Annotated in this window: 50 protein-coding genes and 1 riboswitch (2 of these 51 running past the window's edge); of the genes, 30 read left to right on the top strand and 20 right to left on the bottom strand. The window is 56.3% G+C overall.

Annotated elements, in window-relative coordinates; genetic code table 11:
* A protein-coding gene (gene lptD / locus IM313_RS05995) for an LPS assembly protein LptD (protein ID WP_047367310.1) crosses the window boundary here: on the bottom strand, positions 1-721 show its 5' portion. It extends 1,631 nt beyond the left edge of the window; only the first 721 of its 2,352 coding nucleotides appear in the window; its start codon is at positions 719-721; the stop codon falls past the left edge of the window.
* 239 nt (positions 722-960) lie between these two features.
* Here lptD and djlA point away from each other — a divergent pair, with 239 nt between their 5' ends.
* Positions 961-1,776, top strand: coding sequence for a co-chaperone DjlA (djlA, locus tag IM313_RS05990; protein WP_192971599.1), 816 nt, complete (start codon positions 961-963; stop codon positions 1,774-1,776).
* Positions 1,777-1,806: 30 nt separating this feature from the next.
* Here the strand turns inward: djlA and rluA are convergent, their stop codons facing one another.
* From rluA to araB, 6 genes are all read right to left on the bottom strand, one after another.
* A complete protein-coding gene (gene rluA / locus IM313_RS05985; RefSeq protein ID WP_028015484.1) occupies positions 1,807-2,466 on the bottom strand; it encodes a bifunctional tRNA pseudouridine(32) synthase/23S rRNA pseudouridine(746) synthase RluA in 660 nt (219 codons plus the stop codon).
* A gap of 12 nt (positions 2,467-2,478) precedes the next feature.
* A complete protein-coding gene (rapA, locus tag IM313_RS05980; protein WP_028015485.1) occupies positions 2,479-5,385 on the bottom strand; it encodes an RNA polymerase-associated protein RapA in 2,907 nt (968 codons plus the stop codon).
* Between the two features lie 128 nt (positions 5,386-5,513).
* Positions 5,514-7,871, bottom strand: coding sequence for a DNA polymerase II (gene polB, locus IM313_RS05975; protein ID WP_192971600.1), 2,358 nt, complete (start codon positions 7,869-7,871; stop codon positions 5,514-5,516).
* A 73-nt stretch (positions 7,872-7,944) separates the two neighbouring features.
* Positions 7,945-8,640 (bottom strand): L-ribulose-5-phosphate 4-epimerase, encoded by a 696-nt coding sequence (gene araD / locus IM313_RS05970; RefSeq protein ID WP_192971601.1) that lies wholly within the window; start codon positions 8,638-8,640, stop codon positions 7,945-7,947.
* A gap of 47 nt (positions 8,641-8,687) precedes the next feature.
* Entirely contained in the window at positions 8,688-10,190 is a 1,503-nt protein-coding gene (gene araA / locus IM313_RS05965) for an L-arabinose isomerase (RefSeq protein ID WP_028015488.1), read from the bottom strand.
* 10 nt (positions 10,191-10,200) lie between these two features.
* Positions 10,201-11,910, bottom strand: coding sequence for a ribulokinase (gene araB / locus IM313_RS05960; protein ID WP_192971602.1), 1,710 nt, complete (start codon positions 11,908-11,910; stop codon positions 10,201-10,203).
* 335 nt (positions 11,911-12,245) lie between these two features.
* Between araB and araC the strand changes: the two genes are divergently transcribed.
* Both araC and IM313_RS05950 read left to right on the top strand, forming a co-directional pair.
* The gene (gene araC / locus IM313_RS05955) at positions 12,246-13,091 is read left to right on the top strand and encodes an arabinose operon transcriptional regulator AraC (protein WP_028015490.1); all 846 of its coding nucleotides are present in this window, start codon (positions 12,246-12,248) and stop codon (positions 13,089-13,091) included.
* A 118-nt stretch (positions 13,092-13,209) separates the two neighbouring features.
* Entirely contained in the window at positions 13,210-13,977 is a 768-nt protein-coding gene (locus IM313_RS05950; RefSeq protein ID WP_028015491.1) for a DedA family protein, read from the top strand.
* A gap of 43 nt (positions 13,978-14,020) precedes the next feature.
* On the opposite strand, the gene thiQ is transcribed toward IM313_RS05950, so the two are convergent.
* From thiQ to sgrR, 4 genes are all read right to left on the bottom strand, one after another.
* Positions 14,021-14,722, bottom strand: coding sequence for a thiamine ABC transporter ATP-binding protein ThiQ (gene thiQ, locus IM313_RS05945; protein ID WP_048999040.1), 702 nt, complete (start codon positions 14,720-14,722; stop codon positions 14,021-14,023).
* Positions 14,706-16,316 (bottom strand): thiamine/thiamine pyrophosphate ABC transporter permease ThiP, encoded by a 1,611-nt coding sequence (thiP, locus tag IM313_RS05940; RefSeq protein WP_048999041.1) that lies wholly within the window; start codon positions 16,314-16,316, stop codon positions 14,706-14,708. The genes thiQ and thiP overlap by 17 nt, the downstream gene beginning before the upstream one ends.
* Complete coding sequence (thiB, locus tag IM313_RS05935) at positions 16,292-17,275, bottom strand: thiamine ABC transporter substrate binding subunit (protein WP_028015494.1); 984 nt, start codon at positions 17,273-17,275, stop codon at positions 16,292-16,294. Before thiB ends, thiP begins: the two co-directional genes overlap by 25 nt.
* Positions 17,276-17,306: 31 nt before the next feature.
* A riboswitch (TPP riboswitch) is annotated at positions 17,307-17,407 on the bottom strand.
* A 36-nt stretch (positions 17,408-17,443) separates the two neighbouring features.
* Complete coding sequence (sgrR, locus tag IM313_RS05930) at positions 17,444-19,099, bottom strand: HTH-type transcriptional regulator SgrR (protein WP_048957875.1); 1,656 nt, start codon at positions 19,097-19,099, stop codon at positions 17,444-17,446.
* 88 nt (positions 19,100-19,187) lie between these two features.
* Between sgrR and sgrT the strand changes: the two genes are divergently transcribed.
* The 3 genes from sgrT to IM313_RS05915 all read left to right on the top strand — a co-directional run bounded on the left by sgrT (position 19,188) and on the right by IM313_RS05915 (position 21,008).
* Positions 19,188-19,340, top strand: a complete 153-nt coding sequence (gene sgrT / locus IM313_RS05925; RefSeq protein ID WP_045631150.1) for a glucose uptake inhibitor SgrT — start codon at positions 19,188-19,190, stop codon at positions 19,338-19,340.
* Positions 19,341-19,460: 120 nt separating this feature from the next.
* A complete protein-coding gene (locus IM313_RS05920; RefSeq protein WP_192971603.1) occupies positions 19,461-20,639 on the top strand; it encodes a sugar efflux transporter in 1,179 nt (392 codons plus the stop codon).
* Between the two features lie 216 nt (positions 20,640-20,855).
* Entirely contained in the window at positions 20,856-21,008 is a 153-nt protein-coding gene (locus IM313_RS05915) for a Hok/Gef family protein (protein ID WP_010427008.1), read from the top strand.
* A gap of 92 nt (positions 21,009-21,100) precedes the next feature.
* On the opposite strand, the gene leuD is transcribed toward IM313_RS05915, so the two are convergent.
* The 5 genes from leuD to leuL form a co-directional block, all read right to left on the bottom strand.
* Positions 21,101-21,706, bottom strand: coding sequence for a 3-isopropylmalate dehydratase small subunit (gene leuD / locus IM313_RS05910; RefSeq protein ID WP_028015497.1), 606 nt, complete (start codon positions 21,704-21,706; stop codon positions 21,101-21,103).
* A gap of 10 nt (positions 21,707-21,716) precedes the next feature.
* Positions 21,717-23,117 carry a 3-isopropylmalate dehydratase large subunit gene (gene leuC / locus IM313_RS05905; protein WP_028015498.1) on the bottom strand — a complete coding sequence of 467 codons (1,401 nt, stop codon included), beginning with the start codon at positions 23,115-23,117 and terminating at the stop codon, positions 21,717-21,719.
* 2 nt (positions 23,118-23,119) lie between these two features.
* Entirely contained in the window at positions 23,120-24,211 is a 1,092-nt protein-coding gene (leuB, locus tag IM313_RS05900) for a 3-isopropylmalate dehydrogenase (RefSeq protein ID WP_014882533.1), read from the bottom strand.
* Positions 24,211-25,782, bottom strand: a complete 1,572-nt coding sequence (gene leuA, locus IM313_RS05895) for a 2-isopropylmalate synthase (RefSeq protein ID WP_028015499.1) — start codon at positions 25,780-25,782, stop codon at positions 24,211-24,213. Before leuA ends, leuB begins: the two co-directional genes overlap by 1 nt.
* 91 nt (positions 25,783-25,873) lie before the next feature.
* Positions 25,874-25,960, bottom strand: coding sequence for a leu operon leader peptide (gene leuL / locus IM313_RS22775; RefSeq protein ID WP_071993742.1), 87 nt, complete (start codon positions 25,958-25,960; stop codon positions 25,874-25,876).
* A 608-nt stretch (positions 25,961-26,568) separates the two neighbouring features.
* Between leuL and leuO the strand changes: the two genes are divergently transcribed.
* From leuO to mutT, 23 genes are all read left to right on the top strand, one after another.
* Positions 26,569-27,513 (top strand): transcriptional regulator LeuO, encoded by a 945-nt coding sequence (gene leuO / locus IM313_RS05885; RefSeq protein WP_041911249.1) that lies wholly within the window; start codon positions 26,569-26,571, stop codon positions 27,511-27,513.
* Between the two features lie 380 nt (positions 27,514-27,893).
* Positions 27,894-29,618: an acetolactate synthase 3 large subunit gene (gene ilvI / locus IM313_RS05880; protein WP_192971604.1), complete on the top strand. Its 1,725-nt coding sequence runs from the start codon at positions 27,894-27,896 to the stop codon at positions 29,616-29,618.
* A gap of 1 nt (position 29,619) precedes the next feature.
* The gene (gene ilvN / locus IM313_RS05875; protein WP_049000496.1) at positions 29,620-30,111 is read left to right on the top strand and encodes an acetolactate synthase small subunit; all 492 of its coding nucleotides are present in this window, start codon (positions 29,620-29,622) and stop codon (positions 30,109-30,111) included.
* Positions 30,112-30,290: 179 nt separating this feature from the next.
* Positions 30,291-31,298 (top strand): catabolite repressor/activator, encoded by a 1,008-nt coding sequence (cra, locus tag IM313_RS05870; protein WP_014168621.1) that lies wholly within the window; start codon positions 30,291-30,293, stop codon positions 31,296-31,298.
* A gap of 599 nt (positions 31,299-31,897) precedes the next feature.
* The gene (gene mraZ, locus IM313_RS05865) at positions 31,898-32,356 is read left to right on the top strand and encodes a division/cell wall cluster transcriptional repressor MraZ (protein WP_010426995.1); all 459 of its coding nucleotides are present in this window, start codon (positions 31,898-31,900) and stop codon (positions 32,354-32,356) included.
* A 2-nt stretch (positions 32,357-32,358) separates the two neighbouring features.
* Positions 32,359-33,300 carry a 16S rRNA (cytosine(1402)-N(4))-methyltransferase RsmH gene (gene rsmH / locus IM313_RS05860; protein WP_028015503.1) on the top strand — a complete coding sequence of 314 codons (942 nt, stop codon included), beginning with the start codon at positions 32,359-32,361 and terminating at the stop codon, positions 33,298-33,300.
* Positions 33,297-33,662, top strand: a complete 366-nt coding sequence (ftsL, locus tag IM313_RS05855) for a cell division protein FtsL (RefSeq protein ID WP_006173860.1) — start codon at positions 33,297-33,299, stop codon at positions 33,660-33,662. The genes rsmH and ftsL overlap by 4 nt, the downstream gene beginning before the upstream one ends.
* Before the next feature lie 15 nt (positions 33,663-33,677).
* Complete coding sequence (locus tag IM313_RS05850) at positions 33,678-35,444, top strand: peptidoglycan glycosyltransferase FtsI (protein ID WP_028015504.1); 1,767 nt, start codon at positions 33,678-33,680, stop codon at positions 35,442-35,444.
* Positions 35,431-36,918, top strand: a complete 1,488-nt coding sequence (gene murE, locus IM313_RS05845; RefSeq protein WP_192971605.1) for a UDP-N-acetylmuramoyl-L-alanyl-D-glutamate--2,6-diaminopimelate ligase — start codon at positions 35,431-35,433, stop codon at positions 36,916-36,918. The genes IM313_RS05850 and murE overlap by 14 nt, the downstream gene beginning before the upstream one ends.
* The gene (gene murF / locus IM313_RS05840) at positions 36,915-38,273 is read left to right on the top strand and encodes a UDP-N-acetylmuramoyl-tripeptide--D-alanyl-D-alanine ligase (protein WP_028015506.1); all 1,359 of its coding nucleotides are present in this window, start codon (positions 36,915-36,917) and stop codon (positions 38,271-38,273) included. The genes murE and murF overlap by 4 nt, the downstream gene beginning before the upstream one ends.
* Positions 38,267-39,349, top strand: a complete 1,083-nt coding sequence (gene mraY / locus IM313_RS05835; protein ID WP_008501985.1) for a phospho-N-acetylmuramoyl-pentapeptide-transferase — start codon at positions 38,267-38,269, stop codon at positions 39,347-39,349. The genes murF and mraY overlap by 7 nt, the downstream gene beginning before the upstream one ends.
* 2 nt (positions 39,350-39,351) lie before the next feature.
* Positions 39,352-40,668 (top strand): UDP-N-acetylmuramoyl-L-alanine--D-glutamate ligase, encoded by a 1,317-nt coding sequence (gene murD, locus IM313_RS05830; RefSeq protein ID WP_049000501.1) that lies wholly within the window; start codon positions 39,352-39,354, stop codon positions 40,666-40,668.
* Positions 40,668-41,912 (top strand): cell division protein FtsW, encoded by a 1,245-nt coding sequence (gene ftsW, locus IM313_RS05825; protein WP_028015508.1) that lies wholly within the window; start codon positions 40,668-40,670, stop codon positions 41,910-41,912. The genes murD and ftsW overlap by 1 nt, the downstream gene beginning before the upstream one ends.
* On the top strand, positions 41,909-42,973 hold the full coding sequence (murG, locus tag IM313_RS05820; protein WP_028015509.1) for an undecaprenyldiphospho-muramoylpentapeptide beta-N-acetylglucosaminyltransferase: 1,065 nt from the start codon (positions 41,909-41,911) through the stop codon (positions 42,971-42,973). Before ftsW ends, murG begins: the two co-directional genes overlap by 4 nt.
* A gap of 56 nt (positions 42,974-43,029) precedes the next feature.
* Positions 43,030-44,505 carry a UDP-N-acetylmuramate--L-alanine ligase gene (gene murC / locus IM313_RS05815; RefSeq protein ID WP_028015510.1) on the top strand — a complete coding sequence of 492 codons (1,476 nt, stop codon included), beginning with the start codon at positions 43,030-43,032 and terminating at the stop codon, positions 44,503-44,505.
* Positions 44,498-45,418, top strand: coding sequence for a D-alanine--D-alanine ligase (locus IM313_RS05810; protein WP_192971606.1), 921 nt, complete (start codon positions 44,498-44,500; stop codon positions 45,416-45,418). Before murC ends, IM313_RS05810 begins: the two co-directional genes overlap by 8 nt.
* 1 nt (position 45,419) lies before the next feature.
* On the top strand, positions 45,420-46,262 hold the full coding sequence (gene ftsQ / locus IM313_RS05805; protein WP_045259458.1) for a cell division protein FtsQ: 843 nt from the start codon (positions 45,420-45,422) through the stop codon (positions 46,260-46,262).
* Positions 46,259-47,515: a cell division protein FtsA gene (gene ftsA / locus IM313_RS05800; RefSeq protein WP_192971607.1), complete on the top strand. Its 1,257-nt coding sequence runs from the start codon at positions 46,259-46,261 to the stop codon at positions 47,513-47,515. Before ftsQ ends, ftsA begins: the two co-directional genes overlap by 4 nt.
* Before the next feature lie 63 nt (positions 47,516-47,578).
* Positions 47,579-48,730, top strand: a complete 1,152-nt coding sequence (ftsZ, locus tag IM313_RS05795; protein WP_008501978.1) for a cell division protein FtsZ — start codon at positions 47,579-47,581, stop codon at positions 48,728-48,730.
* Positions 48,731-48,831: 101 nt separating this feature from the next.
* Positions 48,832-49,749 (top strand): UDP-3-O-acyl-N-acetylglucosamine deacetylase, encoded by a 918-nt coding sequence (gene lpxC, locus IM313_RS05790; protein WP_192971608.1) that lies wholly within the window; start codon positions 48,832-48,834, stop codon positions 49,747-49,749.
* A gap of 280 nt (positions 49,750-50,029) precedes the next feature.
* Positions 50,030-50,533 (top strand): secA translation cis-regulator SecM, encoded by a 504-nt coding sequence (secM, locus tag IM313_RS05785; protein WP_049000578.1) that lies wholly within the window; start codon positions 50,030-50,032, stop codon positions 50,531-50,533.
* Between the two features lie 58 nt (positions 50,534-50,591).
* The gene (gene secA / locus IM313_RS05780; protein ID WP_045259459.1) at positions 50,592-53,297 is read left to right on the top strand and encodes a preprotein translocase subunit SecA; all 2,706 of its coding nucleotides are present in this window, start codon (positions 50,592-50,594) and stop codon (positions 53,295-53,297) included.
* 57 nt (positions 53,298-53,354) lie between these two features.
* Entirely contained in the window at positions 53,355-53,747 is a 393-nt protein-coding gene (gene mutT, locus IM313_RS05775; RefSeq protein ID WP_028015515.1) for an 8-oxo-dGTP diphosphatase MutT, read from the top strand.
* A 34-nt stretch (positions 53,748-53,781) separates the two neighbouring features.
* Here mutT and yacG read toward each other — a convergent pair whose 3' ends face one another.
* Genes yacG through coaE form a run of 3 tightly spaced genes read right to left on the bottom strand, consistent with a single transcriptional unit; the run spans position 53,782 to position 55,349 of the window.
* On the bottom strand, positions 53,782-53,976 hold the full coding sequence (gene yacG / locus IM313_RS05770) for a DNA gyrase inhibitor YacG (protein WP_028015516.1): 195 nt from the start codon (positions 53,974-53,976) through the stop codon (positions 53,782-53,784).
* A 9-nt stretch (positions 53,977-53,985) separates the two neighbouring features.
* The gene (zapD, locus tag IM313_RS05765; protein WP_028015517.1) at positions 53,986-54,729 is read right to left on the bottom strand and encodes a cell division protein ZapD; all 744 of its coding nucleotides are present in this window, start codon (positions 54,727-54,729) and stop codon (positions 53,986-53,988) included.
* Positions 54,729-55,349 (bottom strand): dephospho-CoA kinase, encoded by a 621-nt coding sequence (gene coaE, locus IM313_RS05760; protein ID WP_028015518.1) that lies wholly within the window; start codon positions 55,347-55,349, stop codon positions 54,729-54,731. Before coaE ends, zapD begins: the two co-directional genes overlap by 1 nt.
* A 228-nt stretch (positions 55,350-55,577) precedes the next feature.
* Here coaE and IM313_RS05755 point away from each other — a divergent pair, with 228 nt between their 5' ends.
* Entirely contained in the window at positions 55,578-56,621 is a 1,044-nt protein-coding gene (locus IM313_RS05755) for a GMP reductase (RefSeq protein WP_028015519.1), read from the top strand.
* A gap of 41 nt (positions 56,622-56,662) precedes the next feature.
* On the opposite strand, the gene hofC is transcribed toward IM313_RS05755, so the two are convergent.
* A protein-coding gene (hofC, locus tag IM313_RS05750) for a protein transport protein HofC (RefSeq protein ID WP_192971609.1) crosses the window boundary here: on the bottom strand, positions 56,663-57,671 show its 3' portion. 176 nt of this gene lie beyond the right edge of the window; the window shows 1,009 of its 1,185 coding nt (coding positions 177-1,185); its start codon lies beyond the right edge, outside the window — the gene reads right to left on this strand; its stop codon occupies positions 56,663-56,665.

The raw sequence follows: 57,671 nt of genomic DNA, 5'->3' as shown, positions 1-57,671 counted from the left end.
AGTAGTTCGAGGTGCTGTATTTGGCATTCGGGATCAGGAAGCCCGAGCGACGCTTGTCACCCACGGGAAGCTGGAGATAAGGGCTGTAGAATACCGGCACCGGACCCAGCTTAAAGCGTGCGTTCCAGATCTCTGCGACCTGCTCTTCACGGTCATGGATAACTTCGCTCCCGACCACGCTCCAGGTATTTGAACCCGGCAGACATGATGTAAAGGAGCCATTCTCCAGAATCGTATAGCGGTTTTCACCGCGCTGTTTCATCAGGTCCGCTTTACCGCGTCCCTGGCGACCCACCATCTGGTAATCACCTTCCCAGACGTTAGTATCTTTGGTATTCAGGTTTGACCAGGCTTTCGGACCTTTCAGGATGACCTGATTGTCGTCATAGTGCACATTACCCAGCGCATCCACCGTTCGTACCGGCTCGACCGCGCCTTCCGGCTGCTTCTGGTGCAACTGCACTTCATCAGCCTGCAGGCGGCTATTGCCCTGGTTAATATCCACATTGCCCGTAAACGTGGCATTGTCAGGATAAGTACCTTTGGAGCTATCGGCAGTAATGGTTACCGGCAAGCTATTTGTATCGCCCTCCACCAGTGGGCGATTATAACTTGGGACGCCAAGCATACACTGCGAGGCGAGATCGGCCGCCAGCCCCTGTTGACTGTACAGGGCGGAGCCAATCATTGTGGCCAGGAGGGTGGGGATACGTTTTTTCATACGTTATATTTTATTGTTCCGTCATCAGTGGCTACGGCTTACAAACGCTCAGAGACTATCTTACTCATCAGCGCAGTACCAGCGTTAATCCTGCCCGTTTGCGCGCCAGAGTGTTAGGCTCGCTATCGAATGACGAGTATGATAAAGCAAATTATAGGCGATGTCCTTCAATTGACCGTGGCTTGAACACTGTGATGATGACGTTGCGTCGGCAGGGAATATGACTATCCGGGGAGTATATGCAGTATTGGGGTAAAATAATCGGCGTTGCGTTCGCCATCATCATGGGTGCCGGGTTCTGGGGAATTGTGCTTGGGCTTATCATTGGCCATATGTTTGATAAGGCACGCAGCCGTAAAATGGCCTGGTTTGCCAATCAGCGCGAGCGTCAGTCGCTCTTTTTCTCCACCACCTTTGAGGTCATGGGGCACTTAACCAAATCCAAAGGCCGCGTGACCGAAGCGGATATTCAGATTGCCAGCGTTTTTATGGATCGCATGAACCTGCATGGTGAGTCCCGCCTGGCGGCGCAGAATGCGTTTCGCATCGGTAAATCGGATAACTATCCGCTGCGTGAAAAGATGCGCCAGTTCCGCGGCATCTGCTTCGGACGTTTTGATTTAATTCGGATGTTTCTGGAAATCCAAATCCAGGCGGCGTTTGCCGACGGCTCGCTTCACCCCAATGAACGCGATGTCCTGTACGTTATTGCGGAAGAACTGGGTATCTCCCGTATGCAGTTTGACCAGTTCCTGCGCATGATGCAGGGCGGCGCCCAGTTTGGCGGCGGCTATCACCAGCAGTCTTCCGGCGGTGCATGGCAGCAGGCGCAGCGTGGCCCGACGCTGGAAGATGCCTGCAACGTGCTTGGCGTGAAGCCCACGGACGATCAAACCACGATTAAACGTGCCTACCGTAAGCTGATGAGCGAGCATCATCCTGACAAGCTGGTGGCGAAAGGTTTACCGCCGGAAATGATGGAGATGGCGAAGCAAAAAGCGCAGGAAATCCAGAAGGCGTACGAGCTCATTAAAGAGAAGAAAGGTTTCAAATAAGAAAAAGCCCGACAATGTCGGGCTTTTTTTTCAGAAGTCCACCGGGGCTTTAAACGTCATCGCGTTACCGAAAGTAGGGTGGGTGATGGTGAGCGTTTGCGCATGGAGCTGCAGGCGTGGCGCTAACGCCAGGGCCTCTGGCGGGGCGTAGAAGCGGTCACCCAGAATCGGGTGACCCAGCGCAAGCATATGCACGCGCAGCTGGTGTGAACGTCCGGTAATCGGCTTAAGCAGGACGCGCGCGGTGTTATCCGGCGCGTACTCCAGCACTTCATATTCGGTTTGCGCGGCCTTGCCGGTTTCATAACACACCTTCTGCTTTGGCCTGTTCGGCCAGTCGCAAATCAGCGGTAAATCCACCAGCCCTTCCGCCTGCGCCGGGTGGCCCCAGACGCGGGCAACATACTGCTTCTTCGGCTCGCGCTCGCGGAACTGACGCTTCAGCTCGCGCTCCGCCGCTTTATTCAGCGCCACCACAATCACGCCGCTGGTGGCCATGTCCAGGCGATGGACGGACTCGGCCTGCGGATAATCGCGCTGAATGCGCGTCATCACGCTGTCCTTGTGCTCATCCAGACGGCCCGGCACGGACAACAGGCCGCTCGGCTTGTTGACCACCATAATGTGTTCATCCTGATACAGAATGACCAGCCAGGGATCCTGCGGCGGATTATACGGCTCCATCACCATCTTGCGCTCCGTTTACTGATGCGTCACAACGATAAGACGCAGGGCGTCGAGACGCCATCCCGCCTGATTCAGGCTTTCCAGCACCTGCTGACGGTTGCTTTCAATTGCCGCCAGTTCGTCGTCGCGGATGTTCGGGTTGACCGCTTTTAACGCTTCCAGACGGGACAGCTCGGCAGACAGTTTCTCGTCGGCTTCATTGCGCGCGGCGTCAATCAGGTCTCGGGCCGCTTTTTCGATCTGGATTTCGCCCTGCTGGAGAATGGCGTGCACGTCCTGCTGCACCGCGTTCACCAGCTTGCTGCCGGTATGGCGGTTCACCGCGCTCAGCTGGCGGTTGAAGCTTTCGAACTCCACCTGTCCTGCCAGGTTCGTACCGTTTTTATCCAGCAGCAAACGCACCGGCGTTGGCGGCAGGAAGCGGTTGAGCTGAAGCTGTTTCGGCGCCTGTGCTTCCACAACATAGATCAGCTCCAGCAGCAGCGTGCCTACGGGCAGCGCCTTGTTTTTCAACAGGGAGATGGTGCTGCTGCCGGTATCACCGGAGAGGATCAGATCCAGCCCGTTGCGGATCAGCGGGTGTTCCCAGGTGATGAACTGAGCATCTTCGCGGGACAGCGCCACGTCACGCTCGAAGGTGATGGTACAGCCATCTTCCGGCAGGCCCGGGAAATCGGGCACCAGCATGTGGTCTGACGGGGTTAACACGATCAGGTTCTCGCCACGATCGTCCTGGTTAATCCCGACAATGTCGAACAGGTTCATGGAGAAGCCGATCAGGCTGGTGTCGTCATCTTGTTCTTCAATGCTCTCGGCAAGCGCCTGCGCTTTTTCGCCACCGTTGGAGTGGATCTCCAGCAGGCGGTCGCGCCCCTGTTCAAGCTGCGCCTTCAGCGCTTCATGTTTCTCGCGGCAGGATTTAATCAGATCGTCAAAACCGTCGGTATTTTCCGGTGCGGCCAGGTAACCGATCAGATCGCCATGCACCTGGTCATAAATGGTGCGGCCCGTCGGGCAGGTATGCTCAAACGCATCCAGACCTTCGTGGAACCAGCGCACCAGCACGGACTGAGCGGTTTTTTCCAGGTACGGCACGTGGATCTGAATATCATGCGCCTGGCCGATACGATCCAGACGGCCGATACGCTGCTCCAGCAGATCCGGGTTGAACGGCAGATCGAACATCACCAGATTGCTGGCGAACTGGAAGTTACGCCCTTCAGAACCGATTTCGGAGCACAGCATCACCTGCGCGCCGCTGTCCTCTTCACTGAACCACGCCGCCGCGCGGTCGCGCTCGACGATGGACATGCCTTCGTGGAACACGGCGGCACGAATGCCTTCGCGCTCGCGCAGAACCTGTTCCAGCTGCAGCGCGGTGGCAGCTTTGGCGCAGATCACCAGCACTTTCTGGGAGCGGTGCGCGGTCAGGTAGCCCATCAGCCACTCCACGCGCGGGTCGAAGTTCCACCAGGTGCCGGTATCGCCTTCAAATTCCTGATAAATCTGTTCCGGGTAGAGCATGTCACGCGCGCGCTCTTCCTGAGTTTTGCGCGCGCCCATAATGCCGGAGACTTTAATCGCCGTCTGATACTGCGTCGGCAGCGGGAGCTTGATGGTGTGCAGTTCGCGTTTTGGGAACCCTTTCACGCCGTTACGGGTGTTGCGGAACAGCACGCGGCTGGTGCCGTGACGGTCCATCAGCATGTCGATCAGCTCTTTACGCGCGGATCCCGCATTCTCGCTGTCGCTGTTCGCAGCCTGCAGAAGCGGCTCGATATCCTGCTCGCCAATCAGATCGCTCAGGGTGTTGAGTTCATCGTTTGAGAGACGTTTACCCGCCAGCAGCAGCGCGACGGCATCCGCAACTGGACGGTAGTTGTTCTGCTCTTCCACGAACTGAGCGAAGTCGTGGAAACGGTTTGGATCGAGCAGGCGCAGACGGGCGAAGTGACTTTCCAGACCGAGCTGCTCCGGCGTTGCGGTCAGCAGCAGGACGCCGGGCACGCGCTCGGCAAGCTGTTCAATCGCCATATATTCGCGGCTTGGGGCATCTTCGCTCCACACCAGGTGGTGCGCTTCGTCGACGACCATCAGGTCCCATTCGGCATCGCACAGATGCTCAAGGCGCTGCTTGCTGCGGCGCACGAAATCCAGCGAGCAGATCACCAGCTGTTCGGTTTCAAACGGGTTGTCCGCGTCGTGCTGCGCTTCGGCATAGCGCTCGTCGTCGAACAGGGAGAAGCGCAGGTTAAAGCGGCGCAGCATCTCCACCAGCCACTGGTGCTGGAGGGTTTCAGGCACGACAATCAGCACGCGCTCGGCAGCGCCAGAGAGCAATTGCTGGTGCAGGATCATGCCCGCTTCGATGGTTTTACCCAGGCCCACTTCGTCAGCAAGCAGCACGCGGGGCGCATGGCGACGGCCCACATCATGGGCGATATTCAGCTGGTGGGGGATCAGGCTGGTGCGCTGGCCGCGCAGGCCGCTCCACGGCATGCGGTACTGTTCGCTCTGGAACTTACGCGCGCGGTAGCGCAGGGAGAAGCGATCCATACGGTCGATTTGCCCGGCAAACAGGCGGTCCTGCGGCTTGCTGAACACCAGTTTGCTGTCGAGCAGTACTTCACGCAGGATGACGTTCGTCTCTTCGGTATCAAGACGCGTTCCGATGTAGGCGAGCAGTCCATTCTCTTCTTTTACGTCTTCAACCTTTAGCTGCCAGCCTTCGTGGCTGGTCACGGTGTCGCCCGGATTGAACATTACGCGGGTCACAGGGGAGTCATTGCGGGCGTACAGGCGGTTTTCACCGGTAGCAGGGAAGAGGAGGGTAACCATGCGTGCATCAACGGCAACGACGGTTCCTAATCCAAGTTCGCTTTCTGTATCGCTGATCCAGCGTTGACCAAGTGTAAAAGGCATAGTTGTTCGGCTCTAATCTTTAATTGCAGGCAATAGTTCGACCCCCGTCAAAAAAGACGGTCATCGAAAAATGGGTCCGGGAATGGAAAGGGCGCTATGGTACTGGATGGCAGCCATTTCGTCACGCGTCAAAATAGGCCAAGTTGCCCTGTCACAAGTGTAGCAAAATCGTCGTCGATGAACGGTAAAATTCCCTCCGCAACCGGCTGAAGCTGGCGTGTCAGGTAGTGATCGTAATCGAGAGGCGACTGCTGGTAATCAACGGGCTCCGGCCCGTTCGTTGTCCAGACGTATTTTATCGTCCCCCGGTTCTGATACTGTGGCGCGCGGCCCCGGCGTACATTCTCTTCGTCCGCCAGGCGCGCGGCGCGCACGTGGGGCGGGACGTTGCGCTGGTACTCCGCCAGCGGGCGGCGCAGGCGCTTGCGATACACCAGCTGGTCATCCAGCTCGCCGGCCATCAGGCTGGCGATGGTTTCGCGGATGTAGTCCTGATAGGGCTCGTTGCGGAAGATACGCAGATAGAGCGTCTGCTGGAACTGCTGGGCCAGCGGCGTCCAGTCAGTGCGCACCGTCTCCAGGCCTTTAAAGACCATTCTCTGCTTTTCACCCTCCTGGATCAGCCCGGCGTAGCGCTTCTTGCTGCCCTGGTCAGTACCGCGGATGGTGGGCATTAAAAAGCGGGCATAATGGGTTTCAAATTCCAGTTCTAATGCGCTGGTTAACCGCTCTTTTTGCAAATGTTCCTGCCACCAGTCGTTTACGAAGGCCACCAGTTCTTTGCCGATCTGTGAGGCGTCGTCTTCTGAATGTGCGCCCTTAAGCCACACAAAGGTTGAATCCGTGTCGCCGTAGATAACGTCATAGCCCCGGGATTCAATCAGCGCTTTGGTCTGACGCATGATGTCGTGTCCGCGCATGGTGATGGACGACGCCAGACGCGGATCGAAGAAGCGGCAGGCGCTGGTACCCAGCACGCCGTAGAAAGCGTTCATAATAATTTTCAGGGCCTGCGAGAGCGGCTTGTTGCCATGACGTTTCGCCTCGTCGCGGCCGTGCCAGATGTTCCCCACAATCTCCGGCAGACAATGTTTTTCGCGCGAGAAGCGTGCCCCGAGAAAACCTTCGGTGCTGTGCGCGTCGTCTGGCTGCGCCATCCCCTCCACCAGCCCCACCGGGTCAATAAGGAAAGTGCGGATAATTGACGGGTAGAGGCTTTTGTAGTCCAGCACCAGAACCGAATCATACAGTCCTGGGCGGGAGTCCATCACGTAGCCGCCGGGGCTGGCCTGCGGCGGTACGTCCCCGAGGTTGGGCGCAACATAGCCCGCACGGTGCATTCGTGGGAAATAGAGGTGGCTAAAGGCGGCTACCGAGCCGCCGTGCCTGTCAGCCGCGAGGCCATTTACCGTCGCACGCTCCAGCAGGAACGGCATGATCTCGGTTTTGTGGAATATCTGCGTCACCAGCTCGCAGTCTTTCAGGTTATAGGTAGCGAGCGCCGGTTTGTCTTCGTTGAAGCGCCGGTCAATCTCGTCCATGCGGTCCCACGGATTGTCGATGGATTTGCCTTCACCGAGCAATTCCTGCGCTACCGCTTCCAGAGAGAAGGAGGAGAAATTCCAGAACGCGGATTTCAGCGCCTCGATGCCGTCGATAATCAGGCGGCCGTTGGCCTGCGCTAAGAACACACCGTTCTTAAAGCCGTGCTCGCGCCACTCCAGCTCCGTATTGCCGCGCCCGAGCATCAGTGGGATGCGATACCGCTCTGCGTGTTTTTGCAGCACGCGCAGGTCAAACTGCACCACGTTCCAGCCGATCAGCACGTCCGGGTCGTGCTCGGCAAACCACTGGTTAAGCTTCTCCAGCAGCTGCGGTCGGCTGTTGACGTACTCAAGCTGAAAATCGAGCGCGGACGCATCGCCGTTCGGCGGCCCGAGCATATAGACAACCCGCTGCCCGCAGCCTTCCAGGCCGATGCAGTACAGTTCGCCGTGGCGGGTGGTTTCGATATCCAGGGAAACCCACTTTAGCGGGGGGCGATAATGCGGATTAGGCTTCAGGCGAGCGTTGATAAGGGTGCCGTTTTGCTCAGCGCCGTCAACCCAGACGGGGGCGGTAATAAACCGCTCCATCAGAAAGCGTTCCGGCGGACGAATGTCCGCTTCGTAGAGCGTCACGCCCGCTTCGCGCAGCAGTTTTTCGTAGCGCATCAGCTGGCGATGGGCGCGGCAGTAAAGGCCATATACCGGCTGACGATGGAAATCTTTTAGCTCAAGAGGCGTGAGGCGCCAGCCGTTCTCATCGCGCAGCAGTTGTTTTACCTTCTCGACGTAATGTTCAGGGATAAACGCCACGGATTCCTGAGGAGGAAGCGTAACGTGCAGCGGGCCGTTATCTGTCGCCAGCCAGAACGCAACCTCGGTGCCCTGAGGGGTATCCCGCCAGTGTCGGGTCAGTAAAAAGCCTTCTTGCGCCTGTGCCACGCCGTTATCCCAAAAACAAAACCAGGCCTGATTATAGCCTGGTTGAATGTTTTATGCTGGGGATATATACAGTTTATTGTCCGTAATAGGCCTTCGCGCCGTGCTTGCGTAGGTAGTGTTTATCCAGCAGGGTTTGCTGCATATCCGGCAACTGCGGTGCCAGCTGGCGGCAGAAGATCCCCATGTAGGCGATTTCCTCCAGCACTATTGCGTTATGCACCGCGTCTTGCGCGTTTTTACCCCAGGCAAACGGGCCGTGGGAATGCACCAGTACGCCGGGCATTTGCGCCGCGTCGATCCCCTTTTTTTCAAAGGTTTCGACGATCACGTTCCCGGTTTCCCATTCGTACTCACCGTTAATCTCCGCATCGGTCATCAGACGCGTGCAGGGAATGGTGCCGTAAAAGTAGTCCGCGTGGGTGGTGCCGGTGGCCGGAATAGACTGGCCCGCCTGCGCCCAGATGGTCGCGTGACGCGAATGGGTATGCACGATGCCGCCGATAGTCGGGAAGGACTGATACAGCAGACGGTGGGTGGGCGTATCGGACGACGGTTTTTTGTTACCTTCCACCACTTCACCCGTTTCGATGCTGACCACGACCATATCCTCTGCGGTCATCACCGTGTAATCCACGCCCGAAGGCTTGATCACGAATACCCCTTTTTCCCGGTCAACGGCGCTGACGTTGCCCCAGGTCAGGGTCACCAGGTTATGTTTTGGCAGCGCCAGGTTGGCTTCAAGTACCTGACGTTTGAGATCTTCTAACATCGTTGTCTCCCTGCCCGGCGAGCGCAGCGCCACCGGGCATTACGTACTTAGCGTTTTGAACCGTAATAGACTTCGTTCCAGCGCAGCGCGTCTTTAAAGGCTGGCAGACGGGTGTCGTTATCAATCACGGTCAGCTCGATATCGTGCAGCTCGGCAAACTGGCGCATATCGTTCAGGTCCAGCGCGTGGCTGAAGACGGTGTGGTGCGCGCCACCCGCCAGGATCCACGCCTCTGACGCGGTTGGCAGGTCCGGCTGCGCTTTCCACAAGGCATTGGCGACCGGCAGCTTCGGCAGAGAGTGCGGGGTTTCAACCGCATCGACGCAGTTCACCAGCAGGCGGAAGCGGTCGCCGAGGTCGATCAGGCTGGCGTTGATGGCCGGACCGGTACGGGTGTTGAAGATCAGACGGGCCGGATCCGCTTTGCCGCCGATGCCGAGGTACTGCACGTCAAGGATCGGTTTCTCTTCAACCGCGATGGAGGGACACACTTCCAGCATGTGCGAACCGAGCACCAGATCGTTGCCGTTCTCGAAGTGGTAGGTGTAGTCCTCCATAAAGGAGGTGCCGCCCTGCAGACCGGTCGACATCACCTTCATGATGCGAAGCAGAGCGGCAGTTTTCCAGTCGCCTTCACCCGCAAAGCCGTAGCCCTGCTGCATCAGACGTTGTACTGCCAGACCCGGCAGCTGTTTCAGGCCGTGCAGATCTTCAAATGTAGTGGTAAAGGCATGGAAGCCGCCCTGTTCCAGAAAACGCTTCATGCCCAGCTCAATGCGCGCTGCATCCAGCACGTTCTGGCGCTTGTCGCCGTTAACTTGCGCCGCAGGCGTCAGGCGGTAGCTGCTTTCGTACTCGTCCACCAGCGCGCTCACGTCGCCGTCGCTGATGTCATTCACCACCTGCACCAGGTCGCCCACCGCCCAGGTATTCACGGAAAAGCCGAACTTGATCTGCGCCGCGACTTTATCGCCGTCGGTCACCGCCACTTCACGCATGTTGTCGCCGAAACGCACCACTTTCAGGTGGCGGGTATCCTGCTTAGAGACCGCCTGACGCATCCAGGAGCCGATACGCTGTTGCGCCTTGCCGTCCTGCCAGTGGCCGGTGACCACAGCGTGCTGCTGGCGCATGCGCGCGCCGATGAAGCCGAACTCGCGGCCGCCGTGCGCGGTCTGGTTCAGGTTCATGAAGTCCATGTCGATGCTGTCCCACGGCAGGGAGGCATTGAACTGAGTGTGGAACTGCAGCAGCGGTTTGTTGAGGATTGCCAGGCCGTTGATCCACATTTTGGCCGGTGAGAAGGTGTGCAGCCACACGACCAGGCCGGCGCATTTGTCGTCGTAGTTGGCGTCACGGCAGATATTGGTGATTTCGTCCGGCGTCGTACCCAGCGGCTTCAGCACCAGTTTGCACGGCAGTTTGGCTTCCGCGTTCAGCGCGTTAACCACGTGCTCCGCGTGTTTCGTTACCTGCTGCAGCGCTTCCGGTCCGTACAGATGCTGGCTGCCAATCACAAACCACACTTCATAATTATTAAAAATGGTCATCATCGTGTCCTTAATGGGTCAGGGTTGCCGTAGTGTCCGCGGTGCTTTTGGCCGGGGCGGCGACAGGGAGATAGTGAAGCTCGGCGCTTTTTGCCCATTGCTGGTAGCGCTGATAAAGCTGTTCAAAGCGTTGTGCCTGCTGGACACGCGGCTGGAGCGTGTTTTCGACGGCGCTTGCCATGTGCTGCTGCGCGGTCGGGATATCCGCATGAACGCCTGCGGCCACGGCAGCGAAAATCGCCGCGCCCAGCGCACAGCACTGATCGGAGGCTACAATCTGCAGCGGACGGTTCAGCACGTCGCAGCAGGCCTGCATAATCACCGGGTTTTTACGGGCGATACCGCCCAGCGCCATCACGTTGTTCACGTCGATGCCCTGTTCGGTGAAGCACTCCATAATGGCGCGCGCGCCGAACGCGGTGGCGGCAATCAGACCGCCGAACAGCGCCGGGGCATCGATCGCCAGGTTGAGATCGGTAATCACCCCCTTCAGGCGCTGGTTGGCAAACGGCGTGCGGCGACCGTTAAACCAGTCCAGCACCACCGGCAGGTGGTCGAGGGTCGGATTTTTTGCCCATGCTTCGGTGAGCTGCGGCAGAAGCTGTTTTTTGCTCGCGGTAATCTGTGTTTTCAGCTCAGGATGCGCGGCAGCCAGCTGATCCAGCGGCCAGCCGAGCACCCGGCCAAACCAGGCGTAGATATCGCCAAATGCGGACTGACCGGCTTCGAGGCCGATAAAATCTGGCACCACGCTGCCGTCAACCTGGCCGCAAATCCCTTTCACCGCGCGGTCTCCGACGCTGGTTTTATCTGCCGTCAGGATGTCGCAGGTGGAGGTGCCGATCACTTTCACCAGCGTGTTAGGCTGCGCACCCGCGCCCACGGCACCCATGTGGCAGTCGAACGCGCCGCCGGAAATGGTCACGTTTTGCGGCAGGCCGAGACGCGTCGCCCACTCTTCGCAGAGCGTGCCGACCGGAATATCGGCGGTGAAGGTGTCGGTAAAGAGCGGGTATTTCAGATTTTTGTTGATGATCGGGTCAAGTTCATCGAAGAACGCTGCCGGAGGAAGACCGCCCCAGCCTTCATGCCACAGGGATTTATGCCCGGCGCTGCAGCGGCCGCGGCGGATATCCTGCGGGCGAGTGGTGCCGGAGAGCAGGGCGGGAACCCAGTCGCACAGCTCAATCCATGATGCCGCGGCCTGGGCGACCGAAGCGTCCGCGCGGGTAACGTGCAGGATTTTGGCCCAGAACCATTCGCTGGAGTAGATGCCGCCGATGTAGCGCGAGTAGTCGGTTTTGCCCGGCTGGTGGCATAAGCGGGTGATGGCTTCCGCCTCTTCCACGGCAGTATGGTCTTTCCAAAGCACGAACATGGCGTTCGGGTTGTCGGCAAACTCCGGGCGCAGCGCCAGCACGCGGCCTTCAGCGTCCACCGGGGCTGGCGTTGAACCGGTGCTGTCGACGCCAATCCCCACGACGTCGGCCCGCTGGGCGTCAGTCAGTTCAGCCAGCACGGTTTTGATCGCCGCTTCCATCGATTCAATGTAATCGCGCGGGTGGTGTCGGAACTGGTTGTTTGGCGCATCGCAGTAGCGCCCCTCTTGCCAGCGCGGATACCACTCAACGCTGGTTGCTATCTCCTGGCCAGTCGTACAGTTCACTGCCAGCGCGCGAACCGAGTCGCTGCCAAAATCGAGGCCAATTGCAATTGCCATGGTGTTGCTCCATCCGAAACAGGTATGGAAGAACATTAGAGACTGGGGATAAAAATCGTCAGGCAGGATCCGCTAATCTTATGGACTAAATTGCTGTAGCAACGGAAAGTGTGACGCCGTGCAAATATTCAATGTGGACATTTCTGCCGCACTTATAGACACTTTTGTTACTGCTTCTCTGCCCGTGCCGGCAGAAAAATCAGGGGAAAAGGCTGAAACATGGCGGACGTAAAAGAGGCGTGATGCTTTTTGGATCTTTTCGCAGGCCATTTTTATACTGCTTTTAACGATATGGACAAATGGTTTCCTTCAGGACCCTTGGGAGAACTGAATCTATGGCCGAACCGCAAAACGATCCCCTGCTGCCGGGATACTCATTTAACGCCCATCTGGTGGCGGGGCTGACGCCAATTGAGGCCGAGGGGTATCTCGATTTTTACGTCGACCGGCCGCTCGGCATGAAAGGGTATATTCTGAACCTGACCGTACGCGGGGAAGGGGTGATCAAAAACGGCGATCGGCAGTTTGTTTGCCGCCCGGGCGATATGCTGCTGTTCCCGCCGGGGGAGATCCACCACTACGGGCGTCACCCGGACGCCAAAGAGTGGTATCACCAGTGGGTCTATTTCCGCCCGCGCGCCTACTGGCAGGAGTGGCTCTCATGGCCGGCTATTTTCGCGCAAACCGGTTTTTATCGTCCGGATGAGGCGCATCTGGCGCAGTTTCGTGAACTGTTCGCACAAATTATTGAGGCGGGGCAGGCGGGCGGGCGCTATGCCGAACTGCTGGCGATCAACCTGCTTGAGCAGGTGCTGCTGCGCCGCATGGAGGCGATCAACGAGTCGCTTAACCCGCCGCTGGATAACCGCGTCCGCGACGCCTGCCAGTACATCAGCGACCATCTGGCCGACAGCCAGTTTGATATCGCCAGCGTTGCCCAGCACGTCTGTCTTTCGCCGTCCCGCCTGTCACACCTGTTCCGCCAGCAGCTTGGCGTGAGCGTGCTGAGCTGGCGTGAGGATCAGCGCATCAGCCAGGCAAAGCTGTTGCTGAGCACCACCCGGATGCCTATCGCGACCGTCGGACGCAACGTGGGCTTTGAAGATCAGCTCTATTTCTCTCGCGTGTTTAAGAAGTGCACAGGCGCCAGTCCCAGTGAATTCCGCGCGGGATGTGAATAAACGGTAAACATTCAGGTGAACTTCAGGAGCATCCTGTAAACTATTCAGACAATTGATGCCTTGACGCGGTGCGGGGCGCTAAGCAGAATCGCTGATTCGTTTTCTGACCGGAATAGTTATGCAGGCATTGCTGGAACACTTTATTACCCAGTCCGTTATGTACTCGCTCATCGCTGTGGCGCTGGTGGCGTTTCTGGAATCGCTGGCGCTGGTTGGGCTGATCCTGCCCGGCACCGTGATGATGGCGGGGCTTGGGGCGCTTATTGGCAGCGGTGAGGTCAATTTCTGGCAGGCGTGGCTGGCCGGGATTATCGGCTGCCTGCTGGGGGACTGGATCTCCTTCTGGCTGGGCTGGCGCTTTAAGAAGCCGCTGCACCGCTGGTCGTTCATGAAAAAGAACAAAGCGCTGCTGGATAAAACCGAACATGCGCTGCACCAGCACAGCATGTTCACCATTCTGGTAGGCCGCTTTGTCGGGCCAACGCGTCCGCTGGTGCCGATGGTGGCGGGGATGCTGGATCTGCCCGTCGCAAAATTCGTGGTGCCGAACATTATCGGCTGCGTATTCTGGCCGCCGTTTTACTTCCTGCCGGGGATCCTCGCGGGTGCGGCCATTGATATCCCTGACGGTATGCAAAGCGGTGAGTTCAAGTGGCTGCTGCTGGGAACGGCGGTACTGCTGTGGCTGGCGGCCTGGCTCTGCTGGCGGCTATGGCGCAGCGCGAAAGCCAGTGTCGATCGCCTGACGCACTATCTCCCGCGCACGCGCCTGCTCTGGCTGGCCCCGCTGACGCTGGGCGTGGCGGTGGTAGCGCTGGTCGCGCTGATTCGTCATCCGCTGATGCCGGTGTACGGCGAAATCCTGCTGAAGGTGGTTAGCCGTTAAGGTGTTTTCCCTCTCCCCGTGGGAGAGGGCCAGGGTGAGGGCGTCAGACCGCACGAATGCCTAACAATGAAGACGCCCCCGCGTTACCACTCAGAAGTTCTTCTGTTTCTCCATCCCACAAAATCCGTCCCTCCGCGATCACTACCGATCGCGGCGCAATGCGTGCGGCATCTTCAATGCTGTGCGAAACCATCAGCATCGTGATCTGCTGGCGCTGGCAAACCTCTTCCACCAGCGAGAGCATCTCCTGGCGCAGGGCCGGGTCGAGTGCCGAGAAGGGTTCGTCGAGCAGCAGCAGCGGCTGCTCGCGCACCAGACAACGTGCCAGCGCCACGCGCTGACGCTGGCCGCCGGAAAGCTCACCGGGCAGTCTTGAAATCAACGCGGACAGGCCCATTTGTTCGGCAATCGCCTCCAGCTTCTGACGCTGCGCAGCATTGAGTTTTAACCCCGGATTGATTCCCAGCGCGATGTTCTGCCACACCGTAAGGTGATTAAACAGATTGTTTTCCTGAAACAGCATCGACACCGGGCGCTTAGCCGGCGGAGCGTAGGTATACTCGCCATTATCAATGAATATCGACCCGCTGACAGGCTGCAAAAAACCGGCAATCAAATTGAGCAGGGTACTTTTACCGGCTCCGCTTGGGCCAAGCACCGCAATTCGCTCTCCCTGACGAACGGAGAGGGTAAAACGCATCGGCAGATGCTGGTAAAGCCAGGTTACATCAGTCAGTTTTAACATCACGCCCCGGGAGTTTTTCGATAACGGTAAATAACGCAAAGCACAGCACCAGCAGTAAAAGTGCCGTGACCGCGCCGTCCTGGCTGCGATAGGAGCCAATTTGCTGATAAAGCCAGAAAGGCAGCGTGCGGAAATCCTCGTTGCCAAAGAGGGCCACCACGCCAAAATCCCCAATCGACAGCACGCAGGCGAAGGCCATCGCCTGGGCGAGCGGCCGCTTCAGGGCGCGTAGTTCGACCACTTTCAGCCGCCGCCAGCCCATAATGCCAAGGGACTGGCACAGGGCGCTGTACCGGCTGTTAACATCCCGCATCGGGTTTTCCAGCACCTTCAGCGCGTACGGGATGGCCATTAAGGCGTTGGTAAAAATGACGATGCCGTCGGCGCTTTCCGGCAGGCCGATGGTGCTGTTAAACAGTAAAAAGAAGCCGGTCGCCAGCACGATGCCCGGCATCGCCAGGATCAGCATGCCCGTCAGTTCCAGCGTGTGTCCGGCTTTACGGGCATGTCGCGCGTACAGCTCGCGGCTGCTCCAGAGCAGCATCATGGTCAGCGTCACGCAGATTAGCCCGGCTGCCAGCGCGATACGCAATGAGGTCCATGTGGCTTGCCACAGGACCGGCTGTTGAAGTACCGATACCACATTCCTGTTGAGGCCATCGGCGATCACGGCCAGCAGTGGCGGCAGCAGAAGCAGGAGCGCCAGCGCGATCAGCATCACGTCCGAGATGCGGCTATGCAGGCTGTCCTGCGGATCGCGCCAGCCAGAAAGATTATTGCTTCCTGCGGGGATCGCTTTGCTCAGCCGCTGGCTGAGTAACACCAGCGCCAGGCAGCACACCATCTGTACGATCGCCAGCAACGCGGCGCGGCCCGGATCGTAGTCGTAACTTAATGCCTGATAGATCGCCAGCTCAATGGTGGTGGCCTGCGGGCCGCCGCCGAGAGAAAGCACGGTCGCAAAGCTGGCGAAACAGAGCATAAAGATCAGCGCGGCCACCGGGGCAATCTGGCGTCGCAGCCACGGCCATTCGACAAAGCGGAAGAATGACCATCCGCGCATGCCGAGCTGGGCGGCAATCTGTCGCTGCTCGCCGGGAATGTTCTCCAGCGCCTGTAAAAACAGGCGCGTCGCCATCGGCATATTGAAGAAAATGTGTGCCAGCAGGATGCCCTTCAGGCCGTAAGGGGAGAAGGTCCATTCCAGACCAAGCAGGTTGAAGAGGGAGGCCAGCCAGCCCTGACGACCGTAGACGCTCAGGATGCCAAAGACGGCCACCAATACGGGCAGGATCAGCGTCATGGCGCACAGGCGCAGCAGTGCCAGCCTGCCGGGGAAACGTCTGCGATAGAGGGCGCGCGCAAGGAAAATGGCCGGGATGACTGACAGCAGCGCGGAAAGAAACGCCTGCCAGAAGGAGAAACGGATGACGTGCCAGAGATAGCTATCGTGCCAGAGCGCGAGCAGATCGCTCTCTGGCGCGTTAAACCACAGCGCCAGAAACGCTCCCAGACTGACGACCACCATCAGTATGGCGGCAATCAGTCCGGGAACTAACCAGCCGGGGATCAGCGGCTGACGGCGCGTTGCCATTCGCTTATCCATGCGGCACGCTGAGCGGCAACCTGCTGCGGCGTAAATTCCAGCGCGGTCTGCGGTTTGTTCAGCTGCTCAAAGCCTGCCGGCAGCGCCGCGTCGGTAACCGGGTACATCCAGTTGCCCGTCGGAATGGCGTTCTGGAATGCCGGGGAGACCATAAATTTCAGGAACTTCTCGGCCAGTTCCGGCTGTTTGCTGGCGGCGGTGCGGGCAGCCACTTCAACCTGCAGGTAGTGACCTTCAGCGAAATTCGCAGCCGCGTAGTTGTCTTTCTTCTCGGCAATAATATGATAGGCCGGAGAGGTGGTGTAGCTCAGCACCAGGTCGCTTTCGCCTTTCAGGAACAGGCCGTAGGCTTCGCTCCAGCCTTTAGTGACCGTAACGGTTTTCGCAGCCAGCTTTTGCCACGCCTCCGGCGTTTTGTCGCCGTAGACTTTCTGCATCCACAGCAGCAGGCCCAGACCCGGCGTGCTGGTGCGCGGATCTTCGTATATCACGCGCCATTTCTGGTCGCTTTCGACCAGCTCTTTCAGGCTCTTCGGCGGGTTCTTCAGCTTGTTTTTATCGTAGACGAACGCAAAGTAGCCGTAATCGAAGGGAACGAAGGTGTCGTTTTTCCAGCCGCCCGGCACGTTTACGGCATCTGCCGCCACGCCGCTTTTGGCAAACAGTTTAGTTTGCGTGGCGGCTTCCAGCAGGTTGTTATCCAGCCCGAGCACCACGTCGGCCTTGCTGTTTTTCCCTTCCATGCGCAGGCGGTTAAGCAGCGACACGCCATCTTCCAGCGCCACGAACTTCAGCTCGCAGTTGCAGTCGGCTTCAAAGGCTTTTTTAACCACCGGGCCGGGGCCCCAGTCGGCGGAGAAGGAGTCGTAGGTATAGACCGTCAGAACAGGCTTAGCAAAAACAGGCAGCGCAACCAGCGCCAGCAGAGGAAGAACGTTTTTTAACACTTTGCACCTCAGGGTTGAGTGGCAAAGGATTTTGAGAAACAGCCTCAAATCCCTTCGCCGGCGTTATCCGGATCAGGTTCGACGGGTATTATCTCAGCGCACATCTGTGATGCAGCACCCCGTTGAGAACGGCGCTATTGTAATGATTTGGTGAATATTACGAAAGCGTTATGGCTCCGGCGGCGCAAACCAGGCGGATTTAAAATCAAACCAGCCCAGGGTATTCATCCGCAGGCCGCGCATGCTGCGCTGTCCCTGGATCAGCAGCCAGTGGTGGATCAACGGTACGATCGTCTGCCCGGCCAGCAGCTCCTGGCACCACGCGGCCAGATCCATCTCTCCTGCCCGCCACTTCGCGGCGTCCTGCTGCCAGTCCCGGCTGATGCAGTGCTGAATGAGAGGCACTTCATACAGGTGTGAAAAGAGCGAGAAATCAAGCGGCAGCGTAAAGTTCGCGCTGTTGAGCCAGATATCGCTGACGACATCCCCGCGGTGCCATTCATCATAATCGACTTCCTGTATCGCCAGCGTCACGCCTTCGGCCGCCAGCAGTTTACTCATGATCCTCGCGATAAACCGGTGCTCAATGTGATCGCGATAGTAGCTGAGGGTGATGGTCTCCAGCCCGGCGGGTTTTTCACTGCGCACCGGCTGAGCATGGTGCCAGCGCGGAAGCAGGCCATAGGCCGGAAACCACCAGGTCTGGTATTGTTCTTCAGCGTGATAAATCAGGTTAGCCGGGGCCAGAATATGGCTGATCCACTTGCGGACGTCGTGGTTTGCTCCGCGGTGGCTGCGGCTGTCAAAAAGAAGATAGTAGCAGCCCTCCTCCAGGCGACTCTCGAACGCCTTTTCGCTGGTTGTGGGCCCCTCCAGGGTGAGGCCTGCGCTCAGCTCTTCGTTGAGGTCCGGTAACACCCAGACGTTCACTTCGTCGATCAGCGCCCGATAGCCAAAATAGTCATCAAAGGCGCGGATCTTCAGCTGATTGCTGTTATTGCGCGTAACGGAGTAGGGGCCTGTACCGATCGGCTGGCTGGAAAAATTGTTCAGGGATCGCCACTCGGCAGGCAGGATCATCGAGGGCACGTAGCCCAGAAGCCACGGCAGCCAGTTGTCTGGCTGGGACAGCTCAATATCCAGCGTCCAGGCCGTTGGGGAGTGGATCCGCGTGATATGCGAATAGAGCGGCAGCGTGCGGGCGCGCTCTAAAGAGGCGATAACGTCACGCATCTCCAGCTCGCGGCCATGGTGGAAGTGAATGCCCGGGCGTAAAAAGAAACGCCAGTGCAGAGGGGAAAGCTGCTGCCAGTGGTGCGCGATATCCGCTTCCAGTTCCCCGTTTTCCTCATTTATTTTCGTCAGACCGCTGAATATCTGCCGGGCCATGTGGGTTTCAGAACGTCGTAATGCCGTGCCGGGCAGCAGATTTTTCATTGGGCGGTAGTAAAGCACCCGCAGAATGTGGCGTCCCTGACGAAAGCTGCGTCCCAGGTGTGAGACCAGCATCTGGCGCACGGCGGCTTTGTCGCCCACCAGCTGGACCAGCTGATCGATGCGGTCCTGCTCCAGCAGATCCTCCGCCCGCTGCTGCTGCAGGGCCAGGCCGGTATACAGGAAGGTCAAGCGTGAGCGCTTGCCGCGTCCCGCCTCGGCCTCCCAGCTTAGCCAGCCCTGCTGCTGCATAGTGTTGAGTAACGTGCGCATATGGCGGCGAGAGCAGTTGAGGAGTTCTGCCAGCTCGTTAAGCGTGGTCTCCTGCGATTGACCCTCGCAGCACTGCCACAGGCGAATGAATTGTTGTTGCAGTCGACCGGATGGCATAAAAGAGGAACTCCTGACAAAAAATCAGCAATTTATTAATCCCTATATTAAGCCAATAATGCTTCCTGATGAAGTGAGGAGGTAAATTATGAAGAGGTCTACCGCACGTCAGTTTTATCAGCAGTACTTTTCAGCGACAAAAGGAGTGTCCTGGCTGGCCCGCCAGTGTGCAGAGCAACGGCTGAGAATCCTGGAAGATCTGATGCAGTGGGACGTTACGAAACCGACCTCTTCTCGCTAACTCGCCTCGATCATGTGTGACTGAGTATTGGTGTTTATCACCCGCCAGCAAAATGTTTTTGCTGGCTTTTTTCGTTTATTCTTTCACCCAATTTCGATTCGCTTTCACAAGGACTTGCGCATGCTGTGGTTGATGACGATGGGGCGCCGCCTGAATGGCGTGTACGCTGCTTTTATGCTGGTGGCCTTCATGATGGGCGTGGCCGGTGCGCTACAGGCACCGACGCTGAGCCTGTTTCTCAGCCGCGAGGTGGGGGCGCAGCCGTTTTGGGTGGGGCTGTTTTATACCGTTAACGCGATTGCCGGGATCCTCGTTAGCCTGGGGCTGGCGAAACGATCCGACAGCCAGGGCGATCGCCGCAGGCTGATCCTCTTTTGCTGCGCCATGGCCGTGGGCAACGCGCTGCTTTTTGCCTTTAACCGTCATTACCTGACGCTCATCACCTGCGGCGTGCTGCTGGCCTCTCTGGCGAACACCTCCATGCCGCAGCTCTTCGCGCTGGCCCGTGAATACGCCGACAGCTCGGCGCGAGAGGTAGTGATGTTCAGCTCGGTGATGCGCGCACAGCTCTCGCTGGCGTGGGTCATCGGCCCGCCGCTGGCCTTCATGTTGGCGCTGAACTATGGCTTTACGGTCATGTTTTCTATCGCGGCAGGCATTTTTATTATCAGTCTGGCTCTGATTGCCTTTGCGCTGCCGTCTGTCGCCCGGGTTGAGCAGACGACGGATAAGCCCATCACTCAGGTGAGCGGCTGGCAGGATAAAAACGTGCGGATGCTGTTTATCGCCTCCACGCTGATGTGGACCTGCAACACCATGTACATTATTGATATGCCGCTGTGGATCAGCAGCGATCTAGGCCTACCGGACAAGCTTGCGGGGATCTTAATGGGGACCGCCGCCGGGCTGGAAATTCCGGCGATGATTCTGGCGGGGTATTACGTTAAGCGCTTCGGAAAGCGTCGGATGATGATCGTTGCCGTGGCGGCTGGGGTGCTGTTCTACGCGGGGCTGCTCCTTTTCCATTCGCGTGAAGCGTTGCTGGCGCTGCAGCTGTTTAATGCCGTGTTTATTGGCATCGTTGCCGGGATCGGCATGCTCTGGTTCCAGGATCTCATGCCCGGCCGCGCCGGCTCTGCGACTACGCTTTTTACCAACAGTATTTCGACGGGTGTTATTCTGGCGGGAGTGATTCAGGGCGCGCTGGCGCAAAGTTATGGTCATGCCTCCGTTTACTGGATGATTGCGGCGATTTCGGTGGTAACGCTTGGGCTGACCTGCCGGGTCAAGGATGTTTGATTCTGGAAGGCGGCTTCACGAAATGAAACGATTTTCTGACAGATACAGAGAAGGCGCATAGAGTGCGTGACGGGTGCTTGAGGCTGTTTGCCTCAGGCTTTCGCAAGAGGCAAACAGTGGAGAGTCCCACATCAAAAAACTGATGGGGAGACCAACTTCACAACCAACATTGCGAGGTTAGTCTCTTCATTGCCGAAAAGCAATAAGGAGGCTGGAATGCCAAAACGTACTCTGCTGTTAGGTTTGTTTCTGATCTGTACGACGCTATTGATCTTCACCTGGATGGTGCGTGATTCGCTGTGTGAGTTGCACTTCAGACAGGAGAAAACAGAGCTGGCGGCAGTGTTGGCTTACGAAGCAAAACGTTAGCGGTATTGGCGGGGGAAGTGTCCCCGCCTCTCCAGAGTGGTTGAGCCTCAACGCACCCTTATCAATGGCCCGCGCCCTGCGGGCCATTGCCTTTAGCCCATAAACGCAGGCTGTTTTTTCTCGTACGCTGAGATGGCGTCCTCGTGCTGGAGCGTCAGGCCAATGCTGTCCAGACCGTTCAACATGCAGTGGCGACGGAAGGCATCAATGCTGAAGCTGTAGGTCTTATCCCCGGCTTTCACCACTTCCGCTTCCAGATCCACCTCAAACGCCATCCCCGGATTTGCTTTAACCAGCGCGAACAGTTCATCGACCTGCTCGTCGCTCAGCGTCACCGGCAGCAACTGGTTGTTGAAGCTGTTGCCGTAGAAGATATCCGCGAAGCTCGGGGCGATAACCACCTTAAAGCCGTAGTCGGTCAGCGCCCAGGGCGCATGCTCACGCGAGGAGCCGCAGCCGAAGTTTTCCCGCGCCAGAAGAATGGATGCACCTTTGTATTCCGGGAAGTTCAGGACGAACTCCGGGTTTGGCACTTCGCCTTTGTCGTCCAGAAAACGCCAGTCGTTGAACAAGTGTGCGCCAAAACCGGTGCGGGTCACTTTCTGCAAAAACTGCTTCGGAATGATCGCGTCCGTATCGACGTTAGCGGCGTCCAGCGGGACAACACGGCCCGTATGTTGGGTAAATTTCTCTGCCATGATTGTCTCCTTATTTCAGGCTGCGAATATCGGCGAAATGGCCGGTAACTGCCGCAGCGGCGGCCATTGCCGGGCTGACCAGGTGAGTGCGTCCACCCCGGCCCTGACGGCCTTCAAAGTTACGGTTGCTGGTGGAGGCACAGCGCTCGCCCGGGTTCAGGCGGTCGTTGTTCATCGCCAGACACATGGAGCAGCCCGGCAGACGCCATTCGAAGCCTGCTTCGATAAAGATCTTATCCAGTCCTTCCGCTTCCGCCTGGGCTTTCACCGGACCGGAGCCTGGAACCACCAGCGCCTGCACGCCCGGCGCCACTTTGCGACCTTTGGCAATCTCTGCCGCCGCGCGTAAATCCTCGATACGGGAGTTGGTGCAGGAGCCGATGAACACCTTATCAATGTTCACGTCGGTCAGCGGTACGCCGGGTTTCAGCCCCATATAGGCCAGCGCTTTTTCCGCGCTGGCGCGTTCGACCGGATCGGCGAAGGAAGCCGGGTCAGGAATGCTGTCGTTGACAGAGATGACCTGGCCAGGATTGGTACCCCAGGTGACTTGCGGCGCAATCTCTTCCGCCTGCAGCGTGACAACGGTATCAAAGGTGGCACCGTCGTCAGTTTTCAGGGTTTTCCAGTACGCGACCGCGTCGTCAAAATCCTGACCTTTCGGCGCGTGCAGACGGCCTTTCACATAGTTAAAGGTGGTTTCGTCCGGTGCGACCAGGCCTGCTTTAGCACCCATCTCAATCGCCATGTTGCACAGGGTCATACGGCCTTCCATGCTCAGCGCCTGAATGGCTTCACCGCAGAATTCCACCACGTGACCGGTACCGCCTGCGCTGCCGGTTTTGCCGATAATCGCCAGCACGATATCTTTCGCGGTGATACCCGGCGCGGCTTTGCCCTTCACCTCAATCTTCATGGTTTTGGCGCGGCCCTGTTTCAGAGTCTGCGTCGCCAGAACGTGCTCAACCTCCGATGTGCCGATGCCGAACGCCAGCGCGCCAAACGCGCCGTGGGTCGCGGTATGGGAGTCGCCGCAGACGATGGTCATGCCCGGCAGCGTAATACCCTGCTCAGGTCCCATCACGTGGACGATGCCCTGATACGGGTGGTTCAGATCGTACAGCTCCACGCCAAATTCGTTGCAGTTCTTGATCAGCTCCTGCATCTGGATGCGCGCCATCTCGCCGGAAGCATTAATGTCTTTGGTCTGGGTGGAGACGTTGTGATCCATCGTGGCAAAGGTTTTACCCGGCTGGCGCACCGGACGCTTGTGCGCGCGCAGGCCGTCGAAGGCCTGCGGAGAGGTCACTTCGTGCACCAGGTGGCGGTCAATGTACAGCAGCGGGGTTTCGTTTGGCGCCTCGTAGACAACGTGCGCATCAAACAATTTTTCATATAACGTTTTGGCCATGATTACACCCCTTCAGCGACATAGCGGGCAATGATGTCGCCCATTTCATCAGTACTGACTGCTGCCGTGCCGCGCGCTAAGTCACCGGTACGGACGCCTTCTTCTAACGCCCGGTTAATGGCGTTTTCAATTGCGGTTGCTGCGTCGCCTGCATCGAGGCTGTAGCGCAGCAGCAGGGCCAGGGAGAGGATCTGCGCAATCGGGTTCGCAATGTTCTTGCCTGCGATATCCGGCGCGGAACCGCCCGCCGGTTCGTACAGGCCAAAGCCTTCTTCATTCAGGCTGGCCGATGGCAGCATGCCCATAGAGCCGGTGATCATCGCGCACTCGTCAGACAAAATATCGCCGAACAGGTTGGAGCAGAGCAGCACGTCAAACTGGGACGGATCCTTAATCAGCTGCATGGTCGCGTTGTCGATGTACATATGCGACAGCTCAACGTCCGGGTACTGCTTAGCGACTTCACTGACGATCTCGCGCCACAAAATGGACGACTGCAGCACGTTCGCCTTATCAATGGAGGTCACCTTATGGCGGCGCTTGCGTGCAGATTCAAAGGCGATATGGGCGATACGTTCAATTTCGAAACGGTGGTACACCTCGGTATCAAACGCTTTCTCGTGCTGACCGCTGCCTTCGCGACCTTTTGGCTGACCGAAGTAGATCCCGCCCGTCAGCTCACGCACGCACAGGATGTCGAAACCGTTGGCCGCGATATCCGCGCGCAGCGGGCAAAACTCTTCCAGCCCTTGATACAGCTTAGCCGGACGCAGGTTACTGAACAGTTTAAAATGTTTACGCAGCGGCAGGAGCGCGCCGCGCTCTGGCTGCTCTGCTGGCGGCAGGTGTTCCCATTTTGGGCCACCGACGGAGCCAAACAGCACGGCATCGGCATTCTCGCAGCCTTCAACGGTGGCTTTCGGCAATGGCGTTCCGTGGTTATCAATCGCAATACCGCCCACGTCGTAGTGGCTGGTGGTAATTTTCATCGCAAAACGCGAGCGAACGGCTTCCAGTACTTTCAGCGCCTGTGCCATCACTTCCGGACCAATACCGTCACCCGGCAACACAGCAATATGGTAGTTCTTCGACATTACACGGTTTCCTTGTTGTTCTCTTTATTCTGAGCTTTGCGTTGCAACTCTTTTTCGACTTCAGCGGCGCGCCAGATGTTGTTCAGGACGTGCACCATCGCTTTCGCGGAGGATTCGACAATATCCGTCGCCAGGCCCACACCGTGGAAACGGCGGCCATTATAGTTGACGACGATATCCACCTGACCCAGCGCGTCTTTACCGTGCCCTTTCGCCGTCAGGTCGTATTTCACCAGCTCTACGTCGTACTCGGTAACGCGGTTGATTGCCTGATAGATGGCATCCACAGGGCCGTTACCGTTGGCGGCTTCCGCTTTGATTTCATCACCGCAGGCCAGCTTGACCGAGGCGGTAGCGATGTCGCTGGAGCCGGACTGCACGTTGAAGTAGTCCAGACGGAAGTGCTCTGGCTCTTCCTGCTGCTTGTTGATGAAGGCCAGCGCTTCCAGGTCGTAATCGAATACCTGGCCTTTCTTGTCGGCCAGCTTCAGGAACGCGTCGTACAGCTGATCCATGTTGTAATCGCTGTCCTGATAGCCCATCTCTTCCATCCGGTGTTTCACTGCCGCACGACCGGAACGGGAGGTCAGGTTCAGCTGAACCTGGTTCAGGCCGATGGATTCCGGAGTCATGATTTCGTAGTTTTCACGGTTTTTCAGCACGCCGTCCTGGTGAATACCGGAGGAGTGGGCGAACGCGCCGGTTCCAACAATCGCCTTGTTAGCCGGGATCGGCATGTTGCAAATCTGGCTGACGGTCTGGCTGGTGCGCCAGATTTCATTGTGATTGATGCGGGTGTGCACGTTCATGATGTCTTTGCGCACCTTGATGGCCATGATCACTTCTTCCAGTGAACAGTTGCCCGCGCGTTCACCGATACCGTTCATTGCACCTTCTACCTGACGTGCACCGGCGTGCACCGCAGCGATGGCATTGCCTACGGCCAGGCCCAAATCATCATGGGTATGTACTGAGATGATTGCTTTATCAATGTTAGGTACGCGCTCATACAGGCCGGTAATGATGTTGGAGAACTCAAACGGCATGGTATAGCCGACGGTGTCCGGGATGTTGATGGTTTTAGCGCCCGCGTTGATGGCGGCTTCGACTACGCGCGCCAGGTCTTCAATCGGCGTACGGCCCGCATCTTCACAGGAGAATTCAACGTCATCGGTGTAGTTGCGTGCGCGCTTAACCATGTATACCGCGCGTTCAATGACCTCATCCAGCGTGCTGCGCAACTTGGTTGCGATGTGCATTGGTGAGGTTGCAATAAAGGTATGAATACGGAAGGCTTCGGCCACCTTCAGCGACTCAGCCGCAACGTCGATGTCTTTCTCTACGCAGCGCGCCAGACCGCACACGCGGCTGTTTTTAATGGTGCGGGCGATAGTCTGTACGGATTCAAAATCACCCGGAGAGGAGACGGGGAAACCGACCTCCATCACGTCGACGCCCATACGCTCGAGAGCCAGCGCAATCTGCAGTTTTTCTTTTACACTCAGGCTTGCCTGTAATGCCTGTTCACCGTCACGTAAAGTAGTATCGAAAATAATGACTTGCTGGCTCATGGGTTAGGTCCTTGTCAGTCTTAGGGCGCCTTGCTACGAGCATAAAAAAACCCGCGCAGTGGCGCGGGTTTTTAGTCTTACTGGTGACGATTCAACGCTGAATTTCGCCCGCCAGTCTACCGCGCACAGTGGATGCGTTTAGTAGTAGTAGACCGATGAAACGAATGGTGCGTGTCATGAATCGTGCTCCGTTAAATTCAATATGCTTTTAGTGGTACTGGATACAGCTGGGCATGTCAACCCCTGATGGTAAAAACGGCCCCAGAAGGCTAAACAGAGAGGGTGTGTTGTTTAGCTTATTGTGCTGGGTTTTCGATTTTTAACTTAACTAATTGTCTATTTTTGGACTTAAAAAACATTTGCAGAAACGAATAAACATAACGGGTATTTTTCAGGTGACGCAGTCCTCACAAATGCTTTCTCTTTAAACCGTTTTACTATCATCGAGTTATCTTTTTTGAGAGAACTTTTTCTCCCTTCAAAAAGAATCATTGATAACAGATTGTTAACTTAATTCTGCTCAATGTCGATAACAGTTTAATTATACTTAAGTCATCCTTAACTGGATGGTTATTGTATATTGATTTGGTTTATGGTTTCATTCAAACACTAAAGTTAAGCATATCCTTTGTGCCGTTTTGTATTATAGCATTATTAGATAATCTTTATATATTCCGATTTTTAAACAATTTTCTTTCGCTGGTCGTATCTGCATGGTAAATCATATTTTTCGAAATTATTACAGTGCGTTGGCGAAGGGAGTGTAGCGTGACAGTGGAGTCAGAAGTGCCAGAAAATAATATTAAACAACCACAGATTACTGATGGAATTAAACCACAGTTACGCACGGTGGATCTTAATCTACTGACGGTGTTTGATGCTGTCATGCAGGAGCAGAATATCACGCGTGCGGCACAAGCCCTGGGGATGTCACAGCCTGCCGTAAGTAATGCCGTTGCCAGGCTTAAGGTTATGTTCAACGACGAATTGTTTGTTCGTTATGGAAGAGGCATCCAGCCTACAGCGCGGGCTTTCCAGCTTTTCGGCTCCATCCGCCAGGCGCTGCAGCTGGTGCAAAATGAGCTGCCGGGCTCTGGCTTTGAACCCTTAAGCAGTGAGCGAGTATTCCATCTCTGCGTCTGCAGTCCATTAGATAATTATCTGACGTCAATTATTTATAATAAAGTTGAAGAGATCGCACCTAATATTAATCTCGTCTTTAAATCGTCCTTAAATCAAAACACCGAACACCAGTTACGTTACCAGGAAATCGAATTCGTCCTGGGTTATGAAGAATTCCGCCGTCCTGAATTTTCCTGTGTACCGCTGTTTAAAGATGAAATGGTGCTGGTTGCCAGCAAAAAACATCCACGACTGAATGCGCCGTTACGTGAAAGTGACGTTTATAGCGAACAGCATGCCGTTGTTGCGCTCGACAGATATGCCTCCTTCAGCCTGCCCTGGTACGACACTGCGGAGAAACAGGCGAGCGTGGCTTATCAGGGGATGGCCATGGTCAGCGTATTAAACGTCGTTTCCCAGACGCAGCTGGTGGCAATTGCCCCACGCTGGCTGGCAGAAGAGTTCTCTGGCGCGTTAAATCTGCAAATTTTGCCTCTGCCGCTCAAGCTAAATAGCCGCACCTGCTATCTCTCCTGGCATGAAGCTGCTGGACGGGATAAAGGACATCAGTGGATGGAAGAGCTACTTATTAGCATCTGCCGTCGGTAATCGAGTCAGGATAAATTGCATCTTTGCATGTGATTTATCCTGGTTTTGTTTCTTTTATTAATATTTTGTTCTGTTACGTATTTTATCTGGCGCCTGCCAGGCCCGTAAAAATAGATGATTTTCTACATCGCCGCGCTTTTCAGTGATGATTTATCATCTCGTCCCCTAATTTCAGATGAATTAACCATATCCTCTGACAATGTCTGTTTTTTCTGCTTTCACGGCCTCTTCTCTCTCCTGGTTTGCGAATTGCCTGCCTCATAACGAGCGGTTAAGGTAAGTATCACTCTGCAAAATAGAAGACGGGTTCATCCCGATCGCAAGACGGTGCGGAAATGAATTCGGCGGTCCGTCTATAACAAAATGCCTGGAGGCAAAGCATGGAGATGTTGTCTGGCGCGGAAATGGTCGTCCGGTCGCTGATCGATCAGGGCGTAAAGCAAGTGTTCGGCTATCCTGGCGGCGCGGTCCTCGATATTTATGACGCACTGCATACGGTAGGGGGTATTGACCATGTGCTGGTACGCCATGAGCAGGCGGCGGTACATATGGCCGATGGCCTGGCGCGTGCGACGGGTGAAGTGGGCGTGGTCCTGGTCACGTCGGGGCCCGGTGCGACAAACGCCATTACCGGCATTGCGACCGCGTACATGGACTCTATTCCGCTGGTGATCCTTTCCGGACAGGTCGCGACATCACTGATTGGCTATGATGCGTTTCAGGAGTGCGACATGGTCGGGATTTCGCGTCCCGTCGTGAAGCACAGCTTCCTGGTCAAGCAAACCGAAGACATTCCTGGCATTCTGAAGAAGGCGTTCTGGCTGGCGGCAAGCGGGCGCCCGGGGCCGGTGGTGGTCGATCTCCCTAAAGATATCCTGAACCCGGCCAACAAGCTGCCTTATGTCTGGCCGGAATCGGTGAGCATGCGCTCTTACAACCCAACAACGCAGGGTCACAAAGGTCAGATCAAACGCGCGCTGCAAACGCTGCTGGCCGCTAAAAAACCGGTGGTCTATGTCGGTGGCGGGGCCGTCAATTCAGCGTGTGAGGCACAGCTTCGTGAACTGGTTGAAAAGCTCAATCTTCCTGTTGCGTCATCGCTGATGGGACTCGGAGCGTTTCCCGCCACCCACCGTCAGGCGCTCGGCATGTTGGGTATGCACGGTACCTATGAAGCCAACATGACGATGCATCATTCTGACGTCATCTTTGCCGTCGGCGTGCGTTTTGACGATCGTACGACCAACAACCTGGTGAAGTATTGCCCGAACGCCACCGTGCTGCACATTGATATCGATCCGACGTCAATTTCAAAAACGGTGTCTGCTGATGTACCTATCGTCGGCGACGCGCGACAGGTCCTTGAACAAATGCTGGATCTGCTGGCGCTGGAAAACACAGCGCAACCGCTGGATGAAATCCGTGACTGGTGGCAGCAAATTGAGCAATGGCGCGCGCGGCAATGTCTGAAATATGACACCCAAAGCGAGCATATTAAGCCGCAGGCGGTCATCGAAACGGTATGGCGACTGACGAAAGGCGACGCGTATGTGACCTCTGACGTGGGCCAGCATCAAATGTTTGCCGCCCTCTATTATCCGTTTGATAAACCGCGCCACTGGATCAACTCGGGAGGTTTAGGCACGATGGGCTTTGGCCTGCCTGCCGCGCTGGGCGTGAAGCTGGCGCTGCCAAATGAAACCGTCGTCTGCGTGACCGGAGACGGCAGTATTCAGATGAACATTCAGGAACTTTCCACCGCGCTGCAATATGAGCTGCCGGTACTGGTGCTCAACCTTAATAACGGCTATCTCGGTATGGTGAAGCAGTGGCAGGATATGATCTACTCGGGCCGCCACTCTCAGTCATATATGAAATCGCTGCCGGATTTTGTTCGTCTTGCTGAAGCTTACGGTCATATAGGGATGCGGGTGACCGATCCGGCTGAACTGGAAACGAAGCTCGCCGAAGCGCTTGAGCACGTTAAAAACAATCGCCTCGTCTTTATGGATGTCATCGTTGATGGAACCGAGCACGTTTATCCGATGCATATTCGCGGCGGCGGTATGGACGAGATGTGGTTAAGCAAAACGGAGAGAACCTGATATGCGCCGGATATTATCGGTATTACTGGAAAACGAGTCTGGCGCACTGTCGCGCGTCATTGGGCTTTTTGCGCAGCGTGGCTATAACATTGAAAGCCTGACCGTGGCGCCAACGGACGATCCGACGATGTCGCGTATGACGATTCAGACCGTTGGCGATGCCAAGGTAATTGAGCAGATCGAGAAACAGCTGCATAAGCTGGTCGATGTGCTGCGCGTAAGCGAGCTGGGGCAGGGCGCTTACGTTGAGCGTGAGGTCATGCTGGTAAAAATACAGGCTAGCGGTTACGGGCGCGAGGAGGTCAAACGCAATGCGGATATCTTCCGCGGGCAGATCATCGACGTCACGCCTTCTCTTTATACGGTTCAACTGGTCGGAACCAGTGACAAGCTGGACGCTTTCCTGGCATCCGTGCGGGATGTAGCAAAAATTGTTGAGGTGGCGAGATCGGGGATCGTTGGTCTGTCACGCGGCGAGAAAATCATGCGGTAGTTGTTAAAAAGGTTCGCCTCTTTCAGCCCGGTCACCAAAGCCGGGCTTTTTTTTGCGTAATCAGCCGACAACGCAGATAAAAGCGGTTGCCGCGAAGGCTTTTCTGCGTTTAGATGTTAAAAGATTTAACCATAACCTTGACAGGGCCATGGACTCTTTTCTTTTTTTAAGGGGCAATTGTGAAACTGGATGAAATCGCCCGGCTAGCCGGCGTGTCACGAACAACGGCCAGCTATGTGATTAACGGCAAAGCAAAGCAGTACCGCGTCAGCGATAAGACCGTTGAAAAAGTTATGGCGGTGGTTCGTGAGCATAACTACCATCCGAATGCTGTCGCTGCCGGCCTGCGTGCCGGGCGCACCCGCTCTATTGGTCTGGTGATCCCGGATCTGGAAAACACCAGCTATACCCGTATCGCCAACTATCTTGAACGTCAGGCCCGCCAGCGCGGTTACCAGCTGCTGATAGCCTGTTCTGAAGACCAGCCTGATAACGAGATGCGCTGCATTGAACATCTGCTCCAGCGTCAGGTCGATGCCATCATCGTCTCGACCTCCTTACCGCCGGAGCATCCGTTTTACCAGCGCTGGGCGAACGATCCGTTCCCCATCGTGGCGCTGGACCGCGCGCTCGATCGTGAGCATTTCACAAGCGTAGTGGGTGCCGATCAGGATGACGCGGAAATGCTGGCCGCTGAGCTGAGAACCTTCCCCGCTGAAACGGTGCTGTATCTTGGCGCGCTGCCCGAGCTTTCCGTAAGCTTCCTGCGTGAGCAAGGGTTCAGAACCGCCTGGAAAGACGATCCGCGTGAAGTCCACTATCTCTATGCCAACAGCTATGAACGCGAAGCCGCTGCGCAGCTGTTCGAAAAATGGCTGGAGACGCACCCGATGCCCCAGGCGCTGTTCACCACGTCATTTGCCCTTCTGCAGGGGGTAATGGATGTCACCTTGCGTCGTGAAGGCAAGCTCCCCTCTGACCTGGCGATCGCCACGTTTGGGGATAACGAGCTTCTCGATTTCCTTCAGTGCCCGGTGCTGGCGGTGGCCCAGCGTCACCGAGATGTAGCTGAACGCGTCCTGGAGATTGTTCTGGCGAGCCTGGATGAGCCGCGCAAACCGAAGCCGGGTCTGACGCGTATCAAACGTAATCTCTATCATCGCGGAATTTTGAGCCGCCATAAATGAAATGACGGGGCGGCGAAAAACCGCCCTTTTTACTGGAATTATTCGTCGAGTTAATTCCCGCAGAGAAATTAGGATAATTCTTGAGAGATCCTAATCTACTATTTTTCTTAATTCATTTTGCCGTTTTAAATGGCCCTTAAAGAATCATGAAGCGATTTTTAGACGCCTCTCTTTGTATTACTTTGTTACAAACCCTCTTCGGTCGATGAATATTCAGACGTTTTTTCTTCCCCCCGACCGGCCAGCAACGCAACCGCCGCTTCTACCGACCGATTGAGCGAATCTGGCGCTGTCATCCCCTGACAATCTGTCATAAAATGCTGCCCGCGTCGCAAACTGACACTTTATATTTATCTGCGATGATATTGAGTGAGCCTTAACGCTAGTGTGCATATTCGGTTTTTTTCTTACAAATATTCATAACGTTAATTTTGCCTCGCCAGTTGTGCAGTTATTAACCGGGACTGTTTATCTCTGTAAATAGTGGGCGTACAGCCTCGTATAGGGAGAGTCCTGGCTTGACAAGCTTTTCCCTCGCTCCGTAAACTCCTTCAGGTGGGAATTTGTGGGTTAAAGTGGTGAGGAGGGGTGAGACTGGCATGTTCCGTGGAGCAACGTTAGTCAATCTCGACAGCAAGGGGCGTTTATCGGTACCAACCCGATACCGCGACCAGCTGATTGAGAATGCTTCGGGTCAAATGGTTTGCACCATTGACATCAACTCCCCCTGCCTGCTGCTTTACCCCTTACCTGAATGGGAAATCATTGAGCAAAAGCTGTCGCGACTGTCGAGCATGAACCCGCAAGAGCGCCGCGTGCAGCGGCTGTTATTGGGACATGCCAGTGAATGTCAGATGGATAACGCCGGGCGATTACTGATTGCGCCCGTGCTGCGGCAACATGCCGGTCTGACCAAAGAAGTGATGCTGGTCGGGCAGTTCAACAAGTTTGAACTGTGGGACGAAACGACCTGGTATCAACAGGTCAAGGAAGATATCGACGCTGAGCAGTCTGATTCCGCAACTTTATCGGAACGGCTGCAGGACTTGTCTCTATAAATATGATGGAAAATTATAAACATAAAACGGTGTTACTGGACGAGGCCGTGAACGGCCTGAATATTCGTCCGGATGGCATCTACATTGATGGCACGTTTGGTCGCGGTGGTCACTCGCGTTTGATCCTCTCCCAGCTTGGAGAGGAAGGGCGACTGCTGGCAATCGATCGCGATCCGCAGGCGATTGCCGTGGCACAGACCATCAATGACCCACGCTTTTCCATCGTGCATGGACCTTTTTCTGCGCTCGCGGATTACGTGGCCGAGCGCGATCTCACGGGCAAGATCGACGGGATTCTTCTCGATCTTGGCGTATCTTCACCCCAGCTTGATGATGCAGAACGCGGCTTCTCCTTTATGCGCGACGGTCCGCTGGACATGCGTATGGACCCGACGCGCGGCCAGTCTGCCGCCGAATGGCTGCAGACCGCTGACGAAGCAGATATTGCCTGGGTGATCAAAACCTTCGGCGAAGAACGTTTTGGCAAGCGCATTGCGCGCGCCATCGTTGAGCGCAACCGCGTTGAGCCAATGACCCGCACCAAAGAGCTGGCCGAAGTGATTGCGGCGGCGACGCCGGTAAAGGATAAGCACAAACATCCCGCGACCCGTACCTTCCAGGCGGTTCGCATCTGGGTAAACAGTGAACTGGAGGAAATAGAGCTGGCGCTAAAAAGCTCGCTCGACGTGCTGGCCCCGGGTGGGCGGTTATCCATCATCAGCTTCCATTCGCTGGAAGACCGCATAGTAAAACGCTTCATGCGTGAACAGAGCCGCGGTCCTCAGGTTCCAGCGGGGCTGCCGATGACGGAAGAACAACTCAGGAAGCTGGGGGGCCGTCAGTTGCGAGCATTAGGCAAGTTGATGCCGGGCGAAGAAGAGGTGGCAGAGAATCCACGTGCCCGTAGTTCAGTGCTGCGAGTTGCAGAGAGGACGAACGCATGATCGGCAGAGTGACAGAAACCCTAAGCAAAGTTAAGGGATCGTTAGGAAGCAACGAGCGCCATGCCTTGCCTGGCGTGATCGGCGACGATCTTTTGCGATTCGGGAAACTGCCACTCTGCCTGTTCATTTGCATCATTGTTACGGCAGTTACGGTGGTGACCACAGCTCACCATACACGTTTATTGACTGCGCAACGCGAGCAGCTGGTGCTGGAACGCGATGCGCTGGATATTGAATGGCGAAATCTGATCCTTGAAGAAAACGCACTCGGCGATCACAGCCGGGTTGAACGGATCGCAACGGAAAAGCTGCAACTGCAGCATGTTGATCCTTCCCAGGAAAATATCGTAGTACAAAAATAAGGGAACACGCGACGCATGAAAGCAGCGGCAAAAACGCTTAAACCAAAACGTCAGGAAGAACAGGCCAACTTCATCAGTTGGCGTTTTGCGTTGCTTTGCGGCTGCATTTTACTGGCGCTGGGTTTCCTGCTGGGACGCGTGGCGTGGTTGCAAATCATCGCCCCTGACATGCTGGTACGCCAGGGAGATATGCGCTCCCTTCGCGTTCAGGAAGTGTCGACTTCTCGCGGAATGATCACTGACCGTTCAGGTCGCCCGCTGGCGGTGAGCGTGCCGGTGAAAGCGATTTGGGCCGACCCGAAAGAGCTGCACGACGCCGGTGGCATCACGCTTGATAACCGCTGGAAAGCGCTTTCAGATGCGCTCAAAATGCCGCTGGATCAGCTAGCCTCCCGCGTCAACGCGAACCCGAAAGGGCGTTTTATCTATCTGGCGCGCCAGGTTAACCCCGACATGGCGGACTACATTCGAAAACTGAAGCTGCCGGGCATTCATCTGCGCGAAGAATCCCGTCGTTACTATCCGTCCGGCGAAGTAACCGCTCACCTCATCGGCTTCACCAACGTCGACAGCCAGGGGATTGAAGGCGTTGAAAAAAGCTTCGATAAGTGGCTCACCGGCCAGCCTGGCGAGCGAATTGTGCGTAAGGACCGCTACGGGCGCGTCATTGAAGATATCTCCTCTACGGACAGCCAGGCGGCGCACAACCTGGCTCTGAGTATCGACGAGCGCCTGCAGGCGCTGGTCTACCGCGAGCTGAACAACGCCGTGGCGTTTAACAAGGCAGAATCCGGCAGCGCCGTGCTGGTGGATGTCAGCACCGGAGAAGTGCTGGCTATGGCCAACAGTCCTTCCTACAACCCGAACAACTTTACCGGCACCGCAAAAGATGCGATGCGTAACCGGGCGATTACCGACGTGTTCGAACCTGGCTCCACGGTGAAGCCGATGGTGGTGATGACGGCGCTTCAGCGCGGTATCGTCAATGAAAACACGGTCCTGAACACGATCCCTTACCGTATTAACGGCCACGAGATTAAAGACGTGGCGCGCTACAGCGAATTGACCCTGACCGGGGTGTTACAGAAGTCGAGTAACGTCGGTGTTTCAAAGCTGGCGTTAGCGATGCCGTCCTCAGCGTTAGTAGAGACTTACTCACGTTTTGGACTTGGAAAGGCGACCAATTTGGGGTTGGTCGGAGAACGCAGTGGCTTATATCCTCAAAAACAACGGTGGTCTGACATAGAGAGGGCCACCTTCTCTTTCGGCTACGGGCTAATGGTAACCCCGTTACAGTTAGCGCGAGTCTACGCAACGATTGGCAGCTACGGCGTCTATCGCCCGCTCTCCATCACCAAAGTTGATCCACCGGTTCCGGGCGAGCGTATCTTCCCGGAATCCATCGTTCGTACCGTTGTGCACATGATGGAAAGCGTGGCGCTGCCGGGCGGCGGCGGCGTGAAGGCGGCCATCAAAGGCTATCGCATCGCCATTAAAACCGGTACGGCGAAAAAGGTGGGGCCAGACGGCCGCTACATCAACAAATACATTGCCTATACCGCAGGCGTTGCGCCTGCTAGCAATCCGCGTTTTGCGCTGGTGGTCGTGATTAACGATCCACAGGCGGGTAAATACTACGGCGGCGCCGTTTCCGCGCCTGTGTTTGGCGCCATCATGGGCGGCGTGTTACGCACCATGAACGTTGAACCAGATGCGCTGGCGACGGGCGAAAAAAGTGAATTTGTAATTAATCAAGGCGAGGGTACAGGTGGCAGATCGTAATTTGCGCGACCTTCTTGCTCCGTGGGTGCCAAATGCACCGGAGCGAGCACTGCGAGAGATGGTACTGGACAGCCGCGTGGCTGCTTCTGGCGATCTTTTTGTGGCGGTGGTTGGTCATCAGGCGGACGGGCGTCGTTATATCCCGCAGGCGATTGCGCAAGGTGTGGCTGCCATTATTGCTGAGGCTAAAGACGAGGCAACCGACGGTGAGATCCGTGAAATGCACGGGGTGCCGGTTATCTATCTCAGCCAGTTGAATGAGCGTCTCTCTGCACTGGCGGGACGTTTTTATCACGAACCTTCCGACCAACTGCGTCTGGTTGGCGTGACGGGCACGAACGGAAAAACCACCACCACGCAGCTGATGGCGCAGTGGGCTCAGCTGCTGGGTGAAACCGGCGCGGTGATGGGTACCGTGGGTAACGGCCTGCTGGGCAAAGTGAGCCCGACGGAAAACACCACCGGTTCGGCGGTTGACGTACAGCACGTGCTTGCCGGTCTGGCAGGGCAAGGGGCAACCTTTGCCGCAATGGAAGTTTCTTCGCACGGCCTGGTACAGCACCGCGTCGCGGCACTGAAGTTTGCTGCTTCAGTGTTCACCAACCTGAGCCGCGATCACCTTGATTATCATGGTGATATGGAACACTACGAAGCCGCCAAATGGCTGCTGTTCTCTACTCACCATTACGGCCAGGCCATTATCAATGCCGACGACGAAGTGGGCCGCCGCTGGCTTGCGAAGCTGCCAGACGCGGTAGCGGTGTCGATGGAAGACCATATCAATACGAACTGCCACGGCCGCTGGCTGAAGGCCGTAGACGTTAACTATCACGACAGTGGCGCGACGATCCGCTTTGCCTCTTCCTGGGGTGACGGTGAAATCGAAAGCCGCCTGATGGGGGCGTTCAACGTCAGCAACCTGCTGCTGGCGCTGGCAACGCTGCTGGCGCTGGGTTATCCGATGGCGGAACTGCTGAAAACGTCAGCGCGTCTCCAGCCGGTTTGTGGCCGTATGGAAGTGTTTAGCGCGCCGGGCAAACCGACCGTGGTTGTCGATTATGCCCACACGCCGGATGCGCTGGAAAAAGCGCTGGAAGCGGCACGCCTGCACTGCACCGGTAAACTCTGGTGCGTCTTCGGCTGCGGTGGCGATCGCGACAAAGGTAAACGCCCCCTGATGGGCGCCATTGCGGAGCAGTTCGCGGACATTCCTGTGGTCACCGATGACAATCCGCGTACCGAAGAGCCGCGCGCCATCATCAACGACATTCTGGCGGGTATGCTGGACGCCGGTCGCGCCCGTGTGGTGGAAGGCCGCGCGGAAGCCGTGACAAACACCATCATGCAGGCAAAAGAAAATGATGTCGTTCTGCTGGCCGGTAAAGGTCATGAAGACTATCAGATTGTTGGCAATCGTCGTCTGGACTACTCCGACCGCGTAACGGCAGCGGGTCTGCTGGGAGTCGTCGCATGATTAGCATCACCTTAAGCCAGGCCGCTGCGGTACTGCACGGAGAGCTGCTGGGCCAGGATCTGACCATTGACGCGGTCACCACCGACACCCGCAAAGTGACCGCGGGCTGTCTGTTTGTGGCGCTGAAAGGCGAACGTTTTGACGCGCATGATTTTGCCGGACAGGCCAAAGAAAACGGCGCTGGCGCGCTGCTGGTCAGCCGCAGGCTGGATATCGATTTGCCGCAGATTGTGGTGAACGATACGCGTCTCGCGTTCGGTGAACTGGCCGCCTGGGTTCGTCAGCAGGTGCCTGCTCGCGTTGTCGCGCTGACCGGGTCATCGGGCAAAACGTCAGTGAAAGAGATGACGGCGGCCATCCTCAGCCAGTGCGGTAATACGCTTTATACCGCAGGCAACCTCAATAATGACATCGGCGTGCCGATGACATTACTTCGCCTGACCAAAGAGCATGAATTTGCGGTGATCGAGTTAGGGGCAAACCACCAGGGCGAAATCGCCTGGACCGTGAGCCTGACTCGCCCGGAAGCGGCGCTGGTGAATAACCTTGCGGCAGCACATCTGGAAGGCTTTGGCTCGCTGGAAGGCGTGGCAAAAGCGAAAGGCGAAATCTATACCGGTCTGCCTGCTGACGGCATTGCCATTCTCAATGCCGACAACAACGACTGGCTGAACTGGCAGAGCATCATTGGCTCGCGTAAAACCTGGCGCTTCTCGCCGAACGCGGCCAACAGTGACTTTACCGCGACCAATATCCATGTGACGTCGCACGGTACGGAATTCACGCTTGCTACCCCAACGGGTGACGTAGACGTGCTGTTACCGCTGCCGGGACGCCATAACATCGCCAACGCGCTGGCGGCAGCGGCCTTGTCGACGGCGGTGGGAGCGTCACACGAGGCGATTAAAACCGGGCTGGCGAATTTGAAAGCCGTGCCGGGACGCCTGTACCCGATCCCGCTTGCAGAAAACAAATTACTGCTGGATGACTCCTACAACGCGAACGTCGGCTCAATGACGGCGGCGGTGCAGGTGCTATCTGAAATGCCGGGCTACCGCGTCATGGTGGTTGGCGACATGGCGGAGCTGGGCGATGAAAGCGAAGCCTGTCATACCCAGGTGGGTGAAGCGGCGAAAGCGGCGGGGCTGGACTGCGTGCTGAGCGCAGGAAAACTGAGCCAGGCGATTAGCCATGCCAGCGGCGTTGGCGAACATTTTGCCGACAAAGCCGCGTTGATTGAGCGCCTTAAGGCATTAATTACAGAAAAACAAATTGTGACAGTGTTAGTGAAAGGTTCACGTAGTGCCGCCATGGAAGAGGTTGTGCACGCATTACAGGAGAACGGGACATGTTAGTTTGGCTGGCCGAACATTTGGTCAAATATTATTCAGGCTTTAACGTCTTTTCGTATCTGACGTTTCGCGCCATCGTCAGCCTGCTGACTGCGCTGTTCATCTCGTTGTGGATGGGCCCGCGCATGATTGCCCGTCTGCAAAAACTCTCTTTCGGCCAGGTCGTACGTAACGACGGTCCGGAGTCGCACTTCAGCAAGCGCGGTACGCCGACGATGGGCGGGATCATGATCCTGACCGCGATCGTCGTTTCCGTACTGCTGTGGGCCTATCCGTCTAACCCGTACGTCTGGTGCGTGCTGACCGTACTGGTGGGCTACGGCATTATCGGGTTTGTGGATGATTACCGTAAAGTCGTCCGCAAAGACACGAAGGGCCTGATTGCCCGCTGGAAGTATTTCTGGATGTCAGTGATTGCGCTGGGCGTCGCCTTCGCGCTGTATCTGGCAGGAAAAGATACGCCCGCCACCGAACTGGTGGTGCCGTTCTTTAAAGACGTGATGCCGCAGCTGGGGCTGTTCTACATCCTGCTGGCCTACTTTGTAATTGTTGGTACCGGTAACGCCGTTAACCTGACCGATGGCCTGGATGGTCTGGCGATTATGCCAACCGTCTTCGTGGCGGCTGGTTTTGCGCTGGTGGCGTGGGCGACCGGTAACATGAACTTTGCTAACTACCTGCACATTCCTTATCTGCGTCACGCGGGTGAGCTGGTGATCGTCTGTACGGCGATAGTCGGCGCGGGGCTGGGCTTCCTCTGGTTCAACACCTATCCGGCGCAGGTCTTTATGGGTGACGTCGGTTCTCTGGCGCTGGGCGGCGCGCTCGGCATTATCGCCGTGCTGCTGCGTCAGGAGTTCCTGCTGGTGATCATGGGCGGCGTGTTTGTGGTTGAAACCCTGTCGGTGATTTTGCAGGTCGGCTCCTTCAAGCTGCGCGGTCAGCGCATCTTCCGTATGGCGCCGATCCACCACCACTATGAACTGAAAGGCTGGCCGGAGCCGCGCGTGATTGTGCGCTTCTGGATTATTTCGCTGATGCTGGTGCTGATTGGCCTGGCAACGCTGAAGGTACGTTAATCATGGCAGATTACCAGGGTAAAAAAGTCGTTATCATCGGGTTAGGCCTCACTGGCCTCTCCTGCGTGGACTTTTTCCTTGCGCGCGGCGTGACGCCGCGTGTGATGGATACGCGTGTCTCTCCGCCGGGTCTGGACAAACTGCCGGAACAGGTTGAACGTCACCTTGGTGGTCTGAATGATGACTGGCTGCTGGCAGCCGATCTGATTGTCGCCAGCCCGGGTATGGCGCTGGCGCACCCTTCACTGAGCGCAGCTGCGGATGCGGGCGTTGAGATTGTCGGCGATATCGAGCTGTTCTGCCGCGAAGCGCAGGCGCCGGTTATCGCGATCACCGGTTCTAACGGCAAAAGCACCGTCACTACCCTGGTGGGTGAAATGGCGAAAGCCGCAGGCATGAACGTAGGAGTAGGCGGCAATATCGGTCTGCCCGCGCTGATGCTGCTGGACAAAGGCTGCGAGCTGTACGTTCTGGAACTTTCCAGCTTCCAGCTTGAAACCACCTCCAGCCTGCATGCGGAGGCGGCAACGATCCTCAACGTGACGGAAGATCATATGGATCGGTACCCATTTGGTCTGCAGCAGTATCGCGCGGCCAAGCTGCGTGTTTACGAAAATGCCAAAGTTTGCGTGGTTAACGCCGACGACGCTCTGACCATGCCGGTGCGCGGCGCGGACGAGCGCTGCATCAGCTTTGGTATCACCATGGGTGATTATCATCTGAACCGCCAGCTGGGCGAAACCTGGCTGCGCGTGAAAGGTGAAAAAGTGCTGAACGTGAAGGAGATGAAGCTTTCCGGCCAGCACAACTATACCAATGCCCTGGCGGCGCTGGCGCTGGCAGATGCCGTAGGGCTGCCGCGCTCTTCCAGCCTGAAAGCGTTGACCACGTTTTCCGGCCTGGCACACCGTTTCCAGCTGGCGCTGGAGCATAACGGCGTGCGCTGGATTAACGACTCCAAAGCGACCAACGTGGGAAGCACGGAGGCCGCGCTGAACGGTCTGCACGTTGACGGCACCCTGCATCTTCTGTTGGGTGGCGACGGCAAATCTGCTGATTTCTCCTCCCTGAAACAGTACCTCACCGGCGATAACATCCGCCTGTACTGCTTTGGCCGTGACGGCAGCGAGTTGGCTGAACTACGCCCGGAGGTTGCTGAGCAAACTGAAACGATGGAACAGGCGATGCGCCTGATTGCCCCGCGCGTGCAGCCTGGCGACATGGTTCTGCTCTCCCCGGCGTGCGCCAGCCTCGATCAGTTTAAGAATTTCGAACAGCGTGGCGATGTCTTTACCCGCCTTGCGAAGGAGTTAGGCTGATGCGTTTATCTCTCCCTCGCCTGAAAATGCCGCGCCTGCCAGGATTTGGAATTCTGGTGTGGCTGTTTGCGGCGCTGAAAGGCTGGGTGATGGCTTCCCGGGATAAAGATTCCGATAGCCTGATTATGTACGACCGCACCCTGTTCTGGCTGACGCTGGGGCTGGCGGCGATCGGCTTTATCATGGTGACGTCGGCCTCTATGCCCGTTGGACAGCGTCTGGCGAACGATCCCTTCCTGTTCGCCAAGCGTGACGGGCTGTACATCATTCTGGCGTTCTGCCTGGCGCTGGTAACGCTTCGTCTGCCGATGGCGTTCTGGCAGCGCCACAGTACCGCGATGCTCATCGCCTCCATTATCATGCTGCTGATCGTGCTGGTTGTCGGGAGCTCCGTTAACGGGGCTTCACGCTGGATCGCCTTCGGACCGCTGCGTATTCAGCCTGCGGAGTTCACCAAGCTTTCGTTATTCTGCTACCTGGCAAACTACCTGGTGCGAAAAGTCGATGAGGTGCGTAACAACCTTCGCGGCTTCTTAAAGCCGATGGGCGTCATTCTGGTGCTGGCGATCCTGCTGCTGGCGCAGCCTGACCTCGGGACCGTTGTCGTACTGTTTGTCACCACGCTGGCGATGCTGTTCCTGGCAGGGGCCAAGCTGTGGCAGTTCATCGCCATCATCGGGATGGGGATTTCAGCGGTGGTGCTGCTGATCCTCGCCGAGCCTTACCGTATCCGCCGCGTGACCTCGTTCTGGAACCCGTGGGAAGATCCGTTCGGTAGCGGTTACCAGCTGACGCAGTCGCTGATGGCGTTTGGCCGCGGTGAAGTCTGGGGACAAGGCCTGGGCAACTCGGTGCAGAAACTGGAGTATTTACCGGAGGCGCACACCGACTTCATCTTCTCCATTATTGGGGAAGAACTGGGTTATATCGGTGTGGTATTAGCGCTTTTAATGGTATTCTTCGTCGCTTTCCGCGCCATGTCGATTGGCCGAAAAGCGCTGGAGATCGATCACCGCTTCTCAGGCTTCTTAGCCTGCTCAATTGGTATCTGGTTTAGCTTCCAGGCGCTGGTTAACGTCGGGGCCGCAGCGGGTATGCTGCCGACCAAAGGTCTGACGTTGCCGCTGATCAGCTATGGTGGTTCGAGCCTGTTGATCATGTCGACGGCCATTATGTTTTTGTTACGCATAGATTATGAGACGCGTCTGGAGAAAGCCCAGGCGTTTACACGAGGTTCACGATGAATCAACCGAAGCGGTTAATGGTGATGGCAGGCGGTACCGGTGGACACGTGTTCCCGGGGCTGGCGGTTGCGCACCATTTAATGGAGCAGGGCTGGCAGGTACGCTGGCTGGGAACCGCAGACCGCATGGAAGCCGACCTGGTACCGAAGCATGGTATTGAGATCGACTTTATTCGTATTTCCGGCCTGCGAGGCAAAGGCCTCAAGGCCATGCTGCTGGCGCCGGTGCGTATTTTTAATGCCTGGCGTCAGGCGCGCACCATCATGAAGCGCTTTAAGCCCGATGTGGTGCTGGGTATGGGCGGCTATGTTTCTGGTCCCGGCGGGCTGGCCGCGTGGTCGTTAGGCATTCCCGTTGTTCTGCACGAGCAGAACGGTATTGCGGGTCTGACCAACAAGTGGCTGGCGAAAATCGCCACCAAAGTGATGCAGGCGTTTCCCGGCGCGTTTCCGAAAGCGGACGTGGTGGGTAACCCGGTGCGCGTCGACGTGCTGGCGCTGCCTCTACCGGATGCCCGCCTGGCGGGACGTGAAGGCCCGGTTCGTGTTTTGGTCGTTGGTGGTTCTCAGGGTGCGCGCATTCTGAATCAGACAATGCCGCAGGTGGCGGCAAAGCTGGGTGATGCCGTGACTATCTGGCACCAAAGCGGTAAAGGCGCTCAGCAGACCGTTGAGCAGGCGTACGCTGATGAAGGCCAGCCGCAGCATAAAGTGACGGAATTTATTGACGATATGGCCGCAGCCTATGCCTGGGCCGATGTCGTGGTCTGCCGCTCTGGCGCGCTGACGGTGAGCGAAATCGCCGCCGCCGGCTTGCCAGCGCTGTTCGTGCCGTTCCAGCACAAAGACCGACAGCAGTACTGGAACGCGCTGCCGCTTGAGAAAGCCGGCGCGGCGAAAATTTTTGAGCAGCCACACTTTACCGCCGATGCGGTCGCCACCACCCTGGCGGGCTGGAACAGAGACGCACTGCTGGAGATGGCACAGCGCGCGCGCGCTGCCGCTATCCCGGATGCGACAGAACGGGTGGCAAAAGAAGTGAGCCTGGCAGCCCAGGCTTAACCCTCGCAGCGCGTGTTGCGCTGCACGAATTTTAAGTAGTCGATGGCGTTTAGAGAATGAATACACAACAACTGGCAAAACTGCGTTCAATCGTGCCCGAGATGCGTCGCGTCCGGCACATTCACTTTGTTGGCATCGGTGGTGCCGGCATGGGCGGTATTGCCGAAGTGTTAGCTAACGAAGGTTATCAGATCAGCGGGTCTGACCTGGCGCCAAACCCTGTCACGCAGCAGCTGGCGTCGCTTGGGGCGACTATCTATTTCAACCATCGCCCGGAAAACGTGCGCGATGCAAGCGTGGTGGTGGTATCGAGCGCCATCTCCTCTGACAATCCGGAAATCGTTGCTGCGCACGAAGCGCGCATTCCGGTGATCCGCCGCGCAGAAATGCTGGCGGAACTGATGCGGTTCCGTCACGGCATTGCGATTGCCGGTACCCACGGTAAAACCACGACCACGGCGATGGTTTCCAGCATTTATGCGGAAGCGGGTCTCGATCCGACGTTTGTCAACGGCGGTCTGGTGAAAGCCGCAGGCGTCCATGCGCGTCTGGGCCACAGCCGTTATCTGATTGCGGAAGCGGATGAGAGCGACGCGTCGTTCCTGCACCTGCAGCCGATGGTGGCGATTGTCACCAATATCGAAGCTGACCATATGGATACCTACCAGGGCGACTTCGAAAACTTAAAGCAGACCTTCATCAACTTCCTGCACAACCTGCCGTTTTATGGTCGCGCGGTGATGTGCGTGGACGACCCGGTGATCCGCGAGCTGCTGCCGCGCGTCGGTCGTCAAATCACCACCTACGGCTTCAGCGAAGACGCTGACGTCCGCGTGGAAGAGTACAAACAGATTGGTGCGCAGGGGCATTTCACTCTGGCGCGTCAGGACAAAGAGCTGCTGCACGTCACGCTGAATGCGCCAGGGCGCCATAACGCACTTAACGCCGCAGCGGCCGTGGCTGTTGCGACGGAAGAAGGCATTGATGATGAGGCGATCCTGCGTGCGCTGGAAAGCTTCCAGGGGACGGGGCGTCGCTTCGACTTCCTCGGCGAGTTCCCGCTGGATGCGGTGAATGGTAAGCCAGGTACCGCGATGCTGGTGGACGACTACGGTCACCATCCGACGGAAGTGGACGCGACCATCAAAGCCGCACGCGCGGGCTGGCCGGAGAAGAATCTGGTGATGATCTTCCAGCCGCACCGCTTCACGCGTACCCGCGATCTGTATGACGATTTCGCCAGCGTGCTGTCACAGGTGGATACCCTGCTGATGCTGGATGTTTACGCCGCTGGCGAAACGCCAATTCCAGGCGCAGACAGCCGTTCCCTGTGTCGTACCATCCGCGGGCGCGGTAAAGTTGACCCTATTCTGGTTTCTGACCCGGCACAGGTGGCGGAAATTCTGGCACCGGTCCTGACCGGAAACGATCTCATCCTGATTCAGGGTGCGGGAAATATCGGCAAGATCGCCCGTACCTTAGCTGAAATCAAACTGAAGCCGCAAACCCAGGAGGATGAGCATCATGGCTGATAAGATTGCAGTCCTCTCTGGCGGCAACTCCGCCGAGCGCGAGGTTTCTCTGAATTCCGGCGCTGCCGTGCTGGCGGGTCTGCGTGAAGGCGGCGTAAACGCACATATTGTCGATCCAAAAGAGGTCGACGTGACGCAATTAAAAGCGATGGGCTTCGATAAGGTCTTTATCGCGTTACATGGTCGTGGCGGTGAAGACGGAACCCTGCAAGGGCTTCTGGAGCTGATCGGCCTGCCTTACACCGGCAGCGGCGTGATGGCATCCGCCATCTCTATGGATAAACTGCGCAGTAAGTTACTCTGGCAGGGAGCGGGTTTACCCGTTGCGCCGTGGGTGGCGCTGACGCGCGGCGAATTTGAATTGGGCCTGTCGGACAACGTTAATACACGCATTGCGGCACTGGGCTTACCGGTTATTGTAAAGCCGAGCAGGGAAGGGTCGAGCGTCGGGATGTCAAAGGTCGATAAAGCTGAAGATTTAACATCTGCTTTAGCGCTGGCATTTCAACACGATGAAGAAGTTCTGATTGAAAAATGGCTCAGCGGGCCGGAATTTACCGTCGCGATGCTTGGCGAAGAAATTTTACCGTCAATTCGCATCCAACCCGCCGGAGTCTTCTATGATTATGAGGCGAAGTATCTCTCTGATGAGACGCAATATTTCTGCCCTTGTGGTCTTGAAGCAGAGCGCGAAGCCGAATTACAGTCCCTGGTGCTTAAAGCCTGGAATGTTTTGGGCTGCAGCGGCTGGGGACGCATTGATGTGATGCAGGACAATGACGGGCAGTTTTATCTGCTGGAAGCCAATACCTCTCCGGGAATGACCAGCCACAGCCTTGTGCCGATGGCGGCGCGTCAGGCGGGAATGAGCTTCTCGCAGTTAGTCGTACGTATTCTGGACCAGGCGGGCTGATATGTCTCAGGCTGCATTGAACACGCGCAACCGCGATGACGAAGAAGAATACACTTCTTCACGCCGGAGTAATGGAACGCGTCTTGCAGGGATAATTTTCCTGCTCGGGGTGCTGTGCACCGTGTTTATCAGCGGCTGGATGGTGCTGGGCTGGATGGAAGACGCACAGCGGTTGCCGCTGTCAAAGCTGGTGGTGACCGGCGAGCGTCACTACACGCGTAACGATGATATTCGCCAGTCTATTCTGGCGCTGGGATCGCCCGGCACCTTTATGACGCAGGACGTCAATATTATCCAGAGCCAGATTGAACGTCTGCCATGGATAAAACAGGCGAGTGTCAGAAAACAATGGCCTGATGAATTGAAGATTCATCTGGTTGAATATGTGCCCATTGCGCGTTGGAATGATCAGCACATGGTTGACGTAGATGGAAATTCCTTCAGCGTCCCGAGCGATCGTGTCAACAAGCAAAATTTACCGATGTTGTATGGCCCTGAAGGCAGCGAAAACGAAGTATTGCAGGGTTTTCGTGAAATGGGGCAGGTGCTGGCGAAGGACAGGTTTACGTTAAAAGATGCTGCGATGACGGCGCGCCGCTCCTGGCAGCTGACGTTGACGAACGGCATTAAGCTCAACCTGGGACGCGGCGACACAATGAAACGTCTTGCGCGTTTTGTAGAACTTTACCCGGTTTTACAACAGCAGGCGCAGGCGGACGGCAAACGGATAAGCTACGTTGATTTGCGCTATGACTCAGGCGCAGCAGTCGGTTGGGAGCCGGCTCCGGTCGAGGAACCTAATCAGCAACAGAATCAGGCACAGGTACAGGCAGAACAACAATGATCAAGGCGACGGACAGAAAACTGGTAGTTGGACTGGAGATTGGCACCGCGAAGGTTGCCGCTTTAGTAGGGGAAGTTCTGCCCGACGGTATGGTCAATATCATTGGCGTGGGCAGTTGCCCGTCCCGTGGTATGGATAAAGGTGGGGTAAACGACCTTGAGTCGGTGGTGAAATGCGTACAGCGCGCCATCGACCAGGCTGAATTAATGGCAGATTGCCAGATTTCTTCTGTCTATCTGGCCCTTTCTGGCAAGCACATTAGCTGCCAGAACGAAATCGGTATGGTGCCGATTTCTGAAGAAGAAGTGACGCAGGAAGACGTTGAAAACGTTGTGCATACGGCGAAGTCCGTGCGCGTTCGCGATGAGCATCGCGTGCTGCACGTGATCCCGCAGGAATATGCGATTGACTACCAGGAAGGGATCAAGAACCCGGTTGGTCTATCTGGCGTGCGTATGCAGGCAAAAGTGCACCTGATCACATGTCACAACGATATGGCGAAGAACATCGTAAAAGCCGTTGAACGTTGTGGCCTGAAAGTTGACCAACTTATTTTCGCCGGTCTGGCGGCAAGTTATTCCGTGCTGACCGAAGACGAACGTGAACTGGGTGTCTGTGTGGTGGATATCGGTGGTGGTACAATGGACATGGCCGTGTATACCGGCGGTGCGCTGCGCCACACCAAAGTGATCCCTTACGCAGGGAATGTCGTGACCAGCGATATTGCTTACGCTTTTGGTACGCCACCGAGCGATGCAGAAGCGATTAAAGTGCGCCACGGCTGTGCGCTGGGGTCTATCGTTGGTAAAGATGAGAGCGTTGAGGTGCCGAGCGTGGGCGGCCGTCCGACGCGTAGCCTGCAGCGCCAGACGTTGGCAGAGGTAATTGAGCCGCGCTATACCGAGCTGCTCAACCTGGTCAACGAAGAGATTTTACAGCTTCAGGAACAGCTTCGTCAGCAGGGCGTTAAGCATCATCTTGCGGCGGGGATTGTATTAACCGGCGGTGCAGCGCAAATTGAAGGTCTTGCGGCCTGCGCTCAGCGCGTGTTCCATACGCAGGTGCGTATTGGTGCGCCGCTGAATATTACCGGTTTAACGGATTATGCTCAGGAGCCGTACTATTCAACGGCTGTGGGCCTGCTTCACTACGGGAAGGAATCTCATCTCAGTGGTGAAGCAGAAGTGGAAAAACGCGTCTCAGTGGGGTCGTGGGTCAAACGACTGAACAACTGGCTGCGAAAAGAGTTTTAATTTTTTAAAGAGACCGGAGAGAATTAGCGGTCTCGGGCGACAGGCACAACGGAGAGAGAAATTATGTTTGAACCTATGGAACTGACCAACGACGCGGTGATTAAAGTCATCGGCGTCGGTGGCGGCGGCGGTAACGCCGTAGAGCATATGGTGCGTGAACGCATTGAAGGTGTTGAATTCTTCGCAGTTAACACCGATGCGCAGGCACTGCGTAAAACGGCAGTTGGCCAGACTATCCAGATCGGCGGTGGCATCACCAAAGGGCTTGGCGCTGGGGCTAACCCGGAAGTCGGTCGCAACGCGGCTGAAGAAGATCGTGAAGCCCTGCGTGCTGCACTGGAAGGTGCGGACATGGTCTTCATCGCAGCAGGCATGGGCGGCGGTACCGGTACCGGTGCAGCACCTGTCGTCGCTGAAGTCGCTAAAGATTTAGGTATCCTGACCGTTGCTGTCGTGACCAAGCCTTTCAATTTTGAAGGCAAGAAGCGTATGGCTTTCGCGGAGCAGGGTATCACCGAGCTGTCCAAGCATGTTGACTCGCTGATCACCATCCCGAACGACAAGCTGCTGAAAGTTCTGGGTCGCGGTATTTCCCTTCTGGACGCCTTCGGCGCAGCAAACGACGTGCTGAAAGGCGCGGTCCAGGGTATCGCAGAACTGATTACCCGTCCTGGCCTGATGAACGTTGACTTTGCAGACGTTCGCACCGTGATGTCCGAAATGGGCTACGCGATGATGGGCTCTGGCGTGGCGAGCGGTGAAGACCGTGCGGAAGAAGCGGCTGAAATGGCTATCTCTTCTCCACTGCTGGAAGATATCGATCTGTCCGGTGCGCGCGGCGTGCTGGTCAACATTACCGCTGGCTTTGACCTGCGTCTGGATGAGTTCGAAACCGTGGGTAATACCATCCGCGCGTTCGCCTCTGACAACGCGACCGTGGTAATCGGTACTTCCCTTGACCCGGAAATGAACGACGAGCTGCGTGTTACCGTTGTTGCGACCGGTATCGGTATGGACAAGCGTCCTGAGATCACCCTCGTGACCAACAAGCAGACTCAGCAACCGGTAATGGATCGTTACCAGCAGCACGGTATGTCTCCTCTGACTCAGGAGCAAAAACCAGCCGCGAAAGTGGTGAACGACCCAACGCCGCAAACGGCAAAAGAGCCAGATTATCTGGACATCCCGGCGTTCCTGCGTAAGCAAGCTGACTAAGAATTGGCTGGAATTTGGGGATTTGCGCTCTTTGTGCTAAACTGGCCCACCGTTAGTGATATACACTCTCGGTTGGATAGTTAATTTGGCGAGATTATACGATGATCAAACAAAGGACACTTAAACGTATCGTTCAGGCGACGGGTGTCGGTTTACATACCGGCAAGAAAGTCACACTGACGTTACGCCCTGCGCCGGCCAATACCGGGGTCATCTATCGTCGCACCGACTTGAATCCACCGGTAGATTTTCCGGCCGATGCCAAATCTGTGCGTGATACAATGCTCTGTACTTGTCTGGTGAACGAGCATGACGTGCGGATTTCTACCGTAGAGCACCTGAACGCCGCCCTGGCGGGTCTGGGTATCGACAACATTATTGTTGAAGTCGATGCGCCAGAAATCCCGATTATGGATGGTAGTGCTGCGCCGTTCGTTTATCTGTTGCTGGATGCCGGCATCGAAGAACTGAACTGTGCGAAGAAATTTGTTCGCATCAAAGAGACCGTTCGCGTCGAAGATGGCGACAAGTGGGCTGAATTCAAACCGTACAATGGTTTCTCGTTGGACTTTACCATCGACTTTAACCATCCGGCGATTGACTCAAGCACCCAGCGCTACGCGATGAACTTCTCTGCTGATGCGTTTATGCGCCAGATCAGCCGCGCACGTACGTTTGGCTTCATGCGTGATATCGAATATCTGCAGTCCCGCGGCCTGTGCCTGGGCGGCAGCTTCGATTGTGCCATCGTTGTTGACGATTATCGCGTACTGAACGAAGACGGCCTGCGTTTTGAAGATGAATTCGTTCGTCACAAAATGCTGGATGCGATCGGCGACCTGTTCATGTGTGGTCACAACATCATTGGTGCATTTACCGCGTTCAAATCCGGTCATGCACTGAACAACAAATTGTTGCAGGCCGTCCTGGCAAAACAGGAAGCCTGGGAATATGTGACCTTTGAAGACGAAACGGAACTGCCGCTGGCGTTCAAAGCACCGACTATGGTCCTGGCGTAACGGTTAACGCCGTTTCGTAAGAAAAGCGACTGGTTCACCTGGTACTCTCTCCGACCAGGGAAGCCAGTCGTTTTTATTTCTGCCCTTCTTTGATTTGCCCCTCTATTCCCTGGCCATTGTCGTGTGCCGAATAACGGTGTGTTCGCTGCATTATTGACCGTTTTTACCTGCTGCAAGGTGTCATTCCTGCTGCTGCGTATTGGCTTTAGTGGTAATATCTGGGCGCTAAAAAAGAATAATTGAACTCAGCCTGCACTGGCGGGCGATTGTGGTGGAGCAAGTGAGCGGAATACTGACGCGCTGGCGACAATTTGGCAGACGTTACTTCTGGCCGCATCTCTTATTAGGGATGGTCGCGGCGAGTTTCGGCTTGCCTGCGCTCAGCAACAGTGCGGAAGCGGCGGCGCCAGCACGTTCCACGACAACTAAACACGATCTCTCGACGCGGGTTAACTTTACTAATCTCGCGTGGCTTGAAGCCAGCCGTCGTCCTAATTTCTCCGTTGATTACTGGCAGCAGCACGCCATCCGCACGGTTATTCGTCATCTGTCGTTCGCGATGGCGCCGCAGACGATGCCTGTTGCTGAAGAATCGCTGCCGGTTCAGGCTCAGCATCTTGCCCTGCTCGATACGCTTAATGCGCTTCTGACGCAGGATAACCAGCCGCCCGTGACCGTGAGTCAGACGGCGCAAACCTGGTTTGTTCCTCCTGTATCATTCTCTGTTTCAACCTGGATTAGCCAGGTTCACGGCATCCGTGCCGGGCCTCAATGCCTCAGCTAAATTAACCTTTTTCAATACCTTAATTTATCTGCCCGTCTGGGGCGTTTGAGAATTTATTATGCTAATCAAATTATTAACCAAAGTTTTTGGTAGTCGTAACGATCGTACCCTGCGCCGTATGCGCAAAGCTGTAAACATCATCAACGGTATGGAACCGGCGATGGAGAAGCTCTCTGATGATGAGCTGAAGGCGAAAACCGCGGAGTTCCGCGCACGCCTGGAAAAAGGCGAAACCTTAGAGAGCCTGATCCCGGAAGCATTCGCCGTGGTGCGTGAAGCGAGTAAACGTGTGTTCGGCATGCGTCACTTCGACGTTCAATTGCTGGGCGGTATGGTGCTTAACGAACGCTGCATCGCGGAAATGCGTACCGGTGAAGGTAAAACCCTGACCGCAACGCTGCCGGCTTACCTGAATGCACTGACCGGTAAGGGCGTTCACGTCGTTACCGTCAACGACTATCTGGCCCAGCGTGATGCCGAAAACAACCGTCCGCTGTTCGAATTCCTCGGCATGACCGTCGGCATCAACATGTCCGGACTGCCGGCACCCGCCAAGCGCGAAGCCTACAACGCGGACATCACCTACGGCACCAACAACGAATACGGCTTCGACTACCTGCGCGACAACATGGCGTTCAGCCCGGAAGAGCGCGTCCAGCGTAAGCTGCACTATGCGCTGGTGGATGAGGTTGACTCCATTCTGATCGATGAAGCGCGTACCCCGCTGATCATCTCCGGCCCGGCCGAAGACAGCTCTGACATGTACCGTAAAGTCGACAAAATCATTCCACACCTGCTGCGTCAGGAGAAAGAAGACTCCGATACCTTCCAGGGTGAAGGCCACTTCTCCGTAGATGAAAAAGCGCGCCAGGTGAACCTGACCGAACGCGGTCTGGTGAAAATCGAAGAGCTGCTGGTGGCTGAAGGCATTATGGAAGAAGGTGAGTCTCTGTACTCTCCGAGCAACATTATGCTGATGCATCACGTAACCGCCGCGCTGCGTGCCCACGCGTTGTTCACCCGCGACGTTGATTACATCGTGAAAGACGGTGAAGTCATCATTGTCGATGAACACACCGGCCGTACCATGCAGGGTCGTCGCTGGTCTGATGGTCTGCATCAGGCCGTTGAAGCGAAAGAAGGCGTGGACATTCAAAACGAAAACCAGACGCTGGCATCCATCACCTTCCAGAACTACTTCCGTCTGTATGAGAAGCTGGCGGGGATGACCGGTACCGCAGATACCGAAGCGTTTGAATTCAGCTCCATCTACAAGCTGGATACCGTGGTGGTGCCAACCAACCGTCCGATGATCCGTAAGGATATGCCGGACCTGGTGTACATGACCGAAGCGGAAAAAATTCAGGCGATCATCGAAGATATTCGCGACCGTACTGCCAATGGTCAGCCGGTTCTGGTGGGGACCATCTCCATCGAGAAATCCGAGGTGGTTTCCAATGAGCTGACCAAAGCAGGCATCAAGCACAACGTTCTGAACGCCAAGTTCCACGCTAAAGAAGCGGACATTGTTGCTCAGGCGGGCTATCCGGCAGCCGTGACCATCGCCACCAACATGGCGGGTCGTGGTACCGATATTATGCTCGGCGGTAGCTGGCAGGCTGAAGTCGCAGAGCTGGAAAACCCAACGCCAGAGCAGATCGAGCAGATCAAAGCCGACTGGCAGGTGCGTCACGACGCGGTGCTGGCATCCGGTGGTCTGCACATCATCGGTACCGAGCGTCACGAATCTCGTCGTATCGACAACCAGCTGCGCGGCCGTGCGGGCCGTCAGGGTGATGCCGGTTCTTCCCGCTTCTACCTGTCTATGGAAGATGCGCTGATGCGTATTTTTGCCTCCGACCGCGTGTCCGGCATGATGCGTAAGCTGGGCATGAAGCCTGGTGAAGCCATTGAGCACCCATGGGTGACTAAAGCGATCGCTAACGCCCAGCGTAAAGTGGAAAGCCGCAACTTCGATATTCGTAAGCAGCTGCTGGAATATGATGACGTGGCCAACGATCAGCGTCGCGCGATCTACACCCAGCGTAACGAACTGCTGGACGTGTCCGACGTGAGCGAAACCATCAACAGCATCCGCGAAGATGTGTTCAAAGCCACCATCGACGCGCATATTCCACCGCAGTCTCTGGAAGAGATGTGGGACGTTGAAGGCCTGCAGGAACGTCTGAAAAACGACTTCGATCTCGATCTGCCAATCAAAGAGTGGCTGGATAAAGAGCCTGAGCTGCATGAAGAGACCCTGCGCGAACGTATCTTTGAAACCGCGCTGGAGGTTTATAAGCGTAAGGAAGAAGTGGTTGGCGCTGAGATGATGCGTCACTTCGAAAAAGGCGTGATGCTGCAGACGCTGGACTCCCTGTGGAAAGAGCACCTGGCGGCGATGGACTACCTGCGTCAGGGTATCCACCTGCGCGGCTATGCGCAGAAAGATCCGAAGCAGGAATACAAGCGTGAATCCTTCTCCATGTTTGCCTCTATGCTGGAGTCACTGAAGTACGAAGTGATCAGCACCCTGAGCAAGGTTCAGGTGCGCATGCCGGAAGAAGTGGAAGCGATGGAGCAGCAGCGCCGTGAAGAAGCTGAGCGTCTGGCGCAGATGCAGCAGCTGAGCCACCAGACTGACGAAAGCGAAGCCGCAGCAGCGATCGCCGCGCAGACCGGCGATCGTAAAGTCGGTCGTAACGATCCGTGCCCGTGTGGTTCCGGTAAAAAATACAAGGCGTGCCACGGCCGCCTGAGCTAAGAACATAACTAACTGAAAAGGCGCAGATATCTGCGCCTTTTTTATGGAAGTGACGCTATGAAAATACTGCAAATTGCCGTCGGGATTATTCGCAACCCGCAAAACCAAATCTTCATCACCCAGCGCGCTGCTGACGCCCATATGGCGAACAAGTGGGAGTTTCCGGGCGGGAAAATCGAATCAGGAGAAACGCCGGAAGAGGCGCTGGTACGTGAGCTGCAGGAAGAGGTGGGGATTACCCCGCTTGGCGCCACGCTGTTCGATAAGCTGGAGTATCAGTTTCCCGACAGGCACATCACGCTGTGGTTCTGGCTGGTGGAAAGCTGGGAAGGTGAACCCTGGGGAAAAGAGGGACAGCCGGGTAACTGGGTGGAACTTCAGGTCAGTGATGCCGACAAATTCCCGCCAGCCAATGAGCCTGTGATCCGCCGCTTAGCGACAAACATGTAGGCCTGCCGAACGAATCGCCAGCAGGCTTTGAACGTTACTGCTGGCTTTCGCTCCAGTCATCGCTATCCGAGAGGTCGCCTTCGCTCGGAATTCGTTTCTCTTCCGCCGCCCATTCGCCCAGATCAATGAGCTGACAGCGCTTGCAGCAGAACGGGCGAAACGGACTCACTTCTCCCCAGACGACAGTTTTCCCACAGGTTGGGCAGTTTACGGTGGTGACGTCAGACATTGGCACTCCTTAACAACAGGCCAGTTCAAAATCGAGGCGTTCCGGCACGGTGCCATTTTCACTGTCCAGCGGCATAAAGCGGATCGCGAAACGGCTTTTATGCCCGGAAATTTGCGGATAAAGCTGCTCGCCAAGCGACAAATTTAGACGCAGAAGATCGGCGTCGTCGCCGTTGTCCTGATAAAAACCGTTGAGACTGGTTTGCTTGCGGAACGGGGCAGAGTTACGCACAAGATCGAGGATCAGCGATAGCGTCTGATTCATCGGCTCCAGGCTACCCAGCCAGCTGTTTACCTGGCGATCGCGCTGTTCCTGCGGCATATGCAGCCACATATGCAGCGTTGGCAGATCAAAGCTACAGCAACCGCCCGGTATGCTCAGGCGCTGGCGCACCAGCGCTATCAAACGGTCTTCTCGTAAATATTGCCCAACGCGCGGCGCGGCCATCAGCGTCGTGCTGCTGTTTTTCAACTGCTGGCGTAAGGCGTCAATTCGACTTTGATCCACGCCCGGTACTTCGGCCCAGGCCTGTAATTTACGCTGCTGGCGCTCCAGCTCTTTCAACAGCTCCGTGCGGACATCGCCACGTTCAATCACATCCAGCAGATCGCCTACGTTGCGAAAGAAGTGCAACGCCGTGGCATGATCGTTAACAGGCAGATGTTGTGAAAGCTGTTGGATGAGAAATTCAATGCGCAGCCAGGTACGCATTTTTTCATTAAGCGGGTGCTCAAAAAGGATGTGAGTCGACATTATGGTTTTTCCTGTGCAACGGCCTGCGCGGCGAAGGTTAGATACTGCTCGTGCAGGCGGGCAACATCCGATGCAATGGCATCTGGTGCGCCGTTATTATCAATAACATCATCCGCAACGGCAAGGCGCTGAGCGCGAGTGGCCTGAGCGGCAAGAATTTGTTCAGCATGTTCACGCGAGACGTGGTCGCGCGTCATGGTTCGCTGGATTTGCGTCTCGGGTGTGACATCAATCACCAATACCCGATTGGCTTTCTTATGCAGCTGATTTTCTACCAGGAGCGGAACCACCCACAGGACATAGGGCGAGCGGGCTGCGGCTATCTGACGCTGAGTTTCCTGGTGGATAATGGGGTGGAGCAGGGCATTAAGCCAGGCTTTTTCCGCAGAATCGGAAAAAATATATTCGCGAAGCTGACGGCGGTTCAGTGTGCCATCGGCATTGATGATTGCCTGACCGAAATGGTCGGCGATGGCCTTTAGCGCGGGTGTATTGGGCTCTACCACCTGACGGGCAATAATATCAGCATCAATAATCGCGATGCCGAGACGAGAAAACGCGTCCGCAACGGTACTTTTGCCACTACCGATGCCGCCGGTTACTGCGACGATATACCCCATTAAATCAAATCCTGGGAATTATTCATTATGGAAATCAGTTGCTTAAAAAACAAACGTGCGACAGTAATTGTTTGATTCTCTTTACCGGCTTTTTACCAGGTAAATTTATAGGATTGTAGCGTAAAAAAAGAGAATTTCGCAGTCTTGCGGAGCAGGTATTAGTGCGTATGATAGCGTCACTGGAGTTGTGCTTTTAACATATTTGCCTCTAACCCCAGGAATCCGCACATGCGTATCGAAGAAGATCTGAAGTTAGGTTTCAAAGACGTTCTTATCCGCCCTAAACGCTCTACACTGAAAAGTCGCTCAGACGTTGAACTCGAACGTCAATTCACCTTTAAGCATTCCGGTCAGACGTGGTCTGGCGTGCCAATCATTGCTGCCAACATGGATACAGTCGGTACCTTTGAGATGGCAACGGCGCTGGCTCAGTTCGATATTCTTACTGCAGTCCACAAGCACTACACTCCTGAAGAGTGGAATGCGTTTGTTGCGTCCGCCTCTGCTGACGTGGTGAAGCACGTGATGGTTTCCACCGGTACTTCCGATGCCGATTTCGAGAAAACCAAACAGATCCTGAATGCTAACCCGGCGCTTAGCTTCGTTTGTATTGATGTGGCGAACGGTTACTCCGAGCACTTCGTGCAGTTCGTCAGCAAGGCGCGCGAAGCCTGGCCGACCAAAACCATCATCGCGGGTAACGTGGTGACCGGTGAAATGTGTGAAGAGCTGATCCTTTCCGGTGCCGACATCGTGAAAGTGGGCATTGGCCCGGGCTCCGTATGCACCACGCGCGTGAAGACCGGAGTTGGTTATCCGCAGCTTTCCGCGGTCATTGAATGTGCCGACGCGGCGCACGGCCTGGGCGGCCAGATCATCAGCGACGGCGGTTGCACCATGCCGGGCGATGTCGCAAAGGCCTTTGGCGGCGGCGCGGACTTCGTGATGCTCGGCGGTATGCTGGCAGGCCACGAAGAGAGCGGCGGCACCGTGGTGGAAGAGAACGGCGAGAAATTCATGCTGTTCTACGGTATGAGCTCTGAATCCGCGATGACCCGCCACGTCGGTGGCGTGGCAAAATACCGTGCGGCAGAAGGCAAAACCGTGAAGCTGCCTCTGCGCGGCCCGGTTGAAAACACCGCGCGCGACATCCTGGGCGGCCTGCGCTCAGCCTGTACCTACGTGGGTGCATCCCGCCTGAAAGAGCTGACGAAACGCACAACGTTTATTCGCGTTCAGGAGCAGGAAAACCGCGTTTTCAATAGCCTGTAATGGCTTTCGCTGGCGCATGCTCGTGCGCCAGCGCTACTGCACTACCCCGCGCTCATCGCATCACCCAGATGGAAAATCGGCAGATACATTGCCACCACCAGCGTGCCGATGATAACCCCCGTAACAACCAGGAGCAGTGGCTCCAGAAGCGCCGCCAGGTTGTCTGCCCGTTGAAAGGTTTGTTCCGTGTGATGGCGAGCAAGGTTTGCCAGCATGACATCCAGCGAACCTGACATCTCGCCGGTTCGTAAAAGCTGAATACAGAGCGGGGTAAACATTGCCGCCTTCTGAAAGGACGACCAGACGGGGAGACCTTTTTCAATGTTCTCGCGTATGCTGCGGAGTATTCCCTGCCAGTACCGGCTTTCAACAGTCTCTTCTGCACTTTCAAGCCCCTGTAAGAATGCAATGCCCGCCTGCTGCGTGAGCGACAGCACGGTGAAGATCTGCCCCAGTTTTTGCCCTTTCGCCAGCGCGCCCATTACGGGAAAACTCAGCAGAATACGCTGCCAGCGAGGATGGTGTCGCAGAGGCCAGGCTGCAGTTACGGGAACAAGCAGCATCGTGAACAGCGCAAGGGCATATGACTGCATAAACGCGGCTATGCCCATAACAATTCGCGTCAGCGCCGGAAGCGGGGTATTAAAGGTTTTGTAGATCGCGGCAAATTCGGGCAAAACCAGGGTGACAATTGCCAGCACGACGAGCACGGCCAGCGTCAGGACGATCGCCGGGTAGCGCAGCGCTTTTTTCACCTTCGCGCTGAGCTGCTGCTGCGCTTTTTGCTGCTCTGCAAGCTCTCGGCAGCACGCTTCAAGCTTCCCCGTTAGCTCTCCGGTTTTCACCATTGATATATGCAGTGGGCTAAAGACCGCTGGCCACCGTTTGAGCGCCTCAGAAAAAGGACAGCCTTCACTGAGTTCATCGGCAACGTTTTGCAGTAGCCCCCGCCACGGTTCTACTGGATGTTGGTCTGCCAGCATTTGCAGACTATGCGCGAGCGTCAGCCCGGCCTGCAGGAGCGTTGCGAGCTGACGAAACATCTCGTAG

Origin of the sequence: Enterobacter cloacae complex sp. P2B, assembly GCF_014895985.1 — a bacterium.
Taxonomy (GTDB): Bacteria; Pseudomonadota; Gammaproteobacteria; order Enterobacterales; family Enterobacteriaceae; genus Enterobacter; species Enterobacter bugandensis.
The sequence above is the reverse complement of the archived record's forward strand: the minus strand, read 5'-3'. Positions and strand labels throughout refer to the sequence as shown.

Excerpts from the sequence above, each read along its gene's own strand:
- djlA (WP_192971599.1), top strand. The coding sequence starts at position 961 with ATGCAGTATTGGGGTAAAATAATCGGCGTTGCGTTCGCCATCATCATG.
- rluA (WP_028015484.1), bottom strand. The coding sequence starts at position 2,466 with ATGGTGATGGAGCCGTATAATCCGCCGCAGGATCCCTGGCTGGTCATT.
- rapA (WP_028015485.1), bottom strand. The coding sequence starts at position 5,385 with ATGCCTTTTACACTTGGTCAACGCTGGATCAGCGATACAGAAAGCGAA.
- araD (WP_192971601.1), bottom strand. The coding sequence starts at position 8,640 with ATGTTAGAAGATCTCAAACGTCAGGTACTTGAAGCCAACCTGGCGCTG.
- araA (WP_028015488.1), bottom strand. The coding sequence starts at position 10,190 with ATGACCATTTTTAATAATTATGAAGTGTGGTTTGTGATTGGCAGCCAG.
- araB (WP_192971602.1), bottom strand. The coding sequence starts at position 11,910 with ATGGCAATTGCAATTGGCCTCGATTTTGGCAGCGACTCGGTTCGCGCG.
- araC (WP_028015490.1), top strand. The coding sequence starts at position 12,246 with ATGGCCGAACCGCAAAACGATCCCCTGCTGCCGGGATACTCATTTAAC.
- IM313_RS05950 (WP_028015491.1), top strand. The coding sequence starts at position 13,210 with ATGCAGGCATTGCTGGAACACTTTATTACCCAGTCCGTTATGTACTCG.
- thiQ (WP_048999040.1), bottom strand. The coding sequence starts at position 14,722 with ATGTTAAAACTGACTGATGTAACCTGGCTTTACCAGCATCTGCCGATG.
- thiP (WP_048999041.1), bottom strand. The coding sequence starts at position 16,316 with ATGGCAACGCGCCGTCAGCCGCTGATCCCCGGCTGGTTAGTTCCCGGA.
- sgrR (WP_048957875.1), bottom strand. The coding sequence starts at position 19,099 with ATGCCATCCGGTCGACTGCAACAACAATTCATTCGCCTGTGGCAGTGC.
- sgrT (WP_045631150.1), top strand. The coding sequence starts at position 19,188 with ATGAAGAGGTCTACCGCACGTCAGTTTTATCAGCAGTACTTTTCAGCG.
- IM313_RS05920 (WP_192971603.1), top strand. The coding sequence starts at position 19,461 with ATGCTGTGGTTGATGACGATGGGGCGCCGCCTGAATGGCGTGTACGCT.
- IM313_RS05915 (WP_010427008.1), top strand. The coding sequence starts at position 20,856 with ATGCCAAAACGTACTCTGCTGTTAGGTTTGTTTCTGATCTGTACGACG.
- leuD (WP_028015497.1), bottom strand. The coding sequence starts at position 21,706 with ATGGCAGAGAAATTTACCCAACATACGGGCCGTGTTGTCCCGCTGGAC.
- leuC (WP_028015498.1), bottom strand. The coding sequence starts at position 23,117 with ATGGCCAAAACGTTATATGAAAAATTGTTTGATGCGCACGTTGTCTAC.
- leuB (WP_014882533.1), bottom strand. The coding sequence starts at position 24,211 with ATGTCGAAGAACTACCATATTGCTGTGTTGCCGGGTGACGGTATTGGT.
- leuA (WP_028015499.1), bottom strand. The coding sequence starts at position 25,782 with ATGAGCCAGCAAGTCATTATTTTCGATACTACTTTACGTGACGGTGAA.
- leuL (WP_071993742.1), bottom strand. The coding sequence starts at position 25,960 with ATGACACGCACCATTCGTTTCATCGGTCTACTACTACTAAACGCATCC.
- ilvI (WP_192971604.1), top strand. The coding sequence starts at position 27,894 with ATGGAGATGTTGTCTGGCGCGGAAATGGTCGTCCGGTCGCTGATCGAT.
- ilvN (WP_049000496.1), top strand. The coding sequence starts at position 29,620 with ATGCGCCGGATATTATCGGTATTACTGGAAAACGAGTCTGGCGCACTG.
- mraZ (WP_010426995.1), top strand. The coding sequence starts at position 31,898 with ATGTTCCGTGGAGCAACGTTAGTCAATCTCGACAGCAAGGGGCGTTTA.
- rsmH (WP_028015503.1), top strand. The coding sequence starts at position 32,359 with ATGATGGAAAATTATAAACATAAAACGGTGTTACTGGACGAGGCCGTG.
- ftsL (WP_006173860.1), top strand. The coding sequence starts at position 33,297 with ATGATCGGCAGAGTGACAGAAACCCTAAGCAAAGTTAAGGGATCGTTA.
- IM313_RS05850 (WP_028015504.1), top strand. The coding sequence starts at position 33,678 with ATGAAAGCAGCGGCAAAAACGCTTAAACCAAAACGTCAGGAAGAACAG.
- murF (WP_028015506.1), top strand. The coding sequence starts at position 36,915 with ATGATTAGCATCACCTTAAGCCAGGCCGCTGCGGTACTGCACGGAGAG.
- mraY (WP_008501985.1), top strand. The coding sequence starts at position 38,267 with ATGTTAGTTTGGCTGGCCGAACATTTGGTCAAATATTATTCAGGCTTT.
- murD (WP_049000501.1), top strand. The coding sequence starts at position 39,352 with ATGGCAGATTACCAGGGTAAAAAAGTCGTTATCATCGGGTTAGGCCTC.
- ftsW (WP_028015508.1), top strand. The coding sequence starts at position 40,668 with ATGCGTTTATCTCTCCCTCGCCTGAAAATGCCGCGCCTGCCAGGATTT.
- murG (WP_028015509.1), top strand. The coding sequence starts at position 41,909 with ATGAATCAACCGAAGCGGTTAATGGTGATGGCAGGCGGTACCGGTGGA.
- murC (WP_028015510.1), top strand. The coding sequence starts at position 43,030 with ATGAATACACAACAACTGGCAAAACTGCGTTCAATCGTGCCCGAGATG.
- IM313_RS05810 (WP_192971606.1), top strand. The coding sequence starts at position 44,498 with ATGGCTGATAAGATTGCAGTCCTCTCTGGCGGCAACTCCGCCGAGCGC.
- ftsQ (WP_045259458.1), top strand. The coding sequence starts at position 45,420 with ATGTCTCAGGCTGCATTGAACACGCGCAACCGCGATGACGAAGAAGAA.
- ftsA (WP_192971607.1), top strand. The coding sequence starts at position 46,259 with ATGATCAAGGCGACGGACAGAAAACTGGTAGTTGGACTGGAGATTGGC.
- ftsZ (WP_008501978.1), top strand. The coding sequence starts at position 47,579 with ATGTTTGAACCTATGGAACTGACCAACGACGCGGTGATTAAAGTCATC.
- lpxC (WP_192971608.1), top strand. The coding sequence starts at position 48,832 with ATGATCAAACAAAGGACACTTAAACGTATCGTTCAGGCGACGGGTGTC.
- secA (WP_045259459.1), top strand. The coding sequence starts at position 50,592 with ATGCTAATCAAATTATTAACCAAAGTTTTTGGTAGTCGTAACGATCGT.
- mutT (WP_028015515.1), top strand. The coding sequence starts at position 53,355 with ATGAAAATACTGCAAATTGCCGTCGGGATTATTCGCAACCCGCAAAAC.
- yacG (WP_028015516.1), bottom strand. The coding sequence starts at position 53,976 with ATGTCTGACGTCACCACCGTAAACTGCCCAACCTGTGGGAAAACTGTC.
- zapD (WP_028015517.1), bottom strand. The coding sequence starts at position 54,729 with ATGTCGACTCACATCCTTTTTGAGCACCCGCTTAATGAAAAAATGCGT.
- coaE (WP_028015518.1), bottom strand. The coding sequence starts at position 55,349 with ATGGGGTATATCGTCGCAGTAACCGGCGGCATCGGTAGTGGCAAAAGT.
- IM313_RS05755 (WP_028015519.1), top strand. The coding sequence starts at position 55,578 with ATGCGTATCGAAGAAGATCTGAAGTTAGGTTTCAAAGACGTTCTTATC.